The 57,671-nt window shown below is 33.3% G+C and carries 59 protein-coding genes and 2 riboswitches (2 of these 61 only partly in view); of the genes, 29 read left to right on the top strand and 30 right to left on the bottom strand.

Annotated elements, in window-relative coordinates; translation table 11 throughout:
* From RT412_RS01765 to RT412_RS01755, 3 genes are all read right to left on the bottom strand, one after another.
* A protein-coding gene (locus RT412_RS01765; protein ID WP_313339745.1) for a DHH family phosphoesterase crosses the window boundary here: on the bottom strand, positions 1-903 show its 5' end (the start). 1,107 nt of this gene lie to the left of the window's left edge; 903 of the gene's 2,010 nt are visible here — the first part of the coding sequence; the start codon lies at positions 901-903; the stop codon falls past the left edge of the window.
* Between the two features lie 21 nt (positions 904-924).
* A complete protein-coding gene (locus RT412_RS01760) occupies positions 925-1,899 on the bottom strand; it encodes a DUF2232 domain-containing protein (RefSeq protein WP_313339744.1) in 975 nt (324 codons plus the stop codon).
* Between the two features lie 70 nt (positions 1,900-1,969).
* Positions 1,970-3,700 carry a sigma 54-interacting transcriptional regulator gene (locus RT412_RS01755; protein WP_313339743.1) on the bottom strand — a complete coding sequence of 577 codons (1,731 nt, stop codon included), beginning with the start codon at positions 3,698-3,700 and terminating at the stop codon, positions 1,970-1,972.
* Positions 3,701-4,069: 369 nt separating this feature from the next.
* On the opposite strand from RT412_RS01755, the gene RT412_RS01750 reads away from it, so the two are divergent.
* Together RT412_RS01750 and RT412_RS01745 are read left to right on the top strand one after the other, a co-directional pair.
* Positions 4,070-5,329 (top strand): L-serine ammonia-lyase, iron-sulfur-dependent, subunit alpha, encoded by a 1,260-nt coding sequence (locus RT412_RS01750; protein WP_313339741.1) that lies wholly within the window; start codon positions 4,070-4,072, stop codon positions 5,327-5,329.
* A gap of 69 nt (positions 5,330-5,398) precedes the next feature.
* A complete protein-coding gene (locus RT412_RS01745) occupies positions 5,399-6,772 on the top strand; it encodes a S41 family peptidase (RefSeq protein WP_313339739.1) in 1,374 nt (457 codons plus the stop codon).
* Positions 6,773-6,889: 117 nt separating this feature from the next.
* Here RT412_RS01745 and yyaC read toward each other — a convergent pair whose 3' ends face one another.
* Both yyaC and RT412_RS01735 read right to left on the bottom strand, forming a co-directional pair.
* A complete protein-coding gene (gene yyaC, locus RT412_RS01740; RefSeq protein WP_313339737.1) occupies positions 6,890-7,444 on the bottom strand; it encodes a spore protease YyaC in 555 nt (184 codons plus the stop codon).
* A gap of 53 nt (positions 7,445-7,497) precedes the next feature.
* Positions 7,498-8,259 (bottom strand): DUF975 family protein, encoded by a 762-nt coding sequence (locus RT412_RS01735; protein WP_313339735.1) that lies wholly within the window; start codon positions 8,257-8,259, stop codon positions 7,498-7,500.
* A gap of 150 nt (positions 8,260-8,409) precedes the next feature.
* Between RT412_RS01735 and RT412_RS01730 the strand changes: the two genes are divergently transcribed.
* Entirely contained in the window at positions 8,410-9,096 is a 687-nt protein-coding gene (locus tag RT412_RS01730; RefSeq protein WP_313339733.1) for a hypothetical protein, read from the top strand.
* Between the two features lie 142 nt (positions 9,097-9,238).
* Here RT412_RS01730 and RT412_RS01725 read toward each other — a convergent pair whose 3' ends face one another.
* Positions 9,239-9,901 carry an HDIG domain-containing metalloprotein gene (locus RT412_RS01725; protein WP_313339730.1) on the bottom strand — a complete coding sequence of 221 codons (663 nt, stop codon included), beginning with the start codon at positions 9,899-9,901 and terminating at the stop codon, positions 9,239-9,241.
* 179 nt (positions 9,902-10,080) lie between these two features.
* Positions 10,081-10,182, top strand: a riboswitch (SAM riboswitch).
* Positions 10,183-10,260: 78 nt separating this feature from the next.
* Here RT412_RS01725 and RT412_RS01720 point away from each other — a divergent pair.
* Together RT412_RS01720 and metA are read left to right on the top strand one after the other, a co-directional pair.
* Positions 10,261-11,532 carry an O-acetylhomoserine aminocarboxypropyltransferase/cysteine synthase family protein gene (locus tag RT412_RS01720; RefSeq protein ID WP_313339727.1) on the top strand — a complete coding sequence of 424 codons (1,272 nt, stop codon included), beginning with the start codon at positions 10,261-10,263 and terminating at the stop codon, positions 11,530-11,532.
* Between the two features lie 24 nt (positions 11,533-11,556).
* Positions 11,557-12,480 (top strand): homoserine O-succinyltransferase, encoded by a 924-nt coding sequence (gene metA, locus RT412_RS01715; RefSeq protein ID WP_313339725.1) that lies wholly within the window; start codon positions 11,557-11,559, stop codon positions 12,478-12,480.
* A gap of 55 nt (positions 12,481-12,535) precedes the next feature.
* Here the strand turns inward: metA and rocF are convergent, their stop codons facing one another.
* From rocF to RT412_RS01690, 5 genes are all read right to left on the bottom strand, one after another.
* On the bottom strand, positions 12,536-13,471 hold the full coding sequence (gene rocF / locus RT412_RS01710; RefSeq protein WP_313339723.1) for an arginase: 936 nt from the start codon (positions 13,469-13,471) through the stop codon (positions 12,536-12,538).
* A 274-nt stretch (positions 13,472-13,745) separates the two neighbouring features.
* Entirely contained in the window at positions 13,746-14,483 is a 738-nt protein-coding gene (locus RT412_RS01705; protein ID WP_313339721.1) for an ABC transporter ATP-binding protein, read from the bottom strand.
* Between the two features lie 26 nt (positions 14,484-14,509).
* Positions 14,510-15,511: an ABC transporter substrate-binding protein gene (locus tag RT412_RS01700; RefSeq protein WP_313339718.1), complete on the bottom strand. Its 1,002-nt coding sequence runs from the start codon at positions 15,509-15,511 to the stop codon at positions 14,510-14,512.
* A gap of 38 nt (positions 15,512-15,549) precedes the next feature.
* The gene (locus RT412_RS01695) at positions 15,550-16,314 is read right to left on the bottom strand and encodes an ABC transporter permease (protein WP_313339715.1); all 765 of its coding nucleotides are present in this window, start codon (positions 16,312-16,314) and stop codon (positions 15,550-15,552) included.
* Entirely contained in the window at positions 16,283-16,579 is a 297-nt protein-coding gene (locus RT412_RS01690) for a thiamine-binding protein (protein WP_313339712.1), read from the bottom strand. The genes RT412_RS01695 and RT412_RS01690 overlap by 32 nt, the downstream gene beginning before the upstream one ends.
* 52 nt (positions 16,580-16,631) lie before the next feature.
* Positions 16,632-16,765: riboswitch (TPP riboswitch) on the bottom strand.
* 239 nt (positions 16,766-17,004) lie between these two features.
* Here RT412_RS01690 and hflK point away from each other — a divergent pair.
* The 5 genes from hflK to RT412_RS01665 all read left to right on the top strand — a co-directional run bounded on the left by hflK (position 17,005) and on the right by RT412_RS01665 (position 20,808).
* On the top strand, positions 17,005-18,057 hold the full coding sequence (gene hflK / locus RT412_RS01685) for an FtsH protease activity modulator HflK (protein ID WP_313339709.1): 1,053 nt from the start codon (positions 17,005-17,007) through the stop codon (positions 18,055-18,057).
* Positions 18,057-18,947, top strand: coding sequence for a protease modulator HflC (locus RT412_RS01680; protein ID WP_313339707.1), 891 nt, complete (start codon positions 18,057-18,059; stop codon positions 18,945-18,947). Before hflK ends, RT412_RS01680 begins: the two co-directional genes overlap by 1 nt.
* A 23-nt stretch (positions 18,948-18,970) precedes the next feature.
* Entirely contained in the window at positions 18,971-19,333 is a 363-nt protein-coding gene (locus RT412_RS01675) for a DUF6954 family protein (protein WP_313339704.1), read from the top strand.
* 71 nt (positions 19,334-19,404) lie between these two features.
* Entirely contained in the window at positions 19,405-20,034 is a 630-nt protein-coding gene (locus RT412_RS01670; protein WP_313339702.1) for an ABC transporter ATP-binding protein, read from the top strand.
* On the top strand, positions 20,035-20,808 hold the full coding sequence (locus RT412_RS01665) for an ABC transporter permease (protein WP_313339699.1): 774 nt from the start codon (positions 20,035-20,037) through the stop codon (positions 20,806-20,808).
* Between the two features lie 26 nt (positions 20,809-20,834).
* Here RT412_RS01665 and RT412_RS01660 read toward each other — a convergent pair whose 3' ends face one another.
* The 4 genes from RT412_RS01660 to RT412_RS01645 form a co-directional block, all read right to left on the bottom strand.
* The gene (locus tag RT412_RS01660) at positions 20,835-22,334 is read right to left on the bottom strand and encodes a DUF4173 domain-containing protein (protein ID WP_313339697.1); all 1,500 of its coding nucleotides are present in this window, start codon (positions 22,332-22,334) and stop codon (positions 20,835-20,837) included.
* Entirely contained in the window at positions 22,312-22,542 is a 231-nt protein-coding gene (locus tag RT412_RS01655; protein ID WP_313339696.1) for a helix-turn-helix transcriptional regulator, read from the bottom strand. The genes RT412_RS01660 and RT412_RS01655 overlap by 23 nt, the downstream gene beginning before the upstream one ends.
* A 12-nt stretch (positions 22,543-22,554) precedes the next feature.
* A complete protein-coding gene (locus RT412_RS01650) occupies positions 22,555-23,007 on the bottom strand; it encodes a DUF2975 domain-containing protein (RefSeq protein ID WP_313339693.1) in 453 nt (150 codons plus the stop codon).
* 230 nt (positions 23,008-23,237) lie between these two features.
* The gene (locus tag RT412_RS01645; RefSeq protein WP_313339691.1) at positions 23,238-24,236 is read right to left on the bottom strand and encodes a zinc-dependent alcohol dehydrogenase family protein; all 999 of its coding nucleotides are present in this window, start codon (positions 24,234-24,236) and stop codon (positions 23,238-23,240) included.
* Between the two features lie 171 nt (positions 24,237-24,407).
* Here RT412_RS01645 and RT412_RS01640 point away from each other — a divergent pair, with 171 nt between their 5' ends.
* On the top strand, positions 24,408-24,845 hold the full coding sequence (locus tag RT412_RS01640) for a methylglyoxal synthase (RefSeq protein ID WP_313339688.1): 438 nt from the start codon (positions 24,408-24,410) through the stop codon (positions 24,843-24,845).
* A gap of 68 nt (positions 24,846-24,913) precedes the next feature.
* Here RT412_RS01640 and RT412_RS01635 read toward each other — a convergent pair whose 3' ends face one another.
* Entirely contained in the window at positions 24,914-25,240 is a 327-nt protein-coding gene (locus RT412_RS01635) for a DUF1904 family protein (protein WP_313339687.1), read from the bottom strand.
* A gap of 429 nt (positions 25,241-25,669) precedes the next feature.
* On the opposite strand from RT412_RS01635, the gene RT412_RS01630 reads away from it, so the two are divergent.
* Positions 25,670-26,059 (top strand): rhodanese-like domain-containing protein, encoded by a 390-nt coding sequence (locus RT412_RS01630; protein WP_313339684.1) that lies wholly within the window; start codon positions 25,670-25,672, stop codon positions 26,057-26,059.
* 246 nt (positions 26,060-26,305) lie between these two features.
* Here the strand turns inward: RT412_RS01630 and RT412_RS01625 are convergent, their stop codons facing one another.
* Positions 26,306-26,707 carry a hypothetical protein gene (locus RT412_RS01625; protein ID WP_313339682.1) on the bottom strand — a complete coding sequence of 134 codons (402 nt, stop codon included), beginning with the start codon at positions 26,705-26,707 and terminating at the stop codon, positions 26,306-26,308.
* A complete protein-coding gene (locus RT412_RS01620) occupies positions 26,704-27,009 on the bottom strand; it encodes a DUF2089 family protein (RefSeq protein ID WP_313339680.1) in 306 nt (101 codons plus the stop codon). The genes RT412_RS01625 and RT412_RS01620 overlap by 4 nt, the downstream gene beginning before the upstream one ends.
* 220 nt (positions 27,010-27,229) lie before the next feature.
* Here RT412_RS01620 and RT412_RS01615 point away from each other — a divergent pair, with 220 nt between their 5' ends.
* Positions 27,230-28,042, top strand: a complete 813-nt coding sequence (locus tag RT412_RS01615; protein ID WP_313339677.1) for an alpha/beta hydrolase — start codon at positions 27,230-27,232, stop codon at positions 28,040-28,042.
* A gap of 92 nt (positions 28,043-28,134) precedes the next feature.
* Here RT412_RS01615 and RT412_RS01610 read toward each other — a convergent pair whose 3' ends face one another.
* From RT412_RS01610 to RT412_RS01600, 3 genes are read right to left on the bottom strand one after another with little or no spacing between them, the layout of a single operon-like run.
* Positions 28,135-29,046: an MBL fold metallo-hydrolase gene (locus RT412_RS01610; RefSeq protein ID WP_313339674.1), complete on the bottom strand. Its 912-nt coding sequence runs from the start codon at positions 29,044-29,046 to the stop codon at positions 28,135-28,137.
* Between the two features lie 48 nt (positions 29,047-29,094).
* Positions 29,095-30,144, bottom strand: a complete 1,050-nt coding sequence (locus RT412_RS01605) for a homoserine dehydrogenase (RefSeq protein WP_313339672.1) — start codon at positions 30,142-30,144, stop codon at positions 29,095-29,097.
* Between the two features lie 8 nt (positions 30,145-30,152).
* Entirely contained in the window at positions 30,153-30,809 is a 657-nt protein-coding gene (locus RT412_RS01600; protein WP_313339669.1) for a Bax inhibitor-1/YccA family protein, read from the bottom strand.
* A gap of 213 nt (positions 30,810-31,022) precedes the next feature.
* Between RT412_RS01600 and RT412_RS01595 the strand changes: the two genes are divergently transcribed.
* The 6 genes from RT412_RS01595 to RT412_RS01570 all read left to right on the top strand — a co-directional run bounded on the left by RT412_RS01595 (position 31,023) and on the right by RT412_RS01570 (position 35,500).
* Positions 31,023-31,307, top strand: a complete 285-nt coding sequence (locus tag RT412_RS01595) for a hypothetical protein (RefSeq protein ID WP_313339666.1) — start codon at positions 31,023-31,025, stop codon at positions 31,305-31,307.
* A 153-nt stretch (positions 31,308-31,460) separates the two neighbouring features.
* Positions 31,461-32,396: an ABC transporter ATP-binding protein gene (locus tag RT412_RS01590; RefSeq protein ID WP_313339663.1), complete on the top strand. Its 936-nt coding sequence runs from the start codon at positions 31,461-31,463 to the stop codon at positions 32,394-32,396.
* On the top strand, positions 32,396-33,121 hold the full coding sequence (locus RT412_RS01585; protein WP_313339660.1) for an ABC transporter permease: 726 nt from the start codon (positions 32,396-32,398) through the stop codon (positions 33,119-33,121). Before RT412_RS01590 ends, RT412_RS01585 begins: the two co-directional genes overlap by 1 nt.
* A complete protein-coding gene (locus RT412_RS01580; protein WP_313339659.1) occupies positions 33,118-33,795 on the top strand; it encodes an ABC transporter permease in 678 nt (225 codons plus the stop codon). Before RT412_RS01585 ends, RT412_RS01580 begins: the two co-directional genes overlap by 4 nt.
* On the top strand, positions 33,796-34,890 hold the full coding sequence (locus tag RT412_RS01575; protein WP_313339657.1) for a histidine kinase: 1,095 nt from the start codon (positions 33,796-33,798) through the stop codon (positions 34,888-34,890). It abuts the gene before it with no gap.
* A 4-nt stretch (positions 34,891-34,894) separates the two neighbouring features.
* Entirely contained in the window at positions 34,895-35,500 is a 606-nt protein-coding gene (locus RT412_RS01570) for a response regulator transcription factor (protein ID WP_313339654.1), read from the top strand.
* A gap of 25 nt (positions 35,501-35,525) precedes the next feature.
* Here the strand turns inward: RT412_RS01570 and RT412_RS01565 are convergent, their stop codons facing one another.
* Positions 35,526-36,515 (bottom strand): zinc-dependent alcohol dehydrogenase family protein, encoded by a 990-nt coding sequence (locus RT412_RS01565; protein WP_313339983.1) that lies wholly within the window; start codon positions 36,513-36,515, stop codon positions 35,526-35,528.
* A gap of 148 nt (positions 36,516-36,663) precedes the next feature.
* Between RT412_RS01565 and RT412_RS01560 the strand changes: the two genes are divergently transcribed.
* From RT412_RS01560 to RT412_RS01520, 9 genes are all read left to right on the top strand, one after another.
* Positions 36,664-37,341 carry a CDGSH iron-sulfur domain-containing protein gene (locus tag RT412_RS01560; RefSeq protein WP_313339652.1) on the top strand — a complete coding sequence of 226 codons (678 nt, stop codon included), beginning with the start codon at positions 36,664-36,666 and terminating at the stop codon, positions 37,339-37,341.
* Between the two features lie 19 nt (positions 37,342-37,360).
* Positions 37,361-38,452, top strand: a complete 1,092-nt coding sequence (locus tag RT412_RS01555) for a hypothetical protein (protein ID WP_313339650.1) — start codon at positions 37,361-37,363, stop codon at positions 38,450-38,452.
* Positions 38,439-39,398: a hypothetical protein gene (locus RT412_RS01550; protein ID WP_313339648.1), complete on the top strand. Its 960-nt coding sequence runs from the start codon at positions 38,439-38,441 to the stop codon at positions 39,396-39,398. Before RT412_RS01555 ends, RT412_RS01550 begins: the two co-directional genes overlap by 14 nt.
* A 9-nt stretch (positions 39,399-39,407) precedes the next feature.
* Positions 39,408-40,688 (top strand): B12-binding domain-containing radical SAM protein, encoded by a 1,281-nt coding sequence (locus tag RT412_RS01545; RefSeq protein WP_313339645.1) that lies wholly within the window; start codon positions 39,408-39,410, stop codon positions 40,686-40,688.
* Between the two features lie 32 nt (positions 40,689-40,720).
* Complete coding sequence (locus RT412_RS01540; protein WP_313339642.1) at positions 40,721-41,344, top strand: class I SAM-dependent methyltransferase; 624 nt, start codon at positions 40,721-40,723, stop codon at positions 41,342-41,344.
* Entirely contained in the window at positions 41,338-42,702 is a 1,365-nt protein-coding gene (locus tag RT412_RS01535) for a B12-binding domain-containing radical SAM protein (protein ID WP_313339639.1), read from the top strand. Before RT412_RS01540 ends, RT412_RS01535 begins: the two co-directional genes overlap by 7 nt.
* The gene (locus tag RT412_RS01530; RefSeq protein WP_313339636.1) at positions 42,702-44,024 is read left to right on the top strand and encodes a radical SAM protein; all 1,323 of its coding nucleotides are present in this window, start codon (positions 42,702-42,704) and stop codon (positions 44,022-44,024) included. The genes RT412_RS01535 and RT412_RS01530 overlap by 1 nt, the downstream gene beginning before the upstream one ends.
* 47 nt (positions 44,025-44,071) lie before the next feature.
* Positions 44,072-45,436: a B12-binding domain-containing radical SAM protein gene (locus RT412_RS01525; RefSeq protein ID WP_313339633.1), complete on the top strand. Its 1,365-nt coding sequence runs from the start codon at positions 44,072-44,074 to the stop codon at positions 45,434-45,436.
* A gap of 130 nt (positions 45,437-45,566) precedes the next feature.
* Positions 45,567-46,502 (top strand): EamA family transporter, encoded by a 936-nt coding sequence (locus RT412_RS01520; protein WP_313339629.1) that lies wholly within the window; start codon positions 45,567-45,569, stop codon positions 46,500-46,502.
* Positions 46,503-46,561: 59 nt separating this feature from the next.
* On the opposite strand, the gene RT412_RS01515 is transcribed toward RT412_RS01520, so the two are convergent.
* Genes RT412_RS01515 through lysA form a run of 3 tightly spaced genes read right to left on the bottom strand, consistent with a single transcriptional unit; the run spans position 46,562 to position 49,996 of the window.
* Positions 46,562-47,818, bottom strand: coding sequence for a dicarboxylate/amino acid:cation symporter (locus RT412_RS01515; RefSeq protein ID WP_313339626.1), 1,257 nt, complete (start codon positions 47,816-47,818; stop codon positions 46,562-46,564).
* Between the two features lie 24 nt (positions 47,819-47,842).
* Complete coding sequence (dapF, locus tag RT412_RS01510; RefSeq protein ID WP_313339623.1) at positions 47,843-48,679, bottom strand: diaminopimelate epimerase; 837 nt, start codon at positions 48,677-48,679, stop codon at positions 47,843-47,845.
* Between the two features lie 12 nt (positions 48,680-48,691).
* On the bottom strand, positions 48,692-49,996 hold the full coding sequence (lysA, locus tag RT412_RS01505; protein WP_313339621.1) for a diaminopimelate decarboxylase: 1,305 nt from the start codon (positions 49,994-49,996) through the stop codon (positions 48,692-48,694).
* Between the two features lie 170 nt (positions 49,997-50,166).
* On the opposite strand from lysA, the gene RT412_RS01500 reads away from it, so the two are divergent.
* Positions 50,167-52,233: a sigma 54-interacting transcriptional regulator gene (locus RT412_RS01500; protein ID WP_313339619.1), complete on the top strand. Its 2,067-nt coding sequence runs from the start codon at positions 50,167-50,169 to the stop codon at positions 52,231-52,233.
* Between the two features lie 64 nt (positions 52,234-52,297).
* Here RT412_RS01500 and RT412_RS01495 read toward each other — a convergent pair whose 3' ends face one another.
* The 5 genes from RT412_RS01495 to RT412_RS01475 all read right to left on the bottom strand — a co-directional run.
* Positions 52,298-53,656, bottom strand: coding sequence for a transglutaminase-like domain-containing protein (locus RT412_RS01495; protein WP_313339616.1), 1,359 nt, complete (start codon positions 53,654-53,656; stop codon positions 52,298-52,300).
* Positions 53,657-53,667: 11 nt separating this feature from the next.
* Complete coding sequence (locus RT412_RS01490; protein ID WP_313339613.1) at positions 53,668-54,933, bottom strand: UDP-N-acetylglucosamine 1-carboxyvinyltransferase; 1,266 nt, start codon at positions 54,931-54,933, stop codon at positions 53,668-53,670.
* 184 nt (positions 54,934-55,117) lie between these two features.
* Entirely contained in the window at positions 55,118-55,963 is an 846-nt protein-coding gene (gene yycI / locus RT412_RS01485) for a two-component system regulatory protein YycI (RefSeq protein WP_313339610.1), read from the bottom strand.
* 16 nt (positions 55,964-55,979) lie between these two features.
* Positions 55,980-57,368 carry a hypothetical protein gene (locus RT412_RS01480; RefSeq protein ID WP_313339607.1) on the bottom strand — a complete coding sequence of 463 codons (1,389 nt, stop codon included), beginning with the start codon at positions 57,366-57,368 and terminating at the stop codon, positions 55,980-55,982.
* Positions 57,369-57,384: 16 nt separating this feature from the next.
* Positions 57,385-57,671, bottom strand: the 3' portion of a protein-coding gene (locus tag RT412_RS01475; protein ID WP_313339605.1) for an ATP-binding protein. The gene runs 1,498 nt beyond the window's last position; only the last 287 of its 1,785 coding nucleotides appear in the window; its start codon lies off the right edge, out of view; its stop codon occupies positions 57,385-57,387.

Below are 57,671 nucleotides of genomic sequence, written 5' to 3'. Positions count from 1 at the left end.
ATCCAAGGCACCCTTAGCATATTCCAAATGCTGAGTTAAGTTCTTGGCTAATGCACCGGTTCCGATACTGAGTGTAAAATTAAAATCCGTGCCACCCTTAAGACATTTTACCTCTTCAAGCATACTGAACTTATTAGCTTCAAGATTTTCTAAAAACTTATTTTCAAACATCATTAAAAATTTAGATGTATCGTATCTCAGAACAAAGCCATTCATTTCCGAAACATATCTGTTCAATATTTTTTCCACCTCGGCAGTCATGGCAGCTTTTTCGCCCTTATCAAGTTTCTCGGATATTTCATCATAATTGTCTATCTGAATTAAGCTTACTATTGGTCTCTCATCGTTATACTTTGTTTTTAAGTTAGCAAATGCAGTGTTTTCATTCCAGTAGCATACATATGATACACTGTCTCCGAATCTTCCTTCTTCTAACTTGTAGTACATTACATTGAATGTTTTACCTGTTTCAACTATTTCAATGTTGCTTAAAATACCTTCCTTGTAGTCCTCCAATGTTTTCAAAGGAAAGTTTTGTATAAAGTCGTTTATAAATTCAATATTTTCATTTTCCTCATCAATAAGCTCTCTGAACTTATTATTGAACCAAAAAATTTTACCCATAGGACCTATAATACTTATAGGCAGCGGTGAATAATAAAATGAATTTACTGACAGGTTTTCTATGTTTTTTGTATAATTTATTATGTAGTTTTTAAGTTCTTTTTCTCTTTGTATTTGCCTTTTTAAAGCCAATCCGGCAACACCCATTAAAATCAAGCTTGAAATACCGGCATATATATACATGCCTTCAATTAAGAAAATCACAATTAAGACAATTATCACCGTCAAGTATATTATACTGTCATCCTTTAAAAATTTAGGAGTATTTTTATTTTCCAAATCATTACCTCCATAAATAAATTATACAATTCTATTTAACTTTCTTAAATCAACAGTCAAATCGACAAGTCCCAACAAAGCAATCAATATAGTTGCTCCCGCAAAAACAAACAACGACATAAATACAACCATACCAATCATCAAGTTCTGAAGATTTTTGCTCATTTGCCTGTTTATCAAATACATTTTTATTACAGCAATACCTTGCAGATACATAGCAGCAAACATTATTAAAAATAAATTGAGCTGAATAGCATTAACATTTATTTTCATTGCGCTCATCAAATATGAAATTAAAAGCATAACAGCCATTGCAACCATAAAGGTTTTAGGAAACGAAAAATATCCAAGCCCTTCATGAGCTTTAATTTTTATTTTAAACCTATTGGCAAATTTGCTTGCTACTAAGTAATTTACGTATGAAGTCATAACCGATGAAATAATTAACATAGCAGGAAACATTAATGAAATAGTGCTTATCATCATTGGTCCTATTTCTTCAATGGTCTTTTTCATTTCTTCAACCCTGTCACCTGCTAATCCTGCAGGGTAATTATTGAGCATTTCCTTCATCATTTCAAAGCTTTCACTATAAATATCCTTCAGCTGCTGTATGAAATTAACTCCAATAATTAAATCCATCAGAAATATAAGGATTACAAATGAAATCAAATAAGAGGCAGTTCCGTAAAGAATTGTTCTGTTTGCTTCCTTATCCTTGCAAATTCCATACGCCAAAGCAATTGCCAGAGGGGTATAAAGAATAAAGAATATAAGACCTGTTTGAACGCCCAAGAGCATTGATATAATTAAATCCGACGCTATCAATGACAAACCTGCATATTTTAATCCCTTTCTCTTAGCTAAAATTATAGCCGGAGCAGGATAAAAAAACATTATCACAGAAAAAAAAGAAGATAAATATGATATAATAACAAGTATGCCTGTAATCATTGCAGATTCAGTAATACTTGATGTTTTATAATTTCTGTTCATTGCTACCTCTTTATTATATTAATTATATTATTTTACCTTATAAATAATATAAAGTCAAAAACTTATTTTATTACTCAAGCTTCCTATAAAGCGTTGCAATACTGATACCAAGCTGTTTGGCAGCTTTCTTTTTTGCATCAAGGTCATTTCCGTACATTTTAATTTTATTTAATATGACAGATTTCTCATAGCCCTTGGTTAAGTCAGTCAGCTTAATATTTTCTTCTTTGCTGTCGGTTCCTGTTTTCTTTTTTATGCTGTCCATACCTATCATGCTGTTTTCTTCAAATATTACGGCATATTCTATTAAATTTCTAAGTTCTCTTATATTGCCGGGAAATTTATAATTTAAAAGCATAATTTCCGCCTCTGCCGTAAATCCTTTTATATCCTTGCTGTAAATTTTTGAAAAATGATTCAAAAAATACCTTGAAAGAATGATTACATCATACCCACGCTCTCTGAGAGGCGGCAAATGTATGGGCACAACATTTAATCTGTAATATAAATCATCTCTGAACAGATTATTATCAACCAACGAGCTTAAATTTTTATGAGTCGCAGAGATAATCCTTGGATTAACTTTAATAGAAGAGCTTCCCCCAACTCTTGTTATTTCTTTTTCTTCTAAGGCACGGTTCAATTTAACCTGCATTAAAAAAGGTAAATCACCGATTTCATCAAGAAACAAGGTTCCATCCTTACAAATTTCAAACTTACCTATTTTACCTGTAGTTTTAGCACCCGTAAACGAGCCTTTTTCATATCCGAAAAGCTCACTTTCAATTAAATTTTCAGGAATAGCACCACAGTTTAGTGCCATAAACACATTGTTCTTTCTGCTGCCGGCATTATGTATCGCTCTTGCAAATACCTCTTTACCCGTTCCTGTTTCTCCGTAAATTAAGACAGATGCATCATTTTCAGCAACCTGTATCGCTTCCCTTCTCGCTTGCAGCAGGGTTTCACTTTCACCCACTATATCATCAAAGGTGATTAAATCCTTCTTCCTGTTAGATTCAAGTACCGATTCTTTCATTTTATTGAAATCAGAAAATAAAAGCACAAATCCTTCATTATTTCCCTTAACCACTATAGGATTTGCATTTATCATAAATTCCATGCCATTTAACTTAACAGGTCCTGCTTCTCCGTTAAAGCCGACGTACAACAGCTGATTATAAATCTTTTCGGTCAACAATTCCCGGATTCGCGGCATATTATTAATATTTAAATTTAGTTTTTCATTTATATATTTATTCGTAGTTATTATATCTTTATTATTATTGATTACAATAATACCGTCATTTAAGGAATTAATTAAAGTAAGAAGCTCCGATGATCTGTATTCAAGCATTTTTACGGTGTTTTTTTCGCTGAGTATGGTTGATATCAAATCGCTTAATCTGCTTTCAAAATTCATATAACCTGCTTTATTTAACAAAAGATTATGCCTTGCAACCTCGTCATATGCACACATACCCAATACACCTATTATTTCATCATTGTATTTAATAGGAATACAGAATTCGATTAATTCCTTACAGTCGGCAGAATTAGTGCAGTCCAAGCACATTTGGTTTTCCTTCGGATTCTCTATAAAATATTGTTCACCGGTCAATATGCATTTATGGAATGCAGAATTAACAGGCGCCTTCCTGCCTGATTCAATATCACTTTTCACAGTAGTAACCACCCTGTCCAAATGTTCGTCCACTATGGTAATATCTACATTAGTAACTGCCTGTAATGCATCTATTATGTGCAACAGCTCAGAACTGATACTCTTTAACCTGCTCATAATCGTTCCTTTCTTTATGAGATTCCTCAGTGTTCGGAATGACATACCGCAAGCTTTTGTCATCCTGAATTACATACATTATAATACATTTTTACTGATTATACAAAAGTTTTGTTGCCCTTTAAATAATTAAAAATAGGATTTTTATCATTTTTGATAAATTGTTTTCAAAAATGATAAAATACGCAATTAAATAATTTCAACGTCCTCAATTATACAAATATAAAAATTTATCATTTTTGATAATAATTTTTTAAGAATAAAATATATGCGAGACGATAAGGTGTTCAAATTGTACTATAATCGTTTTCTTTTATAAATATTCTTAAATTGGCACAAATCGTGCAAGTATATAGTAGGAGGTGTATTATGGATAATAGATTATTAGTAGATATATTAAAAAACCAAGTTGTTCCTGCTTTAGGATGCACGGAGCCGGGGGCAGTTGCTTATGCAGTTGCAAGGGCTAAGGAAATATTGGACAGCGAAGTAAAACAATTAAACATATATTCAGATAAAAACATAATTAAAAACGGTATGAGTGTAGGTATACCCGGAACAAACGAGCACGGAATCATTTTTGCAGCAGCCCTGGCCTTAGTTATAGGTAAGTCAGAATACAAATTAGAAGTTTTAAAGGATGTGAATAACGACAGCATAGACAAAGCACTGAAAATTGTTGATTCCGGTATAATCAGCCTGCAGCTTGAAAATATTCAAGGGTTGTTCATAAAAGTAGAAGCATTTGGTGAAAATGATAAATCCTGCGTTACAATAAGACATTCACATACAAATATTATCAGCGAAACAAAAAATGATGAAATTATACTGGATAATACGGTTAATGTTGCAAGCTCTATTGAAATAAAACATGAAATCAAAAAATATAATATTGACTATTTAATTCAATTTGCTGATGAAGCACCAATTGAAGACATTGAATTTATTAAAAACGGTATTGATTTAAATATGAGAATTGCTGATGCCGGTTTATCCGGACAAACAGGTGTCGGCTTAGGAAATTATTTCTACAACAGTGCAAAAGATGTTTTCTCAATGGCAAAAGCATATACAGCAGCAGCTTCAGAGGCGCGCATGTCCGGTTACTTATTACCGGTTATGAGCAGCGCCGGCTCAGGAAATCATGGACTTGTGGCAATAATTCCAATTTCCTTTATAGGACAAGAAAAAAATATAGATATGAAAAAAATAATAAGAGCCGTTACGTTAAGTCACCTTGTAACAATATTTGTCAAGGTTCATTTAGGTTCCTTATCCCCGATCTGCGGCTGCGGAGTTGCGGCAGGTGTGGGCTGTGCCGCCGGTCTTACTTATTTGCTCGATGGAAACATAAATCAAATTAAGGGCTCAATAAACAACATGGTAGCAGGAATATCAGGCATGCTTTGTGACGGAGCTAAGTTAGGATGCTCTTATAAGCTGTCAATATCCGTTGATGCTGCCGTTGATGCTTCAGAAATGGCTCTTAAAAACATCTTTATCCCGGATGACAACGGCATATTAGGCGATACTCCCGAAAAAACAATTATAAATTTGGCTCACGTATCCAACATCGGTATGAAAAATACAGATGACGAAATTCTTAAAGTTATGATGAGCAAATGTTGATTTAGCTTTACACATTGCACATTTTGGAATATACTTAATATGACATACTTAAAGTAAAGAGGGTGCGATATGAAAAGAAAAGTTAGTTTATTATTAGCAGTATTGTTAATTTTATCTTCATTTGCTTCTGTTGGCTTTGCAAAAGAAATAGATAAAGATAAATTTACTACAGATGTTGAATTTTTAAAGAATGTAATTTACTTTGTACTTGATAACTATCAATATGAAGTAGATCAGGAAGAAGTTCTTGAAGGCTTATATGACGGATTCTTTAACGTATTAGACGATTACAGCGTTTACTATACTCCAAAGGAATATTCCGCAATGCTTGAAAATACAGCAGGAGAATTTACAGGAATAGGCGTTCAGATAATTGACGCAAACGATCAGGTTATAGTTGTTACCCCGCTACAGGGCTCACCGGCTCTAAACGCAGGCATTAAAGCAGGAGATATTATAAAATACGTTGATGGCTATGATATAACAGGTCTTACTTCATCTCAAGCGTCTCTTTTAATCAGAGGTACTGAAGGGACAAGCGTAAAAATAGGAATTCTCCGAGGAGAAGAAATTTTAAATTTTGACATTGTCAGATCAAAAATTACAACAAGCATTGTTGAAGGTAAAATCATGGACAACAACATAGGTTATCTGAAGGTTACGGATTTTTCAGATAACACGGTTGAGCTTGTCGAAAAGGAGCTTTCAGCATTTGACCAAAATAACGTAAAGAAAATCGTAATCGATATGAGAAACAACGGCGGCGGCACATTACAGGCAGCAGTAGATTTATTAAACTTGTTCGTTACTGAAGGTCCTGTAGTATATGTTGATTATGCTTCAGGTAAAGAGGACATATATGAAAGCGAGCTTAAAGAACAAAAATATGAAATAGCAGTATTGATAAACGGTGGAAGTGCAAGTGCTACCGAAGTATTTGCCGGTGCGGTAAAGTATAAAAACGAAGGTATAATAGTTGGAACTAAATCCTTCGGCAAGGGTGTGGTTCAAACATTGTATCCTTTAATAAGCGGCAGCGGAGTTAAATTTACAACAGCAGAATATTTCTCGGTTGACAGAACACCGGTACATAAAATAGGAATTACACCGGACATAATTGTTGAAAATGAGAAAATCGACCTGTCGAAATATCCGGCTTTCAGCAAAATAGATAAGCCTGTCATAGGCACCGTAAGCTTAGATGTACTGGCGGCTGAAATGATATTAAACACATTGGGATACGATGTAAATGAACCAGATGGAGTTTACGATCAAAAATCCTTTAATGAAATTGTGAAATTCCAAAAGGACAACTTTTTATATTCCTACGGAACAATAGACATTGCAACACAAAATTCATTATACAATGCGTTGATGAATCATGCACAGGGAGATATTGAAGATTTACAGCTGAAAGAAGCAATTAAGGCACTGAATAAGTAATATATCATAAATATGAATGGAGATTCTTCACTACGTTCAGAATCTCCATTTTTTTACTTACAGTATAAGCAACTGACACCAAATCAAATATTTGGGTCATCTGCTTATTAAAGCAATCTACATACTGATCGATGCTTCACTTAAATCATTTATATTGTAATTTATATTCAATGATGTTAATATGCCTTTGCTTATTATCTCGGCCATTTCATAAACAAAGCAAAGTCGTGTATCCTGAACCAAATCATGAAAATCCCTATCACTGGAATCTACAATTCCAATTATCGATACATCCCCTATTTCAGGAAGCATTTTTCCTATTCCCTTACCGGGTGTTATGGGACCGTCCCTTACTTCGATAATTCCTTGATTTTTTTTGCTGCTTAAACAGGCATCTACGGCAAATACCTTATCGTATTTTTTCTTTTTGATTATTCTTATGTATTCATTGATATTTAATGCGTGCACCGGTTTTTCAAGTGTACCGTAAATGTCAATATCTAAATTTGCTTTTAATAGTAAAGTTCCTGTCAGCGGTCCTAAGCTGTCAACGATGCATTTATCAGTACCGATGCATACAATTGCAGAGTTGTTATTCAATTGATGGCTTAAATAGTGACCTATTTTTAATGCTGCAAAACTATTTTTGTAATGAACTTCAATTGGATTCAAATGCAACACCCCCCATGTATATTAGTATATACAGGTGGGGGGTGTTTTATGTGTTAAAAATCATCTCTTCTGTTGTAATCATCTCTGTAATAATCATCAAAGTCGTTAAATTCTCTTCGGAGGTTTAAATCTTCATAGGTACAGTACTGTGCTTCCAAAGCATTTTTTCTGAGAGCTAAGTAAAGCTGAGCTTCTGTAGCGTAAAAATAAGGATATACAAAAAATATTCCAACTACAAAAACCAACATCCCCAATAAATACCATCCAAGAAAGGATAAATCCAAAATAAAAGTGTTAAATTTGTGACCATCCATCATTTTTCTGCTGAGGGTTATTGCATTTTCAGCTCCTACATTAGGATTATCAGCTAATATATAAGGCACCATCCTGTATGAGTACCCCTTTATAATTCCCGGAATAACTAAAAGCAATGTCCATAAAAATAAGAAAATATCTCTTAATAGCATTGTAAATATAATTCCTTTGTAATTAGCTCCGTCAAAAGCAAAGCTGAAATAGCCTTTAATGTTTTTAAATTGTGCTAAATTCACAAAGTATCTTCTTGCACCTATTTCTAACGAATAGCCTAACAGCAATCTGAATGCTAAAGCTAAAATTAATATGGCAAAAACAATAATAACAATATCAGGATTCCGTGCTATATATTCACCGGTTCTATCACCGGCTCTTCCGGAGCTGCCGCCTCCACCGGTACCGGATACCAGTGCTAAGACCAAGCCTATTAAAAAAGCCTGCCAGTAGTTGCCCTTGAGAGATTGTTTTGCCAATGATTTAAGTTCTACTCTGTCCCACATAAATACCTCCTTGTTTTTTCATTATTATACCATATATTTATGCTGTATTGAAAGCCTTTTGTCACAAACTAAACGACAATAAATTTCGTCATTGACACCCAATCTATAAACAAATATAATACATCCATAACATTGAAAGCTGGTGACACTTTGAAAAACTATTTAAAAAGAACCGTAAGACTGTTATTCGGTTTATTTCTTTATTCATTGGGACTGATATTAAGCGTTCATGCAAATATAGGTCTTGCTCCCTGGGATGCATTCGGCATGGGGGTATCTTATATTACAGGCATATCCTATGGAAATGTAAGTATATTGACAGGAATTGTAATATTAATCATAGTGGCAGGATTTCTAAAGGAAAAAATAGGATTGGGAACTATATTAAACACCATATTAATCGGAGTATTTTTCGATTTGATACAGTCAATTCATTTAATACCGGTCATGACAAATTTCTTTTTAGGAATACTTATGCTTCTTTCAGGTCAAGTGATAGTGAGCTTAGCTACATATTTTTATATAAGCTCGGGAATGGGCTCCGGACCACGAGATACTCTTATGGTGGCAATGAGTAAATTATTTCCCAAGGTGCCAATAGGTGCAATAAGAGGTTCAATCGAAGGAACTGTGCTGATTATAGGTTTTTTATTGGGGGCAAAGGTTGGTATAGGAACAGTTATAGCGGTATTCGGAATCAGCTTTATACTTCAGGCAACATTTAAATTATTAAAATTTGATATAAAGGCAGTGGTACATGAAAATATTTTTGAAACATTTATCAATGTAAAAAATATATTAATGAAAAAAACTGTTGAAAATAGTGAAGGCAATTAATAAGGAGATTCATCCAAACGATGAATCTCCTTATTAATTCACATACAGTATAAGCGACTGACACCAAATTTCGCATACAGCATAAGCGACTGACACCAAATCAGAAATTTGGGTCATCTGCTTAAAAATTTGGGTCATCTGCTTATTCCTCAAACTCTCTGCATTTTTTAATAAACATATCAATGTTTTGCTTTTCTTTATCCGCATCAGGATCCTTCCTGCCCATCCTGTCACAGTAACCTAATAAAGCTACCTCATGTATATCTGTTTCTTTTTTCATTGCTTTTATATCAGCAAAAGGCATAACCTTAACCACATGAAGTATCTGCATGTGCCACCTGATTAAAGCCGTAACATTTTTTATAAAAAGCTCATCAGTAATAAATTCACTTAGGAATTCATGTGCCAATACAGCACCAACTCTTTCATGATCATAAGAAGTAATTTTCCCTTTTCTGATTTTGGTAGTGTCCGGCTTACCTATATCATGCAATAATGCTGCCCACATAAAAACCTTTTGATTTTTGCTTTTATGCTTTTCCTTAGCCGCATTATCTATAACGAGCATTGTATGGTTCCAGACGTTGCCTTCCGGATGATGTACAGGTGACTGTTCCGCTTTTGTCAGGTTATAAAGCATATGAAATGGGTGTTTTTGCATTAATGGAACGTCAACTATATTTTCAAAAAATTCCGACGGCTTTTCACCCATCAATAAATGATTGTTTATTTCATATAAAAAAATTTCTTTATTATCATCATCTAACAAATTATAATTTATTTTCTTTTGTTTTAATAACTGCATTTTTAATACCTCATATTGATTTAATTAATTTTATCTTCCCACTGCAAAAATAAAATATACTTTTATATAAATGGTATTAAAACCAAAAGCTATTTGTATAAAAATGGAATATTTTCAAAAATATGATATTGACAAATAGAAATTATTAGTTTAAAGTTTATAAAAATTAAATAAAAAACTTCTTATCAAGAGAGATGGAGGGAACGGCCCGGTGAAATCTCGGCAACCTACAAATATTGTAAGGTGCTAATTCCGTCAAAGATTACTTTGAAAGATGAGGAGACGGTTAATACAAATTTTCCTCTCTTCACTTAGAGGATTTTTTTATTTAGTACGAAATGAAGAAATGGGAGGAAAATATGAAAAAAAATTTTAAAGTAGAAACAAAATTAGTTCAATCATTAGAAGAATTTCAAGAAGGAGAATCAAGGGTTTATCCGTTGGTACAAAGCACCACTTACAATTATAAGGATCCGGACTTTGTAGCGGGTTTGTTCAATTTAACCGAATCAGGTTATTTTTACTCAAGAATCGGCAATCCGACAGTCCAGGCATTTGAAAACAAAATAGCTCAATTAGAAGGTGGTACCGGAGCTGTTGCAGTATCTTCAGGTCAGGCAGCAACAACCATGGCAGTTTTAAATATTTGCAATTCCGGAGACCATATAGTTGCCTGCTCAACCATATACGGTGGTACATTTACATTGCTTTCATCAAGCCTGAAAAAGTTAGGCATAGATATATCCTTCTTTGGTCCCGATATCACCGAAGATGAAATATTGGCTTTGTTTAAAGACAACACAAAAGCAATATTTGGTGAAACTATCGGAAACCCTGGGTTAAATGTTTTGGACTTTGAGAAATTATCTAACGTAGCAAAGAAGACGGGAGTACCGTTTATTGTTGACAATACGGTTGCAACACCATATCATTGCAGACCTATAGAACACGGCGCCGATATAGTCATTCATTCAACAACTAAATATATCGACGGACAGGCGTCCTGCTTAGGCGGTGTTGTTATTGATGCAGGTAAATTTAATTGGAACAACGGAAAATTTCCGGGACTTGTGGAACCGGACCCAAGCTATCACGGTTTAAGCTATCATGAGACATTTAAGGAAGCTGCGTACATAGCAAAGGCAAGAACTCATATTTTAAGAGATTTTGGTGCGGCGCTGAGTGCTTTTAATGCATTCATTTATTTAAGAGGTCTTGAAACACTGCATGTACGAATGGACAGACATTCTGAAAATGCACTTAAGGTTGCAGAATTTCTTGAAGGTCATGAAAATGTACTTTGGGTAAATTATCCTAAGCTGAAAAGCGGTAAATATTATGCTCTTGCAGATAAATACCTGTCGAACGGCGGCAGCGGAATAATTTTATTTGGTATAAAGGGCGGGTCTGAAAAAGGACGTGAATTTACTAAAAAACTAAAGTGGATTAATAATGCGGTCCACCTTGGAGATGTGAGAACCTGTGTGCTTCATCCGGCCAGCACTACCCACAGACAGCTTACGGAAGAACAACAGATTACGACAGGCGTATTTCCGGAAGCAATAAGAATAAATGTGGGTATAGAAAACGTAGACGATATTATTAACGATATTAATCAAGCGCTGCAATAAATTCAATTTGAAAGGAAGATGCAAATGCCCGTTATTATACCATCAGATTTACCTGCTTACAAAACAATGGAGAACGAAAATATTTTTGTTATGAGCAAGGAAAGGGCTGAAAGTCAGGACATCAGACCTCTTGAAATTGCACTTGTCAATTTGATGCCTGCAAAAATTGATACGGAAACTCAATTTGTAAGATTGTTATCCAATTCTCCTATTCAAATTAATGTTGAATTTATTCATACCGGCACACATGAATCAAAAAACACATCGGAAAGTCATATGAAAAACTTCTATAAAAGCATAAGTGAAGTAAGAAACAAAAAGTATGATGGTATGATTATTACGGGAGCACCGGTGGAGCTTATGGAATTTGAAAAAGTGGATTATTGGAATGAATTAAAAGAAATAATTGAATTTTCACATAACAATGTCACTTCAGCAATGTATATTTGCTGGGGTGCACAAGCTGCATTAAATTATTTTTACGGACTTCAAAAAAAAGAGCTTCCCGCGAAGATGTTTGGGGTTTTCGAGCATGAAAAGAAGCATAGTACATGCATGCTTTTGAACGGATTTGATGATATTTTTTATGTGCCTCATTCGAGACATACCGAAATTCCTAAATCAGATATTGAAGCTGTTAAGGAACTTGTTATTTTGGCAGAATCCGAGAAAGCAGGAGTTCATATTGTCTCTACGGATAATTACAGCAAAATATTTATAATGGGACATTCAGAGTACGATCCGTTAACCTTAAAAAAAGAATACGACAGGGATGTCAGTCAAGGAAAAGAAATTAATATTCCTATAAATTATTACTCTGACAATGACCCTTCAAAGACTCCTTTTGTAAAGTGGAGAAGTCATGCAAACCTGCTTTTCAAAAACTGGATAAATGTTATATATCAGGAAACACCCTATAACATCAACGAAATAGGAAGGCAGAAATAAAGTGTAAGCGACTGACACCAAATCAGAGATTTAGTGTCAGTCGCTTATTTATACCTTATATTGCGTATTCTATGCCACTTTCTTCACGTTGCTTGAATGTTTTGAAAATATGTCCTAACAATTCAAGGCAATTTTTAACAGTTTTTCCGTCTTCATCATCTATAACAGGATTTAATTCAACAAAATCCATAGATGTTATATCTAACTGACTGATAAATTTTGTAAATATTTCCTTACCTTCATTTAAGCTGAACCCTTCTGATACTGCAGTACCTGTTCCGGGTACGATTGATTTATCAAGAGCATCAATATCGAAGCTTAAATGAATTCCGTCTACACTTGAATTGTTTATTTTTTCGATAATTAGTTCTATAATATTTGCTAATCCTTTTTCACGCACTGTTTCCATCGTATATAAATTAAGTTTAGTTTTATCGGCAATTTCAAATTCGCCGGAATCAATATCTCTCGCACCTATAATATACACATTTTCGGGCTTTATCTTTTGTCCCTTGTAATAAATGTTTGTTAAATGCGGGTTTCCAACGTTCATTGATGCAGCTAAAGGCATACCGTGAATATTGCCTGACGGTGATGTATCTTCTGTATTTATATCTCCGTGAGCATCTATCCAGATTACAGCTATCTCTTCAAAATGTCTGCTTACGCCGGCAATGCTTCCCATTCCGAGAGAATGATCGCCACCTAATACAAACGGAAATACACTGTCATTCAATGTATTATAAACAACCTCAGCTAAATTGTGATTATATTCGGCAATCGGTTCTAAATATTTTAAATTTTTATGACTTGAATATTTTTCTTCAGGAGAAACCTTTGGTATTTTTACATCTCCTAAATCCTGTACTTTGTGACCTTCTTTTTTTATCAAGTCAGCTATATTATGTTGTCTAAAAGTTTCAGGTCCAAATTGCGCCCCATTCCTGTCACATCCATAGTTGACAGGAACACCTATCAGATTAAATTTCATGCTATGTCCTCCCTCTAATGATATGACCATTATAGGATATTTGCATATTTATGTCAATATGAAATAATTATGCAAATAACGTTTACTTTTTCTACTTATTATTCGTGGTTTTTTGATGTATTTGCTGCATACAAATTAATAAACTTTGATTATTAAAGTAAGCAGGCGACCCAAATCTCTGATTTGTTGTCGGTCGCTTATACTGTAAATGTAAAATGAAAGGGTTTCAATCCATGTTATATTGAAACCCTTTCATTTTTATACATCTTAATATTTATATTAGGATACTCAGTAAATGCCTTTTATATTTCATAAAGCTTTCGCTTACCTTAAAATCTTTGTCTCTTGGCTTTGGCTCGGCAATTATTACTTCTTCCTTGATTCTGCCCGGCTTGCCTGCCATTACATAAATTCTGTCTGACAATATGATGGCCTCATCTATATCGTGAGTAATCAAAAGAGTAGATAATTTTATTTGCTTCATTACCTGCAAGTACCATTCATGCATGACACTCTTTGTTATATTGTCAAGGGCACTGAACGGCTCATCCAAAAGAGCAACCTGGTCGGAAAATAAATATGTTCTTAATAATGCAGCCCTCTGCCTCATACCGCCTGATAACTGAAAAGGATACTTATTTTCTGTTCCCTCAAGTCCGAATTCCTGAAAATATTTAACAGTAACCTCTCTTGCCTTTGACTTTTTTTCGCCCCTGATAACAAGAGGAAGTGAAACATTATCTATTATGGTTTTATAAGGCAGCAACAGGTCTTTTTGAAGCATGTAGCTTACGTTCCCGGCTTTACCTGTTATATTTCTGCCATCAAGCTCAACACTACCTTCATCCGGATTAAGGAGACCGGATATAACATTAAACAATGTTGTCTTGCCAACACCACTTACTCCTAAAAGGCTTACTATTTCGCCCTTATTCAATTCTATTGAAATGTCTTCAATTATGTTGGCACCTTCATAACTTACCGTTATGTTTTTCGCAGTCAGCTTATCCATTTTCTCCTCCGGATCTCCCCGAAATATTATTCAGGAAGATATTCGTTTGTAAATCCCGCTCCCTCAGGTATTTCTTTTTCTAAAAGATTGTTCTCAAACAGCCAGCCATAGAATGCATCCCATCTGCTTTGATCAATATATCCCCATTGCTCTACTTCTGCTTTATACTGTCCGGATAACCATTTCTGGCTCTCTTTTACTATTTCTTCATCTAACTCGGGAGCAGCTTTCATTAATATGTCGGCAGCTTCATCAGGATTTTCAATAGCAAATTCATATCCCTGTTTGATTGCTTCCAATGCTTTCTTAACTACTTCTGATTTGTTCTTAGCATAATCATCATTTACGATTATAACAGGATTATAATAATCAAGCTCAATTCCGTAATCGGCAAAGTTTAAAAAGTTTGTTTCTAAATTTTTAACTTGTGTTGCTATTCCATCCCATGCATAGTAAACCCACACAGAATCCACATCAGTTTGCAAAGCAGTAACAACATCTGTTACAGTGCTTGGGATTAGCTTAATATCTTCAAAATTACCACCGTCATCAGTAACTATTTTATCGATGATTGCTTTTTCAATCGGCAAATCCCATGTAGCATACGTATGTCCCGCTAAATTTGCAGGTCTGTCTATTCCTTTTTCCTTTAAGGAAATTATACCGGAAGTATTGTGTTGAATTATAGTGGCTACTGCAGTAAACGGCATTGGATTATCTGATGCATAGTTAGGTGCAATATAGTCCTGGAAGCTGATACCGAACTCTGCTCCGCCTCCGCCTACCAACATTTCTGCTCCGCCTTCAGGCGGCTGCATAATTTCAACATCAATTCCTTTCTCAGCAAAGAATCCCTTTTCTGCTGCAACGTATAAGCCGGTATGATTTGTATTTGGTGTCCAATCAAGAACTATTCTAACCTTTTCGTTTCCTTCTGTTTCATTTTGTCCATTTGGTTGAGAGCATGCAGATAAAGCTAACAAAGCTATCAACAAAACAGCTGTAACAATTGATAATTTTCGTTTCATATTACTATACCTTTCTTAACATTTTTAATTGTTCAAATTTACCTTTTTCTTTCCCATGGCATCACCGCATCTTTGAGCAGTGTCACCCCAAACATTAACACCAAGCTGATTAAAGAGATAAAAAATATAACAGCAAACATCTTATCAAATGAATAGGATTTTCTTACCCGTGTCATATAGACACCGAGACCATAAAATCCACCTAACCATTCAGAAATAACAGCACCCACCACAGAATATGATACTGAAATTCTTAGACCCGCAAAAAAGTGGCTTAAACTGCTTGGCAGTTTAATATGTGTAAAAACCTGTAATCTGTTAGCTCCCATTGCTTTTAACAAACTTATGGAATCAGAGTCAACTGTGTGAAAGCCATCCAAAAGACCGATAGCAATAGGAAAAAATGTTGTCAGCACAATCAAAGTAACCTTAGGCAGCAGCCCGTACCCCATCCATAAAACCAAAAGCGGTGCAATCGCAACGGTCGGAACAGTTTGAGTAAGTACCATCAACGGGTATACGGATTTGTAGGCAATTGGATAGTGATCCATTATTACAGCGATTACAAACCCTAATAAGGTACCTATTATCAAGCCTAAAAATGCTTCTGTCAATGTTGTTGCAGCATGCTGCATCAGCAAAGGAAAATCTCCGATAAACGCCATAACCACATCAACAGGTGACGGCAGCATGAATTTCGGAACAACACCGGTTGCCGATAAAATCTGCCACAATATTAAAATTGCAACTATTACGGCAAAGGATGAAGACTTATTGATGATGCTTAGAAATTTTTTCTTCAATAGTTAACACACCACCATCCGGGTTAAAGAATATTTTCACGTATGAAATTACAGATGGAGCACCTTCTTTAACAGCTATTAATTGACAGTTCTTTACGATTTCCATTAATTCCTCATAGTTTCCTTCAATTGTTGTTTCAAAAGGTCCAACGTAATAATTAAGTCCCGTACCTTTAATATAATCGATAACCGCATCAACTACACGTAAAACCTCTTCTGTTGATTTTACCTGCGGTAAAACCTGAATTGCTACACTTGCTTGCATAATTAAACCTCCAACAAATAGAAAAACCCCTCCGGCAACGGGAGAGGTTATATATATCGCAGTATACATTACCTACGCCAGCATTACCTGGATCAGGTTCAAAGCAGTTATTTTTCCTGCTTCAGGGTCAAAACATTGTAGTAGTTTTATCTCAGCCTAATTCATTAAGCTCCCCTATTCAGGTAAATAGTATCACAGTAAAATACGGCTGTCAATAGATTGAGAAAATAAATTTATTAAGCCGGCAAAAAATATATATAAGTTAATTTATCCAAATCTTACATATTTAACAACTTTTTTATTATTTTATTATTCTGCAGGTTAATGAAAATTCTAATGAAATTTTAATTATATTTTCTTTTTAAGGTTAGAGTTTCGTGGTATAATTATGACATAAGTAATAAATTTATTATAAAGGAGATGCCATGGGAATAAGAAATTTGTTTGAAAAGTTGTTGAATTTACAAACAAAGGCAAACGGGTTTAAAGATCAGTTTGCAGACTATCAGGATATGGGCGAACAACCGCCTAAGAAAAAAAGGAATTTTAAAGGACTGATAATTTTACCGTTATTAATTTTAATAGGAGCTGGAATACTATCCTGCCAATACACTGTAGAGGAAACAGAACAAGCGGTTGTAACAACGCTTGGCAAGGTAACAAGCGTAGAAACAGCAGGACTGCATTTTAAGCTTCCGTATCCAATACAAAATGTTACAAAGGTAGAAGTAAACAGAACTCAAAAATTGCAGATAGGTTATTCGGGTTCAAATGAACAAAGCAATACTGCAGTAGCAGCAGAAGCCAAAATGATTACAGGAGATTTTAATATAGTAAACATTGACTTCTTTATCGAATGGAAAATATCTGACCCTGTAAAATTTTTATATCATTCAGATAATCCTTCTCAAATATTAAAGATGATTTCTCAATCTTCAGCAAGGGGCATAATTGGCTCAAAAAATGTAGACGGTGTTTTGACTACCGAAAAATCTATTATCCAAGCTGAAATTAAGGAAAAAATAATAGCCAAATTAGAACATTATGATTTGGGAGTTCAAGTGTTAGACGTTAAAATCCAAGACAGTGAACCGCCTACATCAGATGTAATCAAAGCATTCAAAGAAGTTGAAACCGCAAAACAGGAAAAAGAAACAAGAATTAACGAGGCCTTGGCATATAAGAACAAAACATTGCCTGCGGCAGAAAGCCAGGCAGACAAATTAGTAAGAGAAGCCGAATCCTATAAGGAATCCAAAATAAACGAAGCAAAGGGTGACGTGGCAAAGTTTAACGCGATGTACACCGAGTATGCTAAGAATAAGGATATAACAAGAACCAGAATGTATCTGGAGGTTATCGAACAAATATTGCCGGACGTAACAGTATATATCGACTCATCAGAAGGCGGAGTGCAAAAGCTATTACCCCTAAAAGGGTTTACTGAATCCAATGTAACTCAAGGAGGTGAAAATTAATGCAGGAAACTAAGAAAAAAAGTAAGATAAGCGGAATATTTAAAATATTACTGCTGATATTATTGATTGTTTCAGTAAGCAATGCCACATATATGGTAAGAGAAAATGAATATGCATACGTAACAAGATTTTCAAAATTTGTTAAAATCCAAGACACAGCCGGATTGCATTTCAAGGTTCCTGTATTCGATAAAGTAGAAAAACTGCCTCAATACAGAATGATGTATGACTTGCCTCCTTCAGAGGTTCTGACCGGAGATAAAAAAACATTGGTAGTTGATAACTTCTCAGTTTGGCAAATCGATGACCCATATACATTTATGCGAACTGTAAGCAGAATTTCCGAGATGGAAAACCGTATTGATGCGGTTGTATATAATGCAGTTAAAAATACATTGGGAACAATGAATCAAACAGACATTATAAATTCTGACAACAGTTCAATAGATGATGTTAATTCAGTAATAACTGATATGGTAAACAATCAGCTTAAAAGTTACGGTATTTCAACAGTTGCAGTTGAAATTAAGCGCCTTGATCTTCCAAACGACAACGAAACGGCTGTTTACAACAGGATGATTTCCGAAAGAACTCAGATGGCGGAAAGCTACAGAGCAGAGGGAAATTTAGAAGCAAGCAAGGTTATTAATGAAACTGACAAAGAAGTGGGTATACTGTTATCAAGAGCAAAGGCTGCTTCTGAGGAATTAAAAGGTCAGGGAGAAAGTGAATATATGAAAATTATCGCTGAAGCTTACTCCACAGAAGACCGAGTAGAGTATTTTGAATTTATCAGAAGCTTAGAAGCATTAAAAGCAACAATGCAGGGAGATAAAACAGTCATATTACCTGCTGACAGTTATATCGTCAGAGTATTAAACGGATATTAATCATAGAAAGACAGGTGAATTAAATGAACACAGATAATAAAAAGTCCAAAATAAGCTACATTGTAGTTTTAATAATCGGAGCGCTTCTTGGTTTTTTCGGTGTTTTTAATTCAGTGTTTTCTGACGGGTCAACATACGAAAGAGCAATTACAATATTAGTAATATTAATAATATATGCCATAGCAGGTATTATTATCGGATTTATAAAACCAATAAAGCCGATGCTGTACCTGCCATGGCTGGACATCACAGGCTTAGTGCTCCTACTGTATTATATGTATAAAGAATTTAATGTACTGTACTTAGTATATTTCATTCTGATACTGTTAATATCATATTTAGGCTTAAAAACAGGCAGTTCATTTATGCATCGCAAAAAGAAGTAAACACATAATTTTAATATTAGTAATGAAAACCCACTAAAAAAGTGGGTTTTCATTAAAAATGGAGAGTATAATTGGATAGTATTATTTTAGAAACAAAAAACCTAACCTTTAATGGAATGATAAGCTATAGTGATATTCAAATTATAAAAAATAAACATAATTTTATTGTGGGCAAAAGCGGAACGGGTAAATCAACCCTGCTTCGCCTATTTAACGGAACGTTAAGCCCAAGCAACGGCAATATTCATTTTTCAGGCAAAGATATATCTGAAGTTGACACAATAGACCTGCGCCATGAAATACTTTTAATCAGCCAGTCAGTATTTTTGTTTGATACAAGCATCAAAGAAAATTTCAAACATTTTTATGAATACAGAGATTTAACACCTCCCACAGATGAAGAAATAAAATATTTTCTAAATTTATGCTCAATTAGCTTTTCATTAGAAAGTAATTGCACAACCATGTCAGGAGGAGAAAGACAAAGAATTTATATAGCAATATTCTTATCCTTTAAACCAAAAATACTAATGCTTGATGAGCCAACTTCAGCATTAGATAAACAAAACAGCACAAATGTAATTGAAAATGTCTTGTCTTATTGCAAAGATAATGACATAACAGTTATCATAGTAAGCCATGATGCTAATATAACCGATAAATTTTCCGAGAATACAATTATAATCATGGAGGAAAATTAAATGCAGGGAATAATAAAGCTAAGTATTTTTCAATTCAGTTTAATATATCTATTACTTTTAATTGTATTGGCAATAATGAAAAAATCCAAAATTAATCAAACACATTTATTGATTACAGCAAGTATAAGAATGACAGTGCAACTCATATTGGCAGGTCTGATACTTACATATATATTCCAAACTCCCCATCCTGTTTTTGTGATTTTGTATATTGCATCAATGGTTGCATTTTCAATCAGAAGAGTATTGTCAAAAAACAAGGATATCAACCGCAATTTTAAAATTTCAGTTTCATTGTCCCTATCATTTTCAGGTTTATCTATAATTATTTACTTTATATCTATAGTTGTCGGAGAAAGCATATTTAATCCACAGTATACAATCCCCATAGCCGGAATGATTATGGGAAATTCAATGACAGGGGTAACATTAGCACTTAAAACATTTACCGAAAATATAAAAAGCCAAAGGACTAAAATAGATACATTGTTAAATTTAGGAGCGACGCCAAAAAAAATATTGCTGCCCTATGTGAATAACGCCATAGAAACAGCATTGCTTCCAACATTAAACTCAATGCTTGGAATGGGAATAGTATCCCTCCCCGGTATGATGACAGGACAAATATTGTCCGGAACACTTCCAACAACAGCAATTATGTACCAAATTGCTATTATGATTGCTATATGTACATCAGTATGTTTAACAGTATTTTGTTCGTTAAACTTTGGATACAAAACACTTTACAACAAAAGAAACCAAATAACTTATTAATTAAAAAGGGCATCTGCCCTTTTTCCCTACTCCAACAATAACTTTTCCTTATTCCCCTCTAACAGATTCTTAGTTTTCTCAACTGATAAATTATAACTCTGCCAGTTATATTCTCGATTGCTGAGGTATTCATATTTAGCTTGCAGATAGCTTCTTGCCTGATATTTAACCATAAATCCAATATCATCATTCACCAGCCTCATAATTTCAGGAGCTGCATCAACAGATAAGCTTGTAAGATAATCCATATCCAGCGATTCGGTCTGCCCCGCTAAATACATATCTATATTTCTTTTAGCAATTATGGTGTCTATTTTGACTATGTTAATGGTTAAATAAAATCCGATTCCTATAACTGCATATACGAACAATAAATTAAAGTTATGTTTAAGTATATAAATCAGTGTTGCTGTTAAACCAACAGCTTCAAAGAGTAAGAATAAATAAACTAAAATTCTTAATCTTGTAAAACCGTAGGCACCGTCATAAAGGGACATCCTGTAATAAGAAGAAACTAACAGTGTACCGGTTATTATGCACAAATAAATCAACATCATTTTAGTAACGGTGCCCCACTTGTTCTTTTCAACGTATATTTTATCTTTAAGTAAATATGAAATGAGCAGTATCAAGCCAATATTCAACACACTTAAAAATACTAATTCAAAAAATCCACGCCTTGCGTATTCTGCGTAATTTAACTCATTTGGCAGCTCTCCGGCCGAAAACAAATATCTGAATTGGATAACCATAAATATTGTATAAATAAATAATATTGAAACCAACAAAATATTTAAAATTATCATATCTCCTTTGGCTTTAAAAGAATTTGAATTCAAAGTAATTATATTTTCCATGCTATTATCTTTTTCTTCGAATACTGAATATAAATGCCCGAATAAATACAAGCCCGCTATTGTTCCTACTATCAATTTGAAAATATTAAAAGTATCAAATATTTTTTCTATCCACATCAAATAATTATCAAAATTATTTTTAAATACCATATCTGCGGAAGAAAGCATAAAAACAAGAAACAATACGCTTGGCACTGATATTAAAATACCAATTACAATTCTTTTTATAAGTAATGTTCTCTCTTTATCCTTAGACCTTTCCGCAATCCACCTGAAAGGTATTATAAAATTAATTATCGGCACAAAAACATTCAATATAACCAATACTATACCTTTTAAATTCAACTTATTTATAATCAAATTACCCTTAAGCATAAGAATCATAACGCTGTATAAGCCAACGATTACTAAAAAATTCATCGGTCCCCACAAGTCGCTTGCGCTTATAAATCTATTTAAGGATATAATAAAGATTGGTACCATCCAAAAAATACCCCTGAAATTTTTTACTTCTCCTTTGTTTCTTATTACAAAATAAATAGCTGCAAACTGAATTAATATAAACAAGGGTATACTGATTCCCGGATTAGGAGTCATTATTAAAAAAATAAATGTAACTGCAGATAAAACTGCATATAACGATAAGTTAATTTTCATCCTGTTTTCCATCAATATCCTCCACATATTCTATAATATCGCCCGGTTGACAATTCAACGCCTTACATATTTCATCCAATGTTGATAAACGAATCGCTTTTGCTTTATTATTTTTCAATATTGAAAGATTTGCCGGGGTTATATTTATTTTCTCAGCTAACTCCATGAGTCCTATTTTTCTCTTAGCCATCATCACATCAAGCTGTATTATAATTGCCATAACAATACCCCCCTACACCGTTAAATCATTTTCATCTTTGTAGTAAATAGATTGTTTAAACAAATCCTTTAAAGTTAAACACAAGAGACATCCAACAACAAATATCGCAATAATAACTATAGTTGAAATAGTAGGCATAAAAATCATTTTAACTAAGTAAATAATTGAAACCGTCAAACAAGACATAGATATTTTTCTAAGACAAGTAACATTGGCATGGATAAACGGATTACCTTCCAATAAGGTTTTAAATATCACTTTCAGTTGCCATAAAATATATACACAACAAATCCCTGAGCACAGTAATATTGCCTTAACAAATACCGCCGTTTGATTTGCTACTCCAAAATAATTCCATAATAGCCTTGATGAAAACGGAATATAAGCACAACATATAATTCCTGCGAAAAATAAAATATCAATACAAATTTTTGTTATATAATGAATAATGCTCTTCTGATACATAACTGCCTCCAAAAGTTATTTGTAATCATAATTATATCAAAATTTTTATATAAGTCAATAATTATTTATCGTTTTACGATAATATTTTATTGATATAAGCGACTGACACCAAATCTCTGATTTGGTGTCAGTCGCTTATACTGTAAGTGTAAAACAAAAAACCTGCAGCTTTTGCTGCAAGGTTTTATTGTAAGGCTTAATAGTAAAAGGGATTTCTCAAAAAATCTCAATTAAATCAAATCATTTACTAAAGAAATCTTGGCTGTAGTATTTCCGTCTTGATAATATTGATGCGCTTTAGCTATTTCCGAAAAGAAAAATTCGTTTTTATCTCTATAAATAGTTAAATCTCCTGATTCAATAAGCTTTTTCATTTCATTTAATGTATTTCCTATTTCATATCGATGTTCATAATTTATAATTGGTAATACAATATAAATTGTTTTAAAGGTTATTGATTTATGATGAATCAGAGTTAAATCCAAGGATACTCTCGAATTGGTTGTTAATACAAGCCCTTCCGGTTTTATTGCCTTAAAACTGTTGATTAGATTTTCACAACCTATAGTATCAAAAACCACATCAAATCCCTTACCGTCTGTGAATTCTTTCACATATTGCTCCACACTTACCCTCTTATAATTTATAACATGGTCTGCGCCAAGATGTTCAGCAATTTCTGCCTTTTCATCACTTGAAACAGTGGCATAGACAGTGGCATCCAACATTTTTGCATATTGAACCGCCATATGGCCGACTCCGCCCGCTGCTCCGTGAATCAATATCTTATCATTCGGCCTGATATTGGATTTTTCCATAATTGCCTTATAAGCAGTGATGCCTACCAATGGAAATAATGCTGCAGTTTTAAAATCCACATTGTTCGGCTTCATACACAAAAGCTCTTCATCGACTATAGCATATTCTGCCAAAGCTCCACTCTCATCCTTTAACCCACCTATGAACCCAAAGACTTCATCTCCGGGTCTGTACAGTTCAACGTTTTCCCCAGCCTTAACAACTATCCCCGAAAAATCTGCATTTAATATTGCAGGAAACGGTGGAGTAATTTCAGGCAAAAGTCCTGACCTTAATTTCACTTCAAACGGGTTTAAGCTGCTTGCCATAACTCTGACTAAAACGTATCCGGGCTTAATTTCCGGTTTAGGTATATCAATTAGCTCAAATACTTCAGGTCCTCCAAAATTATTTATTACCATTGCTTTCATCGCATCACTCTCCTTTTTAAATATTATATAATGCTTATACCCAAAATATATTTGTTAATCAAAAAAAATAAAGTTGCTTTATTGCTTTAACTAAAAATATTATATATAATATTATTACATTAAATAAAAGTGCGTAAAATATAATGCGAAAATACATAACAGGCAGGTCGTATGAGAAAACTAAATGATATACAAAAACAAAAGCATATTGCATTGATAGCCCATGATGGCAAAAAAGTTCAACTTATCAAATGGATAAACGAAAATAAAGAAATACTGTCAAGGCATTTCCTGTGCGGTACAGGCACTACAGCAAGAATGATTAATGAAGAAACATCTCTGCCTATCAAAGCATTTGAAAGCGGTCCCTTGGGTGGAGATCAGCAAATTGGAGCTTCTATAGTAGAAGGCAAGATTGATTTCATGATCTTCTTCTGGGATCCTTTATCATCACAGCCCCACGATCCTGACGTAAAAGCACTGTTAAGAATTGCCGTACTTTACGACATCCCGGTAGCCACCAATGTATCAACTGCAGATTTTCTGCTAAATTCCAGCCACATGGATACAGAGTATATTAGAGAAAAGGACGAAAATGGTTCTGTTTAACAAACAATAGAACCGTCTTTTTTTTCGGTGCTTCTGAACCAAACTCCTCCATCAAATCTACTTACTTACTAAAAATGTTCCCCGTTTTCATAGTATTTGCTATGTTCAAGAGAATGGAATATTACATCAACACTTTTATATCCGATTGAGTTAATGTGTTTAGTAATTATCTTTGCTGCTTTATCCTGGATATCCTGTCCTCTGTCAAACCATAAAACATCTACCATCTGAGAACCTCCAACAAATTTTCCATCCATGATAAATTTTGATTGCACTAATTCAATACTGAAATAATCTCTTGGGCACTGAATCAGCTCCTGCAGCTCATCAATTAGCTGCTTGCTTATTGTTAAAGCTTTTTTTCCATCTATTGCTTTTAATCTTAATGCAGGCATACTGACCTCTTATTCTCTTTGTTTTTTATTTTATTCTATCATATAAAATATAAATTTCAATTTTATTTTATTTAATAAATTCTCTTGTCTGAAATTACTCCTCTTACTCCACCTCTTAGATCTTCATAATATCGTTTATTAACTAACTCCTTTAGCCTAATTGCTAACTTTATCATCTGTCCTTTTAATAAGATTTTCCTTTAATGCATCTGTATAATATTTTTTTAATATGTTTCTTAATTTGATAACTGTTTATAATAAAATAATTATAACATAATATTACAAAATATGCCATGAAAACATTTTCTTATTTAATCTTTTTAACAAAGTTATATCATAGTTTCCTATAAGTTTTACAATTGTTTAAATTGAATACTTCAGGGTATAATTTATCATAATAATTTTACAGATATGAGAAAGGAAAATATAATGAAAAAATTTTTTATAATGCTTTTGATATCAACAATAGTTTTAACCGGCTGTAATAATTCCAATAATATAGATAATAATGTCGAATACAAAAAAATCAGCGCAGAAGAAGCAAAAGCCATAATTGACAGTGAGGATGTAATTATACTGGATGTTAGAACCCAAGAAGAATATAATAGCGGACATATAGAAAATGCAGTATTGTTACCTGTAACTGAAATTGCTAATAGGGCAGAGGAAGTTCTTGTAGACAAGAATGCTAAAATTCTGATATATTGCAGAAGCGGAAACAGAAGCGCCACTGCAGCAAAGGATTTAATTAAATTAGGATATACGAATGTATATGACTTTGGCGGAATTAATGATTGGCCGTATGAGATTGTAAAATAATATTTAAAGGGCTATTGGAAATTCTCCAATAGCCTGCCACCATATTATAAATTAATTCTCTTTTCAATTTCTGACGTAGGTAATCTAACTTCACTACCATTAAATTGTTTTAAATCCTTCATATATTTTATATATTCATTCTTAGAAATAATATTTTCTCTAAGTAATTCATCAAATACCCATAAATAACCACGTACCTGAACACCATCCTCTTAACTTAACTTCATATTATGTCATAACAAAAGGTTACTCTAGATCTTGAACATTCATTTTTTCAAGTTCGCTTTTTCTTTTTATATTTTCCCTACAAGCAAAGTAAATAGCTAATAAAATTATGGTAGGAATATTTGATACTAAAAATACTGGTGTGGTCATAGCAAGCATTTTACCAATGCTTGGTTTTTCTATACTATCTTCAACTTGTACTTCTTCAATTAACACACCGCTATCGGTTTCTGTTCTAATAGTAGTACTTAATGTTGTGTACATAGGTATTGACAGCACAGATATCAATGAAAATATAAAACAAATCAAAGGGATAACTAAACCAAGCCATTTATTTCTTTTCTTTGATAAAAAGATTTGTAACAAGACGATACCTACTAAAAATAGCAAAAATACTATAGTTATGATAGAACTATTTTTCATTTAATGCCACCCCTTCTTGCTTTTTTATATTCACTAATCAAAATCTTTGCAGTATCAAAATCAACCTTTTCGTTTACTGCAAGTCGCTTAATAAAGGCAATATATGGTTCACTTGCAGTATCTTCACTAATTTGAATTTTTTGGATTAGCTTATCAAGTCTAAGTCGTACAGTAGGATATGTAACACCATATTGTTTTGCAATCTCTTTTAAAGAACCAGATGCCATTATAAATTTTTTCATAAATGAAATATCTTCATCATCAAGATTAATCATCCATTCGGGAACTACTTCTATTGACATATTAAAACCCCCTTTACTAAAGTTAATTATATTCTTTAATATTATTAAAGTCAATATTAAACAATATTTTAAATAAAAAAGTACCTTTGCTATTTTTCCACCAGCACCCTCTAAATGGAATATATAATACATCTATTAATATAAAGATTTTTGCAATAAATCATATTCATCATTTAAATGAATAGTATATCAATAGGTCACTTAATTATGGAGGTGTTTTATGGGTTACTATATAAATGTTGAACCGACTGTTCAAGTGTATGTTGAAGATCTTAATCCCAAGGGCAATAAGACAATTGTATTTTTGCACGGTTGGCCCGGAAGTCACAATTTATTTGAATACCAGTTTGATGTTCTGCCTATGAGAGGTTACAGATGTATCGGAATAGATCAAAGAGGATTTGGAAAATCTGACAAGCCATGGCATGGGTATGATTACAATCGTCTGGCTGATGATGTGAGATGCGTTGTTGAGACTCTGAAGCTGCAGAACTTTGTGTTGGCAGGTCACTCCACCGGTGGTGCTATTGCTCTAAGATATATGTCAAGGTATAATGGATATGGAGTGTCAAAGCTTGCTTTATTTGCAGCAGCTGCTCCAAGTTTAGTCAAACTCTCTAATTTCCCTTATGGAGTTGATAAAAGTGTTGTTTTGGATATAATTAAAGGCACTTACAATGACCGCCCAAAAATGCTGAGAGATTTTGGAGAAATATTTTTCTTTCAGCATACTTCTGAACCATTCTCAAATTGGTTCTTTCAATTAGGTTTACAAGCAGCCGGTTGGTCAACTGCTGCTATTGCAAATACATGGTTGCAGGAGCAATTATTTCATGATATAGAATCAATAAAGGTTCCTACTTTAATCATTCATGGAATTCATGATAAGGTTGTTCCATTTGAATTAGGCGAAGTACAACACTATGAGATTAAAAATTCTATATTATTACCATTTGAGTTTAGCGGTCATGGTGCTTTTTATGATGAGAAAGAAAAGTTTAATGAAGAATTGATGAAGTTTGCAGAAAATTAAACCTCTGAAATCATAATGATTTCAGAGGTTTTTGTTTGTAAAAATGAGATCCTTCGCTGCGGCGGATGACAAAGTCAGATGAGGTAATAAATCTAAATGATTCCTTCATAATCTACATTTTTTTCGTATTTTCTGAAGCCTTTGTCGATAACTAATCTTATTTTTCCTGTTTCATAAAGATAATCTATATGGCATTGCAGCATTCTTCTAATTAAGTCATATTTGTATATATTGTTTAAATTAACATCGAATTTTATAGAAGCCTGCTTAACTATTTCTCCCATTGTCATTCTACCGTCAATTAATTCATAGGTTTTTTCTGCCCTATGGATGTAAAAGGCAATGTTATCAGCTATAAGATTTGTTATGTCATCATATATTCCTTTATGTGCAACAATGTACATATCACAGCCATAGCTTAATAATTTATCCTTGCTTTTTAAATCTTTCAACAGTACAAAATCAAAGGGTATTTTTGCTGTTTCAATTATTTCATATGTTATTAAAGCATCTGCCACATAGCCAACATTATCAGGAGTCGTAATACAAATATGTGAAGGACTGTGACCGGGGGTATGCATTATTTTAAATTCTACTCCGCAAAAATTTATCTCATTTTGCTTATCTGTTATATAAACATCTGTTTCAAACAGCATATATCCGTATTTGTCTTTTATTTCCGTAAGAGTGTTGTCATTATAGTATGCCTTAAGATTAATGGCTGAGCTGCAAATTTGTGCTTCATACATTGGTGCAGCAATCGGACAGTCGTATTTATCCTTGAAATACTGGTTGCTCGCCACATGGTCAGGATGACCATGACTGTTAATGATGCCTTTTATATTATATTGATTTTCTTCTATAACTGATTCTATTATTTCTCTTTCATGTATGTGTCCTGTATCTAACAGGATGATATCTTTTTCATTTAATTTATAAAACGGTATATAAGAATTGCACGCATCAATGCAATATGTGTTGCCCATTACTTGTATTGTGTTCATCTTTCATCTCCAAATCATTTATTCCTGCTTGATATTATTATAATACATCTAATTTGTCAATGAATTATTGCTTAACACTCTTATCAAATCACTGAATACTCCATAAGCTGTTTGCTCTATTTCCGGCTCATGTTCTACTATAGATACAGTTCCCATCAGGTCTGTTGTTATGCTGACTATGGACGTTGTTCCGGTTATGCTTGCAAGCAGGGAATTTTTATCTACTTCTTCCGGTCTCACTCTTGCAATAACTTTGCCATTTTCCATACCGCCATAGCCAATAAGCTTAATCACATTGCCTCTATCTTCTGCTTCTTTGATTTGTTCATAGGTTATATCTTCTATACCTTTTCTGTCAACGTCATAAGGGGTGATGTTTGCTCCCATGAGGACATTTAAAAGTGCTGCTGTTTTCGCTGCTGCATCCCACCCCTCTATATCCATAGATGGGTCCTCTTCTACAAAGCCCCTTTTTTTTCCTTCGTTTATAACTTCATCGTATGATTTTCCCTTTGCAATTTCTTCTAAAACAAAATTTGTGGTTGAATTTAATATTCCTTTTACTTCTGTTACCTTACAGAATTTCAATGTTTCATCCACAAGGTTGAATACCGGTGTTCCATCCATTACTGTTGTTTCATAGTAAAATAGCACTTCATTTTCAGCTGCTAAATCACGCAAGGATTCAAATGCCCAAGCAATAGGTCCTTTGTTTGCGCTGACTGCATGCTTCTTTCTTGTTAGTGCTGCTTTTATATGATCTATTGCAGGTTGTCCTGAAAATATTTGAAGCGGAGTTAATTCAAAAAGAATATCATAATCGATATTTTCAGCAATTTCCATTGAACTGATTTCTTTATAATCACTCTTGCTTTCATCAAAATGATTCAATTTTTCCAAGTCATTTAATGCACTTATTAAGTCTATTCTATTTTCATTGACTAAACACCCTTTTGACCTGGTTGAAATAGCTACTACATCAACATTCAAGTTGAATTTATTAAATATTTCTTCCTGTTTTTCTGTCAACAGCTTAGCAAATGCTTTTCCTGCATTTCCAAATCCTAATATTGCAATTTTAATATTTTTAGTAATCATAATACACCCTAATCCCTTCTGCTGAATCTTGAAACTATTCTTAGAACATATATGAAAATGTTAATAAAATCAAGGAATAAGTTTAATGCTATAGCCGGTACGTCTGCTTCTGTAAACGGTCTGTTCTTTATGATTGAAATGTCATACAGCACATAACCGCTGAATATCAATATACCAAACCATGCTATTGCAAGATGATATATATCTGATCTTATGAAAAATCCTATCAAGCTTATTAATATTAAAGCAATTATTCCTGCAAACAATGTGCCGCCAAGGAATGTGAAATCTCTTTTGGATTGTGATGAATATAATGCCAAGCCGCCAAATATAGCTGTAGTTATACCCAATGATACTAAGACTAAGAATGACCCCATAACTGACCAATAATACATAAGTGTCGGATATAAGCTTATTCCCATCAAAAATGCTACCGAAAAACAATTTAATCTTGAAAGCGGTTTAAATTCTCTTCTTTTGGTTATTGCAGCTATCAGCAAAACTATAAATGACCCAATTCCTGCTATGAATGCAAATTGAGGCGGTACAAACATTAATCCGAATATCATACCGATAGTGCATATTAAAAGCAAACCAAAAAATTCTACTAATACTTTATTTATTAAATTATTAGTAGAATTTTCATTGTAATAATATCTATCCATAATTCCTCCTCCTAAATGGGGACATTCCTCCTATCCCACAAAGACTAACTCTGTGAAAAAGAGGTATGTCACCCTTCCTATAAATCTTTCAACTCATTCTCATTATATTATATATTTCTTAAAAAATTATAAATGTTTTACAAAATTCGTTTAAAATTTTATTAAATTGGTATAAAATTAATAAATATAATAAATTTAGGAAGGGTGGATGTTATGGCTTTTTTAAATAATTTAGGTAAGAAACTCAGTGATGCAGCCGGTACCGCAACCGAAAAGGCAAAGGATTTTGCTGAAACTACTAAACTTAATTCAGCGATATCTTCTGAAGAAAAACAAATTAATCAATACTATATTGAAATCGGTAAATTAATATTTGAACAAGAAAGAAATAACCCTGACAGCCCTGTAGCAGATTTGATTGGTAAAATAATTGATTCATTGCAAAATATTGATGACCTGAAAAGAAAAATAGAAGAAATTAAACTTGATAATAACTAAATTAAGATGTCCCCGCCTCTTAGGCGGCGGGGACATCTTAACTTTTTCAGTGGAGGTATAATACTTGCCTATTTTTATTTATGTTAAAAATAGTTACAAATGTAACTAAAAAAGAATAATTTGGTATATTATAATGTCACTGAGGTGAAAAAAATGATTTTAAATATGGAAAATGCAATTAAAAGATTTGGTAAAAACTTAGCGTTAGATTACCTATCTTTAAAAGTAAACGAAGGAGAGGTTGTTGGCCTTCTTGGTCCTAACGGTGCAGGAAAAACAACCTGTATAAAGGCAATAATCGGTTTGCTTCCTATTGATGAAGGTGATATATCTGTTTTTAATATGAAACAGGATGGAAAAAATAAAGAAATAAAAAGCAAAATAGGTTTTGTAACTCAAGAAATAACAATATATGAAGACATGACGGCCAAAGAAAATCTTGCGTTCTTCGGAAGCTTATACGGCTTACAAAAGGAGGAATTAAAAGATAGAATTAATGAAGTGGCTGAGATCATTGGATTGGAAGAAAGATTGAATGACCGCCCAGGTAGCTTTTCCGGAGGTATGAAAAGAAGATTAAATATTGGATGTTCTATTTTACACCGACCAAAGTTACTGATTATGGATGAACCAACTGTAGGTATTGATCCTCAATCAAGGAACTATATATTAGAATTTGTTAAGAAAGCTGCTGCTGAAGGTATGAGTGTCATTTATACTTCTCACTACATTGAAGAGGTGGAAGCCATTGCCGACAGAGTTTATATAATGGACCAAGGACACGTAATTGCCTCCGGAACACTGCAGGAGCTCATAGGTCGCATAAAAGGAGATTCTCATATTTTAGTTGATGTTGCAATTTCAAGCGAAACTCAAAGAAAAGAATTATTGGAAATTCCTGATATAAAAGAAGTTATAATAAAGAATAATCAATATCATATTATTGTGCCGGGAGGAGTTTCTATTATAGATAAAATTGTGACAGTACTTGCTCCTCTGAAAATTATTAATGTAAACTCTAAGCAGCCAAATCTTGAGGATGTTTTCTTAACATTAACAGGGAAACAATTAAGAGATGGGGTGGAATAATGTTTAAATTTCATTTATTACGTTCCGGCAGAGATTTGATTGGACATCTTATCCTCATATTTTTGCCTATTTTATTAATAGCTCTTTTTGCCTATATTAATAAAACTCAATTTGGATATTTGGGAGCTGACCTAAGCCATATAACAACTGTACTGACCATTGGCTTCGCGTTAACATTTCAAATATATGGCTCTGCCATAAGTTTCGAAACCTTAGGACAGGATTTTTTAACGCCGATGCATGACAGATTATTGGCAGCACCGGTTAACCCCCGTAAAATTGTTTTGTCTGTAATGTTTACAGGCATTATAGTAAGTTTTTTACAAACATTGTTAATTATCCTTTTTTCAATAATTGTCCTCGATGCGAAATTTAACAACTTAGTCCTTATTTTAATAGTAATGTTAATTTCAGTTATTTTTAATCAGCTGCTTGGCTCAGTAATTTTGTTTTTAACTAAAAAAGTAAATACCGCAACTGCTATAACGTCCTTATATGGTGTTGTTGCACCTATATTGACAGGGTTATACTTTCCACTTCCGGATAACAGAATTTTAAATCTTTTTAAAGACTATCTTACACCAATGTCTTTAGCTAATACGGCAATATATGGTATTATTAATGAAGACATTAAAAATATAATTATAGGGGTTACCTCACTGTTAGTATTAATAGTGATTCTATATATTTCAATAAAACCTCTAAGTAAGAAGGTGATTTTATGATTATATTTAAGCATGCCTTACAGAGAAATATTTCTCAGCCCATTAATTTATTATTAATATTGATTTTACCAATAGCTTTAATATTCATACCACCTATTGGAGACGGTTATCCAAACGGTTTATACTTGTATGGAATGCTTAGTCTGTTTACCGGCTTCCTTTTATGTAAGCCGATAGTTGAGGAGCGCATAAATAAAATAATACTTCGTATTTCAGCATCTCCGATTGATTATATTAATTATTTGTTCTCGCATTTGTTAGCTTATGCGCTTATACTTGCAGTACAAGACATTATATTTATAATAGGATTTGCTCTTTATTGGAATGATATTGCTATTAACTATGCTTTGGTTTTTTCTCTGCATTTTGCATTTAATATAATGGCTGTTGCATTTTGCTTCTTCTGGAACTCACTTTTTAAGTCATATAATCTTGCATTTGGTATTTTTTCAGGAGTTGGCTCAGTCTTGTGTTTAATAAGCGGAATATCAATGCCATTACGTGTTATACCGGAGACGATTCAAAATATTACAATATTTCTGCCCACTTACTGGCTTCCTTATGGACTTGATTCACTGTACGAGGGTAATATTAAAATTGTAATAATATCACTTTTTGTGTTATCATTATACTCAATAATATTCTTACTGATTGGCAGTATAAGGAGATACTAAATGTTAGCAAAGAAACCATCGAACGTTAATCCACAGGAATTATATTTGATAATTATGATAATGCAGTTTTTTATATTGCTAAACATAATAATACCTGTAAGCGGTCCAATGGTTTTTTTGCTTTTCATCTTTACAGTCTTTAGTATGATTTTAAGATGGAGATTCGACTTAAATCCGAAGTACATGCTAATCGATGAAGGTATAATCATATTAATTTCTATATTATATCCTTCTGCACATTTATTCTTATTTATCTTTGCGTATTATTTTGCTTATAAAAATAAATTTATATATATGATTCCCATAATTATAACAGGGTTTGTATTTAACTATCAAACTTTATATTTACTTTTGATGCAGGCAATAATATTTGGAACCATACTATATCTGTGGTCAAGGGATAATGCTTACAATATAAATCTGACTGATAATCTGCGCAGACGAATTTATGAGTTAGAACAAGTTCAATCACACTTGCTTTCTGACTATCAGGATACCGAAAGAATATCCCGGCTTACCGAAAGGCAACGAATAGCTGAAATACTGCATGACAGCTTAGGTCATGAGCTTACAGCTGCACATTTGTCTATCAAGGCATATAAAGCACTTATAGATAACAATAAACAGGAGCAAGCTCAAAATACACTGAAAAAGGTAGAGAAAAAAATAGAACATTCCCTAAAGCAACTAAAGGATTCTGTTAAATATATCGAACCTTATCAGGAACATGGTTTTAGTGACTTAACCTATTTAATTGAAAAATATACGTATCATATTGATTTTACACATAGCGGAGATATTTTAAAGTTAAAACCATATATATGGCAATTAATTTTAATATCTGTCAAAGAAGCTTTAACTAACATTACAAAGCATGCAACCCCAGAACATATAACCCTAAAGCTTGCTGTTACAGATTATATAGTTAAATTAGTAATTGAAAATGATGGTATAAAAGATAATAGTGATAAAATAAGCGGAAATGGGTTACGATATATGCGCAGCAGGTTAGAGGCGATAAACGGGAGCTTAAGTATTCAAAAACAAGACGGCTTTAAACTAATAATTATTATACCGATTGAAAATGGCAGGTGATATCATGAAATTGCTGATAGTAGATGATGATGAAATAATTATTGAATCCCTTGATATTATTTTATCTGTAGATGATGAATTTGAAATAACAGGTCATGCTCTTAACGGCAATGAAGCGGTAGATTTTTGCGAAAAAAATAATGTTGATGTTGTTCTGATGGATATTCAAATGCCTGTTATGGACGGTATCAGTGCCTGCAGAACCATCAAGAAAATTAATCCTGACATTAAAATTATAATGCTTACTACCTTTCATGATTATAAAAATATTCACCAGTCATTACAAGCCGGTGCTTCAGGGTATTTATTGAAATCTGATGATACGGAAAAGCAAAAAACAACTATTAAAGCAGTATATGCAGGTCTGCCGATTATAAGTGAAGATGCTTTAAAAAGCTTTTCTGAGTCCAAGAAATCAAAGCTGTTGACACCAAGAGAAAATGATATATTAGAACTCATAGCTAACGGACTGAACAACAAAGAAATAGCTAATCAGCTTTATATAGGAGAAGGTACTGTGAGAAACAATATTTCAATTATATTAGAAAAACTTGAGCTGCGTGACAGAACACAGCTTGCAATATACTATTGGCAAACAAAAACAAATTAATAACGGACGGAAATTCCGCACGTTATTATTGTAAATCATTTATAAGTAATATCTTCCCCGTTGCCTGACCTGATTCATAGTATTCATGTGCCTTGGCTATTTGTGAAAATTTAAATTCCTTTTTATCTTTTAAAATTCTAAGATTGCCGGCTTCTATCAGGTTTTTCATTTCATATAAAATATTGCCTATTTCGTATCTGTTTGCATTTGTTATAACAGGAAGTACCATAAATATTGCTTTAAGAGCTATTGATTTACTGTGCATTAAGCTTAAGTCAAGTGTTACTCTCGTATTTGTGGTCAAAACAAGACCACCTATCTTAACTGCATTAAAACTATTTAATAGATTATTGCCTCCGATTGTATCAAAAACAACATCAAAGCCGGATCCTCCGGTATATTTATTTACATATTGTTCAACATCTTCTGTTTTATAATTTATTATATAATCAGCCCCGAAGCTTTTAGCAATTTCTCCTTTTTCTTCGCCGGAAACAGTAGCATATACTTTTGCGTTCAATAATTTTGCCAATTGCACCGCAATATGTCCCACCCCTCCTGCGGCACCGTGTATAAGCACCTTATCATTTGTTTTTATATCAGAATTTTCAATAATTGCCCTCCAGGCAGTGATGCCTACCAATGGAAACATTGCTGCCTCATAAAAATCTAAATTGCTTGGCTTGATACATAATAAATCCTCATCCACCAGTATATATTCTGCTAATGCACCCCATTCATTTTTTACTCCACCAACGAAACCATAAACTTCATCCCCTATTTTAACCTTTTCCACACCTTCACTGACTCGCATTACAGATCCTGAAAAATCTGCATTAAGAACTGCAGGGAATGGAGGAATAATTGCAGGGGTTAACCCGGATCTTATTTTAGTTTCTAAAGGATTTAAACTGCTTGCAACCACTTTTACCAATACATATCCCGGTTTTAATTCAGGAAAATCTATATCCATCATTTCAAAAACTTCCGGACCACCTACTCTATTTATTACCATTGCCTTCAATTGCATCGCTCCCTTATTAATAGTATATATGAGTTATACCCAAAAATTTTATTTTAACTCATTTTACGTATTTGACAATGTATGTTATAATTATTTGAACTAAAATCAGTGAAAGACAAAATTATGATAGGATAAGTTTATGAATAATAAACAAAAAATAAAAATTATAAAAAATGGTCCTTACAGGGTTACAGGCAATGTTCCTTTAAGTGAAAAAATTATTGTTTTAAACGGGAATCAATACGAATACAAGGATGGAGAAGAATTAATTGGTACTGACAGCTACTTACTATGCAGATGCGGCCGCTCTAAAAAACATCCTTTTTGTGATGGAACTCACAGTAAAATTAAATTTGACGGAACGGAAACTGCTTCAAAAAAACCGTTTAAGGAGCGTGCGGAAGTATTTGAAGGACCTGAAATCACATTGCTGGATGACGGCAGATGCGCCTATGCCCGGTTTTGCCACAGAAACGACGGAGATGCATGGGATCTGACTGAAAATTCTCATGATGAGCATCTTAAAGAAGAAGCAGTCATTGCAGCTGTGGAATGCCCTGCAGGAAGATTGCTTGCAGTCACTAAGGACAATAAAGAAATTGAACCGGAGCTAAAACCTTCTATAGAAATACTTCAGGACGAAGAATTGAATATCAGCGGTCCTATTTACGTTAAGGGGTATATACCTATAGAGTCAGTTGACGGTGTTATATATGAAGTAAGAAACAGACAAACACTTTGCCGCTGCGGAAAATCTAAAATTAAACCATTTTGCGATTCCGCCCATGTTAAAATAAAGTTCAGAGACAAGTGTTAAGCAAAAATTGGAGCTAACAATGAAATTATTCAATATAACAGATAAAGACAGAAGAAAGTTTTTAAATTTTTATAAAAGTCAATATTTAAATAATCCCCTTAAAAGGGATTCTATGTCAGGATTGTTAAAGGGTTTGATTTATGGAACCTCTGAGCTATGCAAATCAGTGGATTTGGAACCATTGATGGTTATAGATAATAATAGAATAATAATGATTTGCATTTTAGCATTTGCTTATAGAATGCAGAATTTTGTACAGATTGGTTTTTTTGAAGCCACTGAATTAAACCAGGAAGCATTTCAATTAATATTGAATAGAGCAGAACAATTTGCAAACGAAAAGGGTGCTTACAAAATAAGTGCTTCTTTGAATATACATGTTAATTACGGACTTGGATTTTTGGCAAGCGGCTATAATAAAAAGCAAAGCTTTGGTATGGCACATAATCCTGAATTTTATCACGAATTCTTTACAGCTAATAATTTTGAAGCTATTGAAATGGTAAGCTACAAAAAAGACATGCGTAATACGGACAAGCTGTTAAGCGATGAAATGGTTGATAAATTAAACGGAATTTATACTGTAAGAGAAGCCGATTTTAGTAATTTAAAGCGTGAAGCTGAAATATATACCGAAATAAACAATTTAAGCTTCAAAGAACATTTATTTTACTATCCAAGAAAAAAGGAAGAAGATTACGAATTGTTTAAGGACCTAAGATTTTTAATTAAGCCGGAGAATTTACTTTTTGTTGAAAAAGACAGTACTCCTGTTGGTTTTATGCTTTGGTATCCGGATTTTAATCAAATAATGAGTTCAAATGAAACAGTCGGTTTAAAAACTGTTATTAAAAACAAGTTATTTTCCCGCAAAATAGACACCTTTAAAATTGTGGAAATGGGTGTAATTCCGGGTGAAAGAAGCAAAGGGGCAATACTATGCCTGTTCAACTATTGCTTCAAATGCATCAGGGGTAAGTATGATTATATGGAATCCGGTTGGATTTTATCGGATAATACTAAATCTAAAAGCTTCGGCATCAAATGGGCTGACTGTGAATCTAAGCGCTATAAGGCATACATCAAGGTATTGAATAATGAGCAAATATAAAACTATTAATGATTTTGAATCGAATCATTATCACTTCATATATGAAAATCGAATGGAGGAGCTTCTGACTCTTTTAAAGCTGTTGGAAAAAGTCAATCCCTGCAATCAGGAATATGAATTTACAGACAGCTGTTTATTGATTTCATATTCTCATAAATTAAACTTATTCAATTTCAGAAATTTGTTCCCTTTAAAAGCTAATGTTCAAATAATCGGCTTGCCTGTTTCAGTCTGCATGAAGGGTTATTTTGGCAATCATGTTAAAATTGAAAGTATAATAAAAAAGAAGAAGGGATTAAAAATCCTCCTTAACGGCACCCATTTTTTAAAAGGTGGTGGAAAAACTTTATCATCCTTTGTTTTTGATAACAAATTTTCAACCTTTGATGATTATTTAAACAGCTTAAGAAGTCCGTACAGAAGGCGTATAAACAAAGCTCTCGTCTTCAGAAATAAATTAAATATAAGAAAAATAGACAACAATAAATTCAATGAAGATCATTACAAGCTTTATCTGAGCATAATGGAAAGGACCGAAAACCCATTAGAAACATTACCACCGGACTTTTTCAGAGAATATGACGCTGAGATATATGAATTTTCAGATGTGGATACTGATGATGTCATAGGCTTTATCCAGTTAAAGTCAATAGATGATACTCTTTATTTTTTGTTTGGCGGGTTTAATAAAGAAGATATAAAGCTATATGATATATACTATAATATGCTTCTTAAAATTATTGAAGAAGGAATTGAAAAGCAGGTAAAGACAATAGAATTTGGACAGACTGCTGAAGAAAGCAAATTAAAAATCGGCTGCAGAGAACAATATAAATATTTATATGTGCATCACAGCAATTTTTTATTGAATTTCATTATTCAAATGGCATTGCCGTTGTTTTCGTATAAGCCGTATAAAATTAAACACCATGTGTTTAAAGATTAGAAGGTAGTTATGATTGTATTTTTAAAAAAAGTTAGGGTAAAAACCGTATTTTCTGCATTTGAACCGGTTATAACAGAACCTTTGGAGCTTTGTTATCTGAAATCTGTTTTAGACAGCATGAATATAGAAAATTATATAATTGATAATTTGTTCAAATTAAAGGAACCCTCAGTTATACCTGATGTTATTGTGCTTACCGGCTACAACGTTGCTGAAAATGAAATCATCAAGGATGCAAAAAATTATAAAAACAAATATCCCCACGTTAAAATTATAGTCGGCGGTGTTCACATCCAAGGAAATAAAAATGAATTCTATGCTCCTGCAATCGACTATGTATGTCATACTCAAAGCTTAAGTACATTTAAGGAACTGATTTATAAAATAAACAGACAGGATTATAGCATTACCTCCGGTGTAGATTCTTATGTCAAAGATGAAAATTCCAACAGCGGTAAATGGGTTTACGGAAACAAAGTGACCTTGTATGAAAAAGAAGGTATTCTTCCTGACAGAGGTTTATTTTATCAAATGTCAAGCAAACTCCGATATCTTGACAAAAGAAATGTAGCCTTGGTTAAAGGAAGCATCGGCTGTCCTTATAATTGTTCATACTGCTATTGCAAAAAGCTGAATGACAGACATTACGTTAAGCCGAATTTTGAAAAGATGATTTTGGAAATGCAAAATCTTAAAGCCGATTATTTTTGGATAGTGGACGATGTGCTTTTTCCCAACAGAAATGAAGCGATGAATTTCATAGATATAATAAAATCAAAAGGCTTGAAGGTTAAAATTATCGGATATCTGAGAGCTGACTTTATTTTAAGAGAAAAGGATTTATTGCCTTTGCTGAAAGAGGCGGGACTTTCGGAAGTTATAGTAGGCTTTGAAGCAACAAACAATGATGAATTAGAGGGTTATGAAAAAACTACAAACGCTCTTGACTATCCTGAGATCATATCTTTACTGAAAGAGAATAATATTGATTTAACCGCACTTTTTATGGTGCATCCGGAATATAGTATTAAGGATTTCAGAAATTTATACAGGTTTATGAAGAAAAATAAAATAGAGGTTTACACGATTTCCATTTTTACACCCATAAAGGGCACAAATGATTATGAGTCGTTGAAAGATGAATTAATAACCGATAATCCGAAAAGGTTTGATTTTATGCACTTAGTGCTTGAATCCAACCTTCCTAAGTGGTTGTTTTATTTGATGTTTTATGGGGTGCATGTGAGATTGATAAAATCTAAGAGAGTGTGGAAATTCATAGGGAGATAGGCTATGATGACAAAATCGGTAAGGAGATTATTATGAAAGAACGTATATGGAATTTTTGGGCTGATAAATATGATAAGCTTTGGGTTCAGAAATATTCTTTAAAGCCAACAAGGGATTATGTATTAAAAGCTATTTCTGATATGAATATAGATAAAAATATCAGGGTTTTGGATTTAGGCTGCGGTTCCGGTCAATTAATACATGAAATGTCTCACATGTTTAATAATCTTAATATAACAGGTATAGATTTTTCCGAAAAAATGATTGAAATGTCACAAGCAAGGAATCAAATGGCTCAGCATATTAAATTGAATGCCGATGAATTATATAAAATAAACGATAAATACGATCTAATAATTTGTACACATTCACTTCCCTATTATAAGGAACCGGAAAAAGTATTGATGGAATTAAGCAAATTATTAAATGATGACGGTAATTTGCTAATTGGTTTTGCCAGTGGAAATAATTTTTATGATAAATTAATTTTAAGCTTTGTTAAATTAACCACAGGACCGGCTAATTACCCTTCTGATGAGGGATTTCGAAAAATTATCTCTTCCTTTTTCAAGGTGGAAAGCTTGGGAATTATTAAGGAAAAAATCTATATGCCGAGGATTGCGGTATATAAATTAAAGAAGGCGGTAATATGTTGAAGGTATTGTTAATTCGCCCAAGACCTCACAATGAAACAATCGGGCTTCAGCACGTTATGATTTGTGAGCCTTTAGAGCTTGAATATTTGATTTCCAATGTAAATGAAGAAATAAAAAATCAGGTGCAAATCAAAATTTATGATTTAATTGTTGAGAAGAAAAGCTATGAGGATATATTGTCAGAGGATAAACCTGATTTCGTATTATTTACTGGTTATATTACTCATGTCGGTATTATAAAGAAAATGGCCGGAACTGCTAAAAAAATGCTGCCATTCATCTATACAGGTGTTGGAGGTGTACATGCAGAGGTTGTACCTGAGGATTATAATTCCGAATATATTGATTTTGTTTACAGCAAAAATGGCATAGATGGATTCAATAAAACATTAAGCATGATTTTGAAGGGCAATGATGTCAAACAAATAAAAAATGAAATTAATCAGGCTGCCAAAAATGACAGCTTTAACCATAAGCATCCCGACAGAAGTTCGGTTTCAAAATACCGCAAGCATTATTACTATATGTTTCACAGTCCTTGCGCTTTGATAAAAACCTCCTTCGGTTGTCCGTATAACTGTTCCTTCTGCTTTTGTAAGGAAATAACCGATGGTAAGTACTTTTCGAGAGATATGGATGATGTATTAAACGAGCTTCAGGCAATCACAGAAGAAGAAATATATATAGTGGACGATGATTTTTTATTTAATGTAAACAAACTCAGAAAGTTTATCGAAGGTGTCAGGAACAGAAATTTAAAGAAAAAATTCTTGGTTTACGGCAGGGCTGATTTCATAGCGGAAAACAAGGAATTAATAACTGAATTAAAGGATGTGGGGCTTCAGGCTGTGATAGTAGGAATAGAATCCGTTCGTTCTAAGGACCTTGAGGCATATAACAAAAGAACCACGAAGGATATAAATGAAAGGTGCATTAAAATTTTAAGAGACTTGGATATCGAGCTATATGCCACATTGATTATACCTTTGGATTTTACGGTTTCTGATTTTAATGAGCTTACCACATGGCTTAAAAGCATGGATGTGAGATTTGTCAATCTTCAGCCCCTGACTCCTTTGCCGGGCACTGATATTTTTGATTCTTATACCTCGGATTTATTGGTAAAAAGAGAAAGCTATGAGGTCTGGGATATGGCGCACGTTGTGTTAAAACCGGAATTTATGAGTATAAGAAAATTTTATGCACAGCTATTGAAGGCGTATTACAAGGTTATTATGAGACCAAAACACTTATTGTTTTTAATAAAGAAGTACGGTTTCAGGGCAAACTTAAAAATGCTTGCAGGCAGCAGCTTTGTAAGTATGCAGTATATAAAAAAGATTGTGAGGGGACATTAATGAAAAAGATATTGCTTATACAACCGAGTCCCTATGACCAAAACCGTAAGCCCATAAAGAAAAGCAGATTGTACTTTGTGGGACTTGCCATGCCTTTATTGGCGGCAATGATGCCTGATGACTGGGAGTCGGAAATTGTACTTGAAATATTAGAGGATATACCCTGGTATACTGATGCTGATATTATAGGCATAAGCTCAATGGGACACGGTGTCATAAGATCTATTGATATAGCAAAGCGATTTAAAGAAATGGGAAAGACAGTGATATTAGGCGGCTACATGGTAAGCATTATGGTGGAGGAAGCGTTAAAATATTGCGATGCTGTGGTAGTTGGCGATGCTGAGTTAGTGTGGAAGGAACTATTAGAAGATTATGAAAAAGGAAAACTCAAAAATATATATGAAAAGAATTTAGAGAAAGGATTCTTTTCAACACCTTTACCTCGATTTGATTTAATTGTTGACAAAAATATCGGAGATTTCCTTCCTGTACAAGCAGGCAGGGGCTGTCCCAACATATGCAGCTTCTGTTCTGTTGCATGCTTATATAAAGGTCATTACATCAAAAAACCTCTGAATGAGGTGGTAAGGGATATAAAGCAGGTTAAGGAATTGGGCTTTAAAAAATTTTTGCTGTTAGATGACAATATATTTTCCGACAGAGAATATCTGCATGAATTGTTAAATGAAATAAAAAGGCTTGACATGGAGTGGATGAGCCAATGTGATATAAAAATCGGCAAGGATGATGAACTGTTAAAGCAATTGTCCGAAAGCGGTTGTACAACACTCAGCTTCGGGCTTGAGAGTATTTCCCGGGAAAGTTTAATAGGAATGAATAAGGGCTGGGCAAATCCTTCAAAATATCCTGAATTAATAAGGAACATACAAAGACATGGAATTGACGTTTCAACTGAAATGGTGGTAGGCGGAGAGGGAGACACCTTGGAATCCATAAGAATGACAAAAGATTTTATAGAAGAAAATAAAATCTCTGTTCCGCGATTTTATATTCTTACACCCATTCCGGGAACTAAGTTTTTTAAAGATATTGTGGCTGAAGACAGATTAATTAACGATAATATATATTCCTTTGATGGTACTGAAGCCGTTCATAAACCTAAAAATATGACACCTGAGGAATTGACATCAGCCTACTGGGATTTATACGAATCTCTGTTCACTTATAAATCCATTTTGAAAAGGAATATTATACGCAGAGAATTTTTGAAAACCCCGGGAAAATATTTATTTTATTGTGTTGTGAATTTGTTTTACAGATATCAGATAAACAGAAGAATAACACCGAATATATTTTAAAAGAGAGATCCATCTCTACGCTCGGGATAACATAAAAGGGGTTATTTATGAAAATATTATTAGTAAGACCGCCAAGGATAAAGCAGGCAATTACATTAAGTGATTTTATGTTCTCAGAACCGTTAGGGCTTGAAATGATTTATGGTATATTGAAACATAAAGATGATGTTGAAATATTTGATATGATGATTGAAAACACAAGCTTATCTGAAAAAATAATTAAGTATAGACCTGATATAGTGGGAATCACTTCTCTTTGTATCGATGTAAATAAGGTTTTAATGCTTTGTGATGAAGTAAAGAATACGGATTCAAAAATTATAACATTTGTTGGCGGGACTCAAAGCTTTTTAAATCCCGGGGCTTTTTATCACGCTTCCGTTGATCATATATTTGAATTTACAAACTCTGATAATTTAACAAAATTAATGCAAATCTTAAAGGATAATCAAATTGAATTAATAGACGGAATCAGGTCGAAGAAGCTTAGCTACCAATCAACAGGAATAAAAGGCCGCAATGAATATATGCTGCCGGACAGAAATTCAACTGAAAAATACCGGCATGAGTATTCCTACTTTGGGTACCGCCCTGCTGCGATTATGGAATTTGGCACGGGATGCGAAAAGGTATGTGACTTTTGTCTCAGATGGAGAATTGAAGGTGCAAAGGAAAAGTTAATTGATATTAAGCTGACTAAAAGGGATTTATCAAGCATTAAGGAACCGACAATAATGTTTATGGACAATGATTTTTTGGGAAATGAAGAAAAAATAGTATCATTTATCAAAATTGTCAAAGAACTGAATCTAAATAAAAATTATATTATGTACGGCTCAGTTAAAGGTATAATTGAATACAAGGAATATTTAAAGGAACTTAAGAAGCTTGGTCTGAAAGCATTGCTGGTTGGTTATGAAACCTTCAATGATGATGAAATGGTTAGCTATCATAAAAAATCAAGCACATCGGATAATTTTGAGGCTGCCAAAATATTAAGAGAGCTGCAAATCGACGTCTGGGCTTCTTTTATGGCTCATCCTGATTGGGAAAGGAATGATTTTAAATTATTCAGAAGCTATATAAAGAGCTTAAAGCCGCAGATTACTTCCATAAGTCCACTTACGCCCTTCCCTAACCTTGCTATGTATGAGCACTATAAAGACAGATTGCTTTACAGCGCCGATGACTATGAAAAGTGGAGCTTTGGTCAGGTAATGATAAAACCTTCGGGAATAAGCTTGAAAGCATATTACTTGGAATTGCTGAAAACTAATTTGTATGTAAATTTATTTGTAAATAAAAACACTGAAATGATAAAGAAATATGGAATAGAAAATATTTTTAGAATAACAAAAGGGTCACTGAAGGCGGTTAAGAAATACGTAACATTAATGGTTAATTCACAATGAGATCCTTCAATGTTCAGGATGACAATACTTGAATGGCAGCATATTTCTTGTTAAATTTATATTTATAATTGATAATATAATTTTGAGTGATATAATTGTTCTTATATACGTTGATTGAAAGGTAATCATTATGAAGAAAAAAGATATTTTGCTTGCAGCATTGCTTGTAATCATGTGGGGTATTAATTTTACCGTAATTAAATTAGGTCTTAAGGGTGTACCTTCAATGCTGTTAATTGCATTAAGATATTTATTTACCGCTTTCCCTGCTGTATTTTTTGTTAAAAAACCAAAAACAGAGTTAAAATATATTGTGCTCTTCGGACTCTTTGTAGGTGTGGGACAATTTGCCTGCTTGTTTTATGCCATGGAAATCGGAATGCCCGCAAGTATCGCATCCATAGTTTTGCAGATACAGGCTTTCATATCTCCGGTAATGGCAGTATTTTATTTAAATGAAAAAATTAAGACTAAGCAAATTATCGGTTTTGTAATTGCAGCTGCGGGACTCCTGATTATCGGTGCGGCAAATGCCAGAGACGGTATCAACGCAATACCTGTATTGGCAATCATACTAAATTTATTAGCTCCTGTTTTCTGGTCAGCATCAAACATAGTTGCACGAATTGCATCTGACAAGGAGGAAGCAAAGGGCGAAAAGCTTGATATGTTCAGTCTGGTTGTCTGGTCATCACTGATTCCGATTATACCGCTCATGGTATTGGCATTTGTTCTTGATACACCACAAGACATAATTAATGCGTTGGCTAATTTTAGCGGCATATCAATATTTGCTGTTTTATACTTGGCAATAGGGGCAACATTATTCGGCTACGGAGTTTGGAGTATGCTTATCGGCAAATATCCTATGGGAAAAGTAGCACCTATTCCCCTGTTGGTTCCTGTTATAGCTCTCATGTCAGCAAGAATTGTACTCAATGAGCAGCTCTCAAGCATGCAGTGGATAGGAGTTATTATAATATTGATTGGATTAGTAACTTCAAATTTAGATTTTGGAATATTCAGAAAGTATTTTGAGAGTAAATCTGTAAAAAATGAAGGGTAAAAAAATAAAAATTGAAACGGTTCTTTTGTGGAAGCAAAAAGAACCGTCACCGATTTTACCTACAATACTTCTTCGCTTTGTGTTAGTTTTTTTGACATCCAATTCTTCCCTTCAACTATTCGTGTTACTATCATCGAAGCAACTGTATCACCTGTAGCATTTAACCATGTTGCCGGCGGGTCTACTAAGAATCCTATGGTTGCTATTATCGGGAATGCTTCTGCAGGGAATCCATACATATTAACTATAAGCATTTCTCCTATGAGTCCGCCACCGGGCACACCTGACATTACAACTCCGCCTAATACAGATAACATTACTGCTGTAAGGTATGTTCCCATTCCCGAAAATTCCTGACCAAACATACCAAACAAGAAGGATATTTTTAATATAGATGAAAGTACCGTTCCGTCCATATGCATTGTAGCACCAATTGGAAGTATAATTTCACGGATATCCTTTGGTACACCTATGCGTTGAGCAGCCCTTAAGTTTGTAGGAAGAGTTGCAATTGAACTTTGTGTTGCAATTGATGTAACAGATGGCTCAATAATATTTTTAAAATAGGATTTTACCGCATCCATGCCACCTGCATAATATGTATATGCTGCATAAGCTATGAAGAAGTATAGAATACATAATGGATAATATACTGCCATTGCTCTTGCATAAGCTCCAAGAAGCTGTGGTCCGAACTCACCTATCAAGCTTGCAAAATAAGCTCCAAGTCCTATAGGTGCATAAAGCATAATTACACTTATAAATTTCATCATAACTTTAGATAATGCATCTAAAGCTCTTGCGACTACATTGTCTTCTCCGCCCACAGCACTTACACAGTATCCGAATATAATTGAGAATACAATTAACGGTAGCATATTAGAGCGTGATAAAATTTTACTGAAGTCGTTTACTGTCAGCGCCGCAACAATTTGGTCTGCAAATGATAATTTTTGTAATTCATCAGCAGCTTGTAATTCTAAGTTTACTCCTTGGGCTGGCGGGAATACTTTTACTACCACAATAATTAAAATAGCTGCTATTAAACCGGTTACTACAAATGTCAGGAACATGTTTCCTAATATTTTACCAAGACGTTTCATATTTACCATGCTTCCTACCGCACTGGCAATTGTAATAAATACCAGAGGTGTTACTGCTGTAAACATTAAATTTAAGAAAATGTCTCCAAATGGTTTCAATACTATTGCTTTTTCACCAAATATAATACCAATTATACTGCCAATTGCAATTGCAGCAATTAATGTTATGGAAAATTTGTAGTTTTCCCATACTGTCTTTTTAGATGTACTCATATTATTTCTCCTTAATATTTTGTTTTAAATAATTAAATCTTCATCCATTATTTTCCCAATTGCTACTATATTTGTATCACCTATGAGGTACAGTTTATTAATATTATTATTCGTTCTTTCAACTTCAACAAATAATTCTCCGCCATCAACTATAATTTTTGCTTTATCTCCACTCAAATAACCTTTTAACATTAATGCAACTGCAGTTGATGCAGAGCCGGTACCGCATGCTAATGTAAAGTCTTCAACCCCCCTTTCGTAAGTTTTTACTAATGCAGCATTTTTATTTAATACCTCAAAAAAGTTAACATTAGCTCCTTTGGGAAAACCTTCAAAATGCCTTATCTTAATACCTGCTTCACGCAATTTGTTTTCATCTGCATTCTGAAGATTATATTTAACAACTGCATGAGGCAATCCGGGATTTCCTAATTCTATATATGAACATTCATAATTAATGCCGTCTATTTCAATATCATTATTAAGCTTAATCACTTCAGGCTTGTTAAGTAAAACTTTAACCAAACGTCCTTCTAATACTTCAGAATTTATAAGTCCTGCCCCTGTTTCAAATGTCATCTTTTTACCTGCTATGTTGTTTACATATGCATAACGAGAAATACATCTTGCGCCGTTACCGCACATTTCACCTATACTGCCGTCACGATTATAAAAACGCATCTTAAAATCAGCTTCTCCCTCAGGGTAATCAACCACCATGAAGCCGTCAGCTCCAATTGATAATTTTCTTTGGCAAAGTTTTTTTGCAATTGAAGGTAATTTGTTTACAGGGATATTTAATTTCATATTATTAATAATTACAAAATCATTTCCTGCTCCCTGCATTTTATAAAATTCCATAACATCACTTCCTCATATTTTTTTCAACGATTCCGGTATTACTTCATTTGCAATCATATGATCATATGATTGTCTTTTTACTATAATTTCTGATTTACCGTCCTTAACCAACACTGTTGCCGGTATAGGATTTTTATTATAGTTACTTGCCATGGAGTAACCATATGCACCCGTTGAAAATATAGCAAGTATATCTCCTCTTTCAGCTAATGCTATATGTGCATCCTTAATAAGTATATCTCCTGATTCGCAGCATTTTCCGCTTATTGTAACTAAATCTGAGCTTGGTTGCTCTGCTTTATTAGCTATAATACCTTCATACTTAGCTTGATATAATGCAGGTCTTATATTGTCGGTCATTCCACCGTCAACAGACACATATTTTCTTATACCTTTGATATCCTTTATAGTACCGATTGTATAAAGCGTTATTCCTGCTTCACCTATTATGCTTCTGCCCGGCTCAATAACAATTTCGGGTCTTGTTATATCCATTTCCTTTGAAAATTCTTCGATTCTTGCCATCATTGGATCTAAGAAATATGCATATGGTTTTTTATCATCATCATCTGTATAGCGTATTCCGAATCCACCTCCTATATTTAATTCAGGTATAGTATAATTATATTTATCTATAGTATCTTTTATTAACTTTAATGCAATTTCTAATGCCTTTAAATGTGATTCATTGTTATGCAGCTGTGAACCGACATGAAAATGAAATCCCATAAAATTTATGTACGTTGAATTTATCGCTTTTTCAATTGCAGGAAATATAACTTCATCATCTAACGGAATCCCAAACTTAGAATCTTTTTTCCCTGTAACTATATAATCATGAGAATCACTTTTAACTCCGGGAGTTATTCTATATAATATATTGGTTTTCTTTCCTTTTTCCTTACAAATACTTTCTATAATGTCTAACTCGTCAAGACCGTCTACTATTATTCTTCCGATGTTATAATCAATTGCAAGCTCTAATTCTTCAATTGATTTGTTATTACCGTTAAACTCTATTTTTTCTGCAGGAAAATTTGCTTTTATAGCTGTATATAATTCTCCTCCTGAAACTACATCCATACACAGTCCTCCTCTTTCAATTATCTTGCACATTGAAAGAGTTAAAAATGCTTTTGAAGCATATGCAGCTCTCGTTCTTTCATATTTGTTTAAAAATGTATCTCTTATTTCTTTGCATTTTTCCACAATAGATGTTTCACTCATTACATACAAAGGTGTTCCGTATTTCTCAGCTAATTCCACTGTACTGCATCCGTCAAAATACAAGATGTTATTTTTAATTTCTCTTAACATAGTATCCCCTTAATAATTATTATTTGAAATTATAACTCTACAAAGATAATTATGCAAATTTTATGCCAAGTAAAGTTGAAATTTAACATAATATATAGATATATACATATTCTTGACATATTATAAAAAAACCTATAACATTAAAATCAGAATTTAGAAAGGGTGAAAGCATGACTAAAAAAGTAGCTGTTATAACATTAGGCAAACATGTTTCTACATTTTATGAAAACATAATAAAATCACTTTTTGGAGATTTAGTCAGTATAAGCTCATACAGCGTGTTGAACGGTTCTATCAATAATATCGATAATGCAGATGTATTTGTTGTTACAACTGATGCCTTTGAAGATATTAATGACTATAAAAAATACCTGCCTGCGGACACTCCTAAAGTTGAGCTTAATGTTGAATTCACAAAAAAGAATATTGAAGCATTAATGAAAGTTCCAAAGGGTACCTGCGCTTATTTTGTAAATTTAAGCGAAATTATGGTGCGGGAATGTATTGCGAGACTTTCACAGCTTGGTATTAACCACATTAATTTAGTACCATGTTTCCCCGGTGCAAAACTCGCAAAGGAATGTGGACTCGCTATTACTGTTGGTGAAAGCAGATACGTACCAGAGACGGTAAAAAATATTATAGATCTTGGTCATCGTGTGCCTGATTCAAACACTGTTGTTGAAATGGCCCTTCGTTTAAAGCTTGATTACCTACTGGAAAGGGAAAACTTCAAGGAATATTTCAATTCAATAGCCTCAAGTAACTACAACTTTAATCAGATTTTTGATCGTTCCCTGAACATGGAAAGCCAATTTGAAATATTAATGGAAATAATTGATGCAGGAATTATAGGAGTTAATGAAAGCGATGTTATTTATGCTTGTAATTCAAAAGCGGTAGAAATAACAGGCATAAATAAAGTGCAAGCAATACAAACGCAAGTAAAATCTACTTTTCCTTTCCTGCCAATTTATGAATGCAGACAAACGGGAAAAAAAATAACCAACCGCCTTGTAAAATTCAAAGGCGTTGACATAAATGTTACAGTTGCTCCGGTTATAAGAAGAAATGAATATATTGGTGCCTTTGCTACTATACAAAGATTTACGGAAGAAGAATCCAAACAGCAAAACCTGCGTATTCAACTTTTAAATAAGGGGCATAAGGCTAAATATACTTTTGATGATATAATAGGCGAAAGCGATACAGTTAAAAAGGCATGTGCAATAGCTAAAAAAATGGCTGCGAATAATTCAGCTGTACTGATTACAGGAGAAAGCGGAACAGGCAAGGAGCTCTTTGCCCATGCCATTCACAATGAATCTGACAGAAAGAATAACCCCTTCATAGCAATTAACTGTGCTGCTATGCCTGATAATTTATTGGAAAGTGAGCTTTTCGGATATGAAGAAGGGTCTTTTACAGGTGCAAAAAAGGGCGGTAAATTAGGACTTTTCGAATTTGCTCACAAGGGTTCTATATTTTTGGATGAAGTTGAAGGAATGAGTCCTGCATTGCAAATTAAGCTTTTGAGAGTTATACAGGAAAGAGAAATTATGAGAGTTGGCGGCAACACGATAATAAGTGTTGACGTAAGAATAATAGCAGCTTCAAACGAAAATTTAGAAAAGCTTGTTACAAAAGGTGTTTTCAGAAGTGATTTATATTACAGATTAAATACTTTGCCTATTCAAATTCCTCCGTTAAGAGACAGAGGTGAGGATATAATGATTTTGCTTGAAGATATAAAAAAGAAGCTTAACGGACAATTTGAACTCTCTCCCCAAGTGAAAAATGCTTTTATGGTACACGATTGGAACGGTAATGTCAGAGAGCTCCACAATTATATTGAATACCTTACTTATTTGGATAAAGATTATATTGAATATGAAGATCTGCCTGTAAGTTTTCATAAGGGATTAAATATAAAACCAAAAATACATGAAAATGATTTGGATGTTAATTTGTTGAAAAAAATATCCGGAAATAAATTGGACGATTATTGTTTCGTTTTGGAAATGTTGTATAATGGATATGTTAAACAAACAACAATGGGCAGAAATTCAATAGCTGAGCATGCAAAATCTTTAGGACGTTTTCTTACACAGCAGGAAATAAGAAGTATTTTATATGATTTAAATAATTTAGGTCTTATTAAAATGTCCCACGGCAGAGGCGGTACTAAAATTAATGAGAAAGGTATAAAGGTTTATAATAATTTAAAAGCTAATTAAAATAAATTGGTTAAAGCACGCACCACTTTAACCAATTTATCTGCTTTACACGTAATAAATTTTGCTATATTTTTTTCATTTCAATCAATTCAAATTTTACTTTAAATTCTTCTCTTCTTATTTCTCTGTCTTCATATTCACATTCGCCTACCTGATTATCGTATGGGTCGTGTCTGAAATATTGTTTAGGCGGATCAAATTCATGCTGAAGTTCTGAATTAGCTACCATTCTGAAAGGATCTAAGTTAGCAAAATAGAAATTCCATTTATCCATGTTTCCGTTTCTGTAACCGCCGCCCCCAAATGACGGATCTGCAAACAGCCAGCCATATGGTTCCACATAGAATTGTGCCCAGTCGTGAGGTCCTACGTGATACGGTGTTACAGCCAAGCCTGACTGCCACTTAGCAGGTATACCTGCATATCTGCACAGCGTTATAAACAAAAGTGCCTGAACTCCGCAATCACCTTTTAAATTTAATGCACAATATTCAGGGATATTGATAATTGTTGAATATGCTCTCATATATGAATATTTTACATTTTGAGTTATATAATCATATATTTTTCTTGCCTTTATTAAAGGATTCGTTTCTTCACCAATTATTTCATTTGCAAGCTCTTTAATATACGGTGTAAACATAACTTGAGGTTCAAATTCATTGGTATCAAAAGTTGGCTGCTGTCTTGATACCTTTTCTGAATATGGTTCATTGTATCTCAAATGACTTTCATAGGAGTATTCTACTGAAAACTCCATATTTCCCTGTAAAACTGTTTCAAAATATGCCGTCCTGCTCGGATGGGTTTCATCAGCTATAAACGTTGCTTCCGGTGTTGTTTTTATTATTTTTATATTTTTCTGCTGACAATTTGCGGGGAGAGGCATGTGAACCCTTATTTTTTCTCCTGTTCTTGTGCATTCGTCCTTTATTTCAAGAGTTGTTTTTAAATGTATATAATATGAAGCTTCTTTGTTTTCTTTCATATCCTTGATGTTTGCATCTAAGTATTCCGCTCTTTCATTGCGTGATTCTTTCTGTTCTATCAATCTTTCGTTTAAATCAGCTCTCGTAACGAGCAAGGAACCGTAGAAACTATCATTGAATTTCACTTGACCGTCTACTAATATCCAATCTGCCTGACTGTCTTCCTGTAGGAATATTAATTCTTCTTTAGTAAAATCCTTTATGTTATCTTGACATTTCTTTAAAGCTTCATCAAATGTATATGTGTATTCGCCTTTAATTATATTTATAATTTCTTTTTCTAACTCTAATCTTTTCCTCATAGCAGCAGGAATTTGCTTATTCAATCTTAAATCGATTAATTTAATTGCATCTGCAAAGCTACCGCTCATTTTCATTTTAAGTATATCCTCGGGAAGATTTACTTTTAAATACTTTAAATCCTTCAATAACATTTTTTGCCCCCTTATTCTTCGTCTTTCACCCTTTTAATCTTTGCTCCAAGATTCATAAATTTATTTTCTATATGTTCATATCCTCTGTCTATATGATGTATGCTAGTAATCTCTGTTAAACCGTCGGCAACTAAGCCGGCAATTATTAAAGCAGCTCCCGCTCTTAAATCCGTGGCTTGTACCACCATTCCCTTCAGTTTGTCAGTACCGATTATCTTTGCCTGCTTTTTAGTAAATTCTATGTTAGCACCCATTCTGTTGATTTCATTCACATACTTAAATCTATCCTCCGATACCCCTTCAACAACTGTACTTTCTCCCATTAATGTTGATAACAGAACAGTCATAGGTTGTTGAAGATCAGTTGGAAAACCGGGATAAGGCAATGTTTGAATATTAACGGGAATCAGTTCACGGTCATAAAAAACTCGCATAGAATCACCATATTCCTCTATGCCTAAGCCCATTTCTTTCAGCTTAGCTGTAATCGGTTCAAGATGCTTCGGTATAATATCATCTATAATAATATCTCCCTTTGTGGCCGCAGCAGCTATCATGTATGTTCCTGCTTCAATTTGGTCAGGAATAACTCTGTATGTGCATCCCGTAAGCTCTTTTACACCGTTTATTCTTATAACGTCAGTTCCTGCACCTTTTATATCGGCTCCCATGGAATTCAAAAAATTTGCAGTGTCAACTATATGCGGTTCTTTTGCAGCATTTTCAATTGTAGTCCTGCCTTCTGCATATACTGCTGCAAGCATTATGTTAATTGTAGCCCCAACGCTTACTTTATCTAAGTATATTTTGTTTCCTATTAATTTATCTGCATGTACGTTGACTCTGCCATCAGGCGTAATATCAACAGTTGCTCCTAATGCCTCAAAGCCTTTTATATGCTGGTCAATCGGTCTTTCACCGATATCACATCCGCCGGGAAGCAATGATGAACTGCTTTTGAATCTTCCAAGACCTGCCCCAAGCAAGTAATATGAGGCCCTCATTTTTTTAGATAAACCATTTTTTAAATAACAACCCTCAACATTTGCTGAATCAACATAAATAGTAGTGTCATCTATATACCTTGCTTCAGCTCCTAACTCTTTTAGAATATCTAAAAAAACATTAACATCTTCTATATTAGGTACGTTTTGAATAGTGCATTTGCCGGGACATAACAATGTTGCAGGGATTATTGCAACTGCAGCATTTTTAAATCCACCGATATTAACTTTGCCTTTTAGCTTTGATCCACCTTCTATAACGAATTTTGACATATATAATTCCTCAATTCTTGTTTATTTATAATGAATATAAGTATGATTACATTAAGTAAAATAATACCTTAAAAAGTGCTTTAATTGTGTTTGAATTGCCTACCGCTATTTTTCAGAAAAAGACTCTAAAAATAGGGTTAGGGCATCTTTCATCATATAATAATATAATATAACTGTAATTTTTTCAATAAAAATAAATGTTAGGGCTTATTAAATGTTTTTGAGTTCCATCACTAAAAATAACTTTCCACGCAGGATATGAATTTATTCCCGAAATAACCTGCCAATTCTCATCTTCTATACTATAATATGACATATCTATTCTTATAATTTCCTTATTGTCTACATCATCATAGGACAATAGCTTTAATAAGCTTTCAGCAGCTGTGAATGTATTTAATTTTTCTGCTATTTCTTTTATGGCAATTATTTTTTGCATTTCAAATTTATAGATACCATTTTTATCAATGTAAAATTTCATATAGGAATTATCAACGCTTACGTTATTGTAGTATCTTGTATACATTATAAAGCCTGAGTCATCCGTAATGATTCTGTAATTTTCGCTAAAGCCTGACCCATCAATATTTTTATTTTTTAAGAAATTATCTATTTCATCCGCAATTTTCAAATTAGCTTCTAATTTACCGTTTACTTTTTCTCTCAGGGTGTAAATAAATTTTTTACCTTCAATTATTTCAATTGATTCTCCCTTTTGATTGCTATATAAAAAAACATTTTCAACCGGATCAATTCCTTCGCCTAAAAATTTCTCCAGCATTTTTTTATCTATATTAATAATTCTGTATTCTGTGTCCAATACAGGAAGAGTGTATATTTCTTTCGGTATTTCACAATTAATTACAATGTTTTTTTCCTTTAAAATATTTTCCACATCTTCAATAAAATCCTTATCGGACATTATATTATATTCTTCGGAAAAAATATCGTTAAAAGAATATGAAAGAAGAAATATATTCAAAATTATAAACGCAACTATAAATATTATATTTGATTTGTTCCAATCCACTCAAATCACATCCTTGCTACCATTCTTCTATCAGGCTTCCAGTTATTGCATTAAATATAAACGTCTTATCCTTAACTTCAATTACCCAGCATACTCTCAGCAGCTGCTCTCCCGAAACTCTGGACAAGTCAAAGTATCCTAAGTATATATTGCTTATATCCTTAATCATTTCTTCTTTTAAAGGTTTGAGTTCAGGTGCCTGGTCTGAGCCGTCATCAGGTGTATCATAATCTAAATTTTTATTAATAACATCAATAGCCGGAATTATTGCAATTTCATTCATCTGGCTTGATTGTGATTCGTTTATATTTCTTATAAATCTCTTATATGCTACTACATCATCTCCTACAACATCTATTTGCAGTGCTGCATTTGCCCTCACTCTGCTGAATAAAATTGGTCTGTCAATAATTTTATAAGAAAATATATATCTGTAGCCATGATTTCCGTCATGATCTATATTTTCTACATCACTTAAATAAACATCCTTAGGAAATCCTAAAAATCCCTCTGTAAATCCCACTGCAGCTACAAAGCTTTCATATACATCCGAGGAGTTCTCCAGTTCCGTTGTTGCATCATAAAAATCCAGAAGCCCTTCTCCCGTTATACGCAATAACTTTTGTGTTCGGTACATATACGAAACATTACCGTTTACTTCAACCGATTTTCTCACATAGTCATAATCTTTTTTGAAGTATCCTCTGGCAATTCTATTTATTGCTTCTGTATCGAACACATCAAGCTCCGACCTTACAAATATAGGATTTCGGGCTACTGTTTCCAATGGGATGGGTACCTGGATGGTTTCATTGCCTATTTTTTGATAATATGCAAATTGTGTTGAATTTTCAAAGCTATACTGTTTTATAATATCAGCTAGTTCTGATGTATCTATTGCACTGCTGGTAATTTTAATAGTATTTTCACCGTTATATATATATATTGAATTTGCATTATCTAAATCTATAATTACATTTTTTATATATTTAATTGTATCTGAAATATTTTTATTGTTAATCTGCATTTGTCCTGTAAAAATTCCGACAGGAATATTATCAGAAAAATCGAATTTTAAATATTGCGTAGGAAACGCAGGTGTAAGGGAAATATCTGCATTATTAAAAGCGGCAAATACATTGTTCAAAACCTGTACTGCCTTGCCCCACATATTATTTTCATCAGAATAATCAACCGTATAATTCTCATCGTAATTTATAACATGCTTAACGGGTTTTACTACATTCCAGATTTGTATGATGACGTTACTGATATCATCATCTTCTTCTGCCGATGTTTCGTATTTTATAAAATCCGGTAATTTAAGCCATACGTTACTGCTCAAATATACACAGCATATTACCATTACCGTTAATATAATGTTTTTTATTTTACCATGCTTCATGAACTATCCCCTTTTTTCAGATTAACTCAGGAATTGTTATGATAATTTCAGTTCCTACCTTTAGTTCTCCGTTAATGCTTATGGTGCTGTCATGAGCTTCCGCTATTTGCTTTGCAATTGACAGCCCAAGACCTGTTCCGCCTAATTCCCTGCTTCTTGCCTTATCTACACGGTAGAATCTTTCAAAAACTCTTGCCTGATCCTCCATAGGTATACCAATTCCGTCATCCTTAATGCTGATACTGACCTTGCCGTTATTTTTAGATGCGCTCAGCCATACATTCCCTCCATCGGGAGTATATT

This window comes from Sedimentibacter sp. (assembly GCF_032080165.1).
Taxonomy (GTDB): Bacteria; Bacillota; Clostridia; order Tissierellales; family Sedimentibacteraceae; genus Sedimentibacter.
Note: the sequence above shows the minus strand (reverse complement) of the source record. Positions and strands in the feature narration are given on the sequence as shown.

Coding starts and splice junctions, on each gene's coding strand:
- RT412_RS01760 (WP_313339744.1), bottom strand. CDS start 1,899: ATGAACAGAAATTATAAAACATCAAGTATTACTGAATCTGCAATGATT.
- RT412_RS01755 (WP_313339743.1), bottom strand. CDS start 3,700: ATGAGCAGGTTAAAGAGTATCAGTTCTGAGCTGTTGCACATAATAGAT.
- RT412_RS01750 (WP_313339741.1), top strand. CDS start 4,070: ATGGATAATAGATTATTAGTAGATATATTAAAAAACCAAGTTGTTCCT.
- RT412_RS01745 (WP_313339739.1), top strand. CDS start 5,399: ATGAAAAGAAAAGTTAGTTTATTATTAGCAGTATTGTTAATTTTATCT.
- RT412_RS01735 (WP_313339735.1), bottom strand. CDS start 8,259: ATGTGGGACAGAGTAGAACTTAAATCATTGGCAAAACAATCTCTCAAG.
- RT412_RS01725 (WP_313339730.1), bottom strand. CDS start 9,901: ATGCAGTTATTAAAACAAAAGAAAATAAATTATAATTTGTTAGATGAT.
- RT412_RS01720 (WP_313339727.1), top strand. CDS start 10,261: ATGAAAAAAAATTTTAAAGTAGAAACAAAATTAGTTCAATCATTAGAA.
- metA (WP_313339725.1), top strand. CDS start 11,557: ATGCCCGTTATTATACCATCAGATTTACCTGCTTACAAAACAATGGAG.
- rocF (WP_313339723.1), bottom strand. CDS start 13,471: ATGAAATTTAATCTGATAGGTGTTCCTGTCAACTATGGATGTGACAGG.
- RT412_RS01705 (WP_313339721.1), bottom strand. CDS start 14,483: ATGGATAAGCTGACTGCGAAAAACATAACGGTAAGTTATGAAGGTGCC.
- RT412_RS01700 (WP_313339718.1), bottom strand. CDS start 15,511: ATGAAACGAAAATTATCAATTGTTACAGCTGTTTTGTTGATAGCTTTG.
- RT412_RS01690 (WP_313339712.1), bottom strand. CDS start 16,579: ATGCAAGCAAGTGTAGCAATTCAGGTTTTACCGCAGGTAAAATCAACA.
- hflK (WP_313339709.1), top strand. CDS start 17,005: ATGGGAATAAGAAATTTGTTTGAAAAGTTGTTGAATTTACAAACAAAG.
- RT412_RS01680 (WP_313339707.1), top strand. CDS start 18,057: ATGCAGGAAACTAAGAAAAAAAGTAAGATAAGCGGAATATTTAAAATA.
- RT412_RS01675 (WP_313339704.1), top strand. CDS start 18,971: ATGAACACAGATAATAAAAAGTCCAAAATAAGCTACATTGTAGTTTTA.
- RT412_RS01665 (WP_313339699.1), top strand. CDS start 20,035: ATGCAGGGAATAATAAAGCTAAGTATTTTTCAATTCAGTTTAATATAT.
- RT412_RS01660 (WP_313339697.1), bottom strand. CDS start 22,334: ATGGAAAACAGGATGAAAATTAACTTATCGTTATATGCAGTTTTATCT.
- RT412_RS01655 (WP_313339696.1), bottom strand. CDS start 22,542: ATGGCAATTATAATACAGCTTGATGTGATGATGGCTAAGAGAAAAATA.
- RT412_RS01650 (WP_313339693.1), bottom strand. CDS start 23,007: ATGTATCAGAAGAGCATTATTCATTATATAACAAAAATTTGTATTGAT.
- RT412_RS01645 (WP_313339691.1), bottom strand. CDS start 24,236: ATGAAAGCAATGGTAATAAATAATTTTGGAGGACCTGAAGTATTTGAG.
- RT412_RS01640 (WP_313339688.1), top strand. CDS start 24,408: ATGAGAAAACTAAATGATATACAAAAACAAAAGCATATTGCATTGATA.
- RT412_RS01635 (WP_313339687.1), bottom strand. CDS start 25,240: ATGCCTGCATTAAGATTAAAAGCAATAGATGGAAAAAAAGCTTTAACA.
- RT412_RS01630 (WP_313339684.1), top strand. CDS start 25,670: ATGAAAAAATTTTTTATAATGCTTTTGATATCAACAATAGTTTTAACC.
- RT412_RS01625 (WP_313339682.1), bottom strand. CDS start 26,707: ATGAAAAATAGTTCTATCATAACTATAGTATTTTTGCTATTTTTAGTA.
- RT412_RS01620 (WP_313339680.1), bottom strand. CDS start 27,009: ATGTCAATAGAAGTAGTTCCCGAATGGATGATTAATCTTGATGATGAA.
- RT412_RS01615 (WP_313339677.1), top strand. CDS start 27,230: ATGGGTTACTATATAAATGTTGAACCGACTGTTCAAGTGTATGTTGAA.
- RT412_RS01610 (WP_313339674.1), bottom strand. CDS start 29,046: ATGAACACAATACAAGTAATGGGCAACACATATTGCATTGATGCGTGC.
- RT412_RS01605 (WP_313339672.1), bottom strand. CDS start 30,144: ATGATTACTAAAAATATTAAAATTGCAATATTAGGATTTGGAAATGCA.
- RT412_RS01600 (WP_313339669.1), bottom strand. CDS start 30,809: ATGGATAGATATTATTACAATGAAAATTCTACTAATAATTTAATAAAT.
- RT412_RS01595 (WP_313339666.1), top strand. CDS start 31,023: ATGGCTTTTTTAAATAATTTAGGTAAGAAACTCAGTGATGCAGCCGGT.
- RT412_RS01590 (WP_313339663.1), top strand. CDS start 31,461: ATGATTTTAAATATGGAAAATGCAATTAAAAGATTTGGTAAAAACTTA.
- RT412_RS01585 (WP_313339660.1), top strand. CDS start 32,396: ATGTTTAAATTTCATTTATTACGTTCCGGCAGAGATTTGATTGGACAT.
- RT412_RS01580 (WP_313339659.1), top strand. CDS start 33,118: ATGATTATATTTAAGCATGCCTTACAGAGAAATATTTCTCAGCCCATT.
- RT412_RS01575 (WP_313339657.1), top strand. CDS start 33,796: ATGTTAGCAAAGAAACCATCGAACGTTAATCCACAGGAATTATATTTG.
- RT412_RS01570 (WP_313339654.1), top strand. CDS start 34,895: ATGAAATTGCTGATAGTAGATGATGATGAAATAATTATTGAATCCCTT.
- RT412_RS01565 (WP_313339983.1), bottom strand. CDS start 36,515: ATGGTAATAAATAGAGTAGGTGGTCCGGAAGTTTTTGAAATGATGGAT.
- RT412_RS01560 (WP_313339652.1), top strand. CDS start 36,664: ATGAATAATAAACAAAAAATAAAAATTATAAAAAATGGTCCTTACAGG.
- RT412_RS01555 (WP_313339650.1), top strand. CDS start 37,361: ATGAAATTATTCAATATAACAGATAAAGACAGAAGAAAGTTTTTAAAT.
- RT412_RS01550 (WP_313339648.1), top strand. CDS start 38,439: ATGAGCAAATATAAAACTATTAATGATTTTGAATCGAATCATTATCAC.
- RT412_RS01545 (WP_313339645.1), top strand. CDS start 39,408: ATGATTGTATTTTTAAAAAAAGTTAGGGTAAAAACCGTATTTTCTGCA.
- RT412_RS01540 (WP_313339642.1), top strand. CDS start 40,721: ATGAAAGAACGTATATGGAATTTTTGGGCTGATAAATATGATAAGCTT.
- RT412_RS01535 (WP_313339639.1), top strand. CDS start 41,338: ATGTTGAAGGTATTGTTAATTCGCCCAAGACCTCACAATGAAACAATC.
- RT412_RS01530 (WP_313339636.1), top strand. CDS start 42,702: ATGAAAAAGATATTGCTTATACAACCGAGTCCCTATGACCAAAACCGT.
- RT412_RS01525 (WP_313339633.1), top strand. CDS start 44,072: ATGAAAATATTATTAGTAAGACCGCCAAGGATAAAGCAGGCAATTACA.
- RT412_RS01520 (WP_313339629.1), top strand. CDS start 45,567: ATGAAGAAAAAAGATATTTTGCTTGCAGCATTGCTTGTAATCATGTGG.
- RT412_RS01515 (WP_313339626.1), bottom strand. CDS start 47,818: ATGAGTACATCTAAAAAGACAGTATGGGAAAACTACAAATTTTCCATA.
- dapF (WP_313339623.1), bottom strand. CDS start 48,679: ATGGAATTTTATAAAATGCAGGGAGCAGGAAATGATTTTGTAATTATT.
- lysA (WP_313339621.1), bottom strand. CDS start 49,996: ATGTTAAGAGAAATTAAAAATAACATCTTGTATTTTGACGGATGCAGT.
- RT412_RS01500 (WP_313339619.1), top strand. CDS start 50,167: ATGACTAAAAAAGTAGCTGTTATAACATTAGGCAAACATGTTTCTACA.
- RT412_RS01495 (WP_313339616.1), bottom strand. CDS start 53,656: ATGTTATTGAAGGATTTAAAGTATTTAAAAGTAAATCTTCCCGAGGAT.
- RT412_RS01490 (WP_313339613.1), bottom strand. CDS start 54,933: ATGTCAAAATTCGTTATAGAAGGTGGATCAAAGCTAAAAGGCAAAGTT.
- RT412_RS01480 (WP_313339607.1), bottom strand. CDS start 57,368: ATGAAGCATGGTAAAATAAAAAACATTATATTAACGGTAATGGTAATA.